The sequence below is a fragment of the Streptomyces phaeochromogenes genome (assembly GCF_001418655.1).
Classification (GTDB): domain Bacteria; phylum Actinomycetota; class Actinomycetes; order Streptomycetales; family Streptomycetaceae; genus Streptomyces; species Streptomyces phaeochromogenes.
On the sequence record NZ_LIQZ01000016.1, the window covers coordinates 1 to 54,364 of the forward strand.

Below are 54,364 nucleotides of genomic sequence, written 5' to 3' on the forward strand. Positions count from 1 at the left end.
TCGGATCTACCTCGGTGCGGCGCCGGGCGTCGGCAAGACGTACGCGATGCTCTCCGAGGCGCACCGCCGTGTCGAGCGGGGCACCGACTGTGTGGTCGCCTTCGTGGAGCACCACAACCGGCCGCGTACGGAAGTGATGCTGCACGGTCTGGAGCAGATACCCCGGAAAGAACTGGAGTACCGGGACACCGTCTTCACCGAGATGGACGTGGACGCGGTACTCGCCCGGCACCCCGAAGTGGCCCTCGTCGACGAACTGCCCCACACCAACATCCCCGGCTCGCGCAACACCAAGCGCTGGCAGGACGTCGAGGAACTCCTCGCGGCCGGCATCGACGTGATCACGACGGTCAACATCCAGCACCTGGAGTCGCTGGGTGACGTCGTCGAGTCCATCACCGGTGTACGACAGCAGGAGACCGTGCCGGACGAGGTGGTGCGGCGGGCCGACCAGATCGAGCTCGTCGACATGTCTCCGCAGGCGCTGCGCCGCCGGATGGCGCACGGCAACATCTACAAGCCGGACAAGGTCGACGCGGCACTGTCCAACTACTTCCGCCCCGGCAACCTGACCGCCCTGCGCGAGCTGGCGCTGCTGTGGGTGGCGGACCGGGTCGACGAGTACCTGACCGAGTACCGCAACGAGCACCGGGTCTCGAAGATCTGGGGCTCCCGCGAGCGGATCGTCGTCGGCCTGACCGGCGGCCCCGAGGGCCGTACGCTCATCCGCCGAGCCGCCCGGCTGGCCGAGAAGGGCGCGGGCGGCGAAGTACTCGCCGTCTACATCGCCCGCAGCGACGGCCTGACCTCCGCCTCCCCGAAGGAACTCGCCGTCCAGCGCACCCTCGTGGAGGACCTGGGCGGCACCTTCCACCACGTCATCGGGGAAGACATACCGACGGCACTCCTGGACTTCGCGCGCGGGGTGAACGCCACCCAGATCGTCCTCGGGGTGTCCCGCCGCAAGGGCTGGCAGTACGTGTTCGGCCCGGGCGTCGGAGCCACGGTGGCCCGGGAGTCGGGGCCCGACCTCGACGTCCACCTGATCACCCACGACGAGGCGGGCAAGGGGCGAGGTCTGCCCGTCGCCCGGAGCGCGCGGCTCGGCCGGTCCCGGGTCATCTGGGGCTGGCTGGTGGGAGTGGCCGGCCCCGCCCTCCTGACGCTGCTGCTCACCGGCGTCACGCCTTCGGTCGGCCTGGCCAACGACATGCTGCTGTTTCTGACGCTGACGGTGGCCGCGGCCCTGCTCGGCGGCCTCTACCCGGCGCTGGCCTCGGCCGTGGTGGGCTCGCTGCTGCTGAACTGGTTCTTCACCCCGCCCGTCCACACCCTGACGATCGCCGACCCCAAGAACATCGTCGCCATCGCCATCTTCGTGGGGGTCGCCGTGTCGGTCGCCTCCGTGGTGGACCTCGCGGCCCGGCGTACGCATCAGGCGGCCCGGCTGCGGGCCGAGTCGGAGATCCTCTCGGTCCTGGCGGGCAGTGTGCTGCGCGGGGAGACCAGCCTGGAGGCGCTGTTGGAGCGGGTCAGGGAGACCTTCGGCATGGAGTCGGTCGCCCTGCTGGAACGGGACAGCGACGTCGATCCGTGGACCTGCGCGGGCAGCGTGGGCCCGCGGCCCTGTCAGAGCCCCGAGAACGCGGACGTCGACATGCCGGTCGGCGACCACATGGCCCTCGCGCTCTCGGGGCGGGTGCTGCCGGCGGAGGACCGACGGGTGCTCGCCGCGTTCGCCGCGCAGGCCGCGGTGGTCCTGGACCGCCAGCGGCTCCAGTCGCAGGCGGACCAGTCACGCGCGCTGGCCGAGGGCAACCGCATCCGCACGGCCCTCCTTGCCGCCGTCAGCCATGATCTGCGCACCCCGCTCGCCGGGATCAAGGCCGCGGTCTCCTCGCTCCGTTCGGAGGACGTGGCCTGGTCCGAGGAGGATCAGGCGGAGCTGCTCGAAGGCATCGAGGAGGGCGCGGACCGCCTCGACAACCTCGTGGGCAACCTGCTCGACATGTCCCGGCTCCAGACCGGCACGGTCACGCCGCTGATCCGCGAGATCGACCTCGACGAGGTGGTCCCGATGGCGCTCGGCGGAGTCCCCGAGGACCGCGTTGAACTGGACATCCCCGAGACGCTGCCGATGGTCGCCGTCGACCCCGGCCTGCTGGAGCGGTCGGTCGCCAACCTGGTCGAGAACGCGGTGAAGTACAGCCCCGCCGGGGAACGGGTCCTGGTATCGGCGAGTGCGATGGCCGATCGCGTGGAGGTCCGGGTGGTGGACCGCGGCCCGGGCGTCCCGGACCCGGCCAAGGACCGCATCTTCGAGCCCTTCCAGCGGTACGGCGACGCCCCGCGCGGCGCCGGAGTGGGCCTCGGCCTCGCGGTCGCCCGCGGCTTCGCCGAGTCGATGCGCGGCACCCTCACCGCCGAGGACACCCCCGGCGGCGGCCTCACCATGGTCCTCACCCTCCCCGCCGCGCCCGGCGCCCATCCGATCCGCCCCGACCTCCCGGCGACCACGACCTCCTAGTGCTCCGGCCGGGGGTCACCTCCCTCGGCCGGGGCCAACCCCCTTCACTCAGCGCCCCCGAACACCTGTGACGAGCGCCACACGCCGAAGTTCGAACTTCGGCGTTCGCCGTGCATCTAGTCGGCGTCCGGCCATCGACCGGCCGCGGAACACCACTCCTCCGCGGCCGTCCGCCTCTGTTCACCAAGGAACGTTCAATGGGTTATCTGCGTGGATTCATCCCCTGGATCGTCTCCGGCGTCGTGTCGTCCTTCGACTGGCGCTGGGGTGCGACAGGAGGACTCGTCACGGGGCTGCTGCTCCTGCTGCAGGACCGCCGCCGCGGTGTCGAACTCGACGCCCTGGTCCTGGAGATCAGCGCCATCGTGTACTTCGTGGTCGTCGGCGCCGTCGCCGTCACCGACCCGGACTCGGTCCTGGCGGACCACACCGACGTCCTCTCCTTCGGCTGGCTGGCGGCCACCGCCTGGGGCACCCTCGCGATCCGGCGCCCCTTCACACTGGGCATCGCCCGGCGCCAGACACCCCGCGAGTACTGGGACATGCCGGAGTTCATCCGGGTCAACAACCACATCACCACCGCCTGGGGCGCCGGATTCACCTTCATCGCCGTCGGCCTGGCCGTCTGCGGCGCCGTCGACGCGCCGGCCTGGGCCGGCATCTCCGCCCATGTCGCGGGCCTCGTCGGACCTGCCGTCTTCACGAAGGTCTATCCCGCCCGGGCCCAGGCACGACTGCTGGCCCAGGCGCCGGCCACGGCCGCTCCCTGACGGGCGGGCCCCTCCGCAAGACCCCGGCAGCCTCGCACGGCCGAAGAACTCACCGCACCAAGGGCACGAGGAGAGCGCGATGACCGACCAGACAGCTCCTCCCCTGTATCTCCAGGGCCGCTTCGCCCCGGCCCCCGAGGAACACAGCGCGGCCGGTCTCACCGTGCGGGGCTCCCTGCCGGCCGACCTGGACGGCCGCTATCTGCGCAACGGCCCCAACCCGCTGCCCGGCCAGGACACGGGCCACTGGTTCACCGGTCACGGCATGCTCCACGGCATCCGGCTGCGGGGCGGACGCGCCGAGTGGTACCGCAACCGGTGGATACGTACACGGAAGCTGGAGGGACATCCGTTCATCCGTGCGAACGCCACCGTCGACCTCACCGTGACGCCCGCCAACACCCACGTGATCCGGCACGCCGGCACCGTGCTGGCACTGTGCGAGGCGGGCCTTCCCTACTGGGTGTCTCCCTCCCTGGAGACCGTCGGACCGTACGACTTCGGCGGGCGGCTGACCACCGCGATGACCGCCCACCCCAAGGAGGACCCGGTCACCGGCGAACTGCACCTGTTCGGGACCGGGTGCGTCCCGCCCTACCTCACCTACCACCGGATCACCGCGGAGGGGCAGCTGCTCGACAGCCGGCGGATCGACGTGCCGGGCCCGACGATGATGCACGACTTCGCCGTCACCGAGCGCCACGTCCTGTGGATGGACCTGCCCGTCGTCTTCGACCCCGCCTTCGCCGGGCGCGGCGGCATGCCCTACCAGTGGGACGAGGGGTACGGCGCGCGGCTCGGAGTCATGTCCCGCACCCCCGGCAGCACCGACGTGCGGTGGTACGAGGTCGACCCCTGCTACGTCTTCCACGTCGGCAACGCCTACGAGGACCCGCGGGGGCGCATCGTGCTGGACGCGGTGCGCTACGACCACGCGGGCTTCCGGAAGGCCTGGACGGACCTCGGCGGCCCCGCGGGCCCCAATGGCCTGGCCGGTGCGATGGAACCGGGCCGTTCCCAGTCCCTCGCCGTCCTGCACCGATGGACACTGGATCCGGCCACCGGCCGTGTCACCGAGTCCCAACTGGACGACCGGGCGGCCGAGTTCCCCACGCACAACGGGACCCTCACCGGACGCCCGAACCGCTACCTGTACACCGTCTCCGGAGACGGTGTAGCCAAGCACGACCTGACGCGCCGCACCAGTCACGCCCACGAGACGCCCGGCAGCCGCTACGCCGGGGAAGCCGTCTTCGTACCGGCGGCGGACGGCGCGGGCGAGGACGAGGGCTGGCTCCTGTCGCTCGTCTCGGACGACGACGGCCGGGCGGGGGAGCTGGTCGTCCTCGACGCCACGGACCTCTCCGTCCAGGCCGTGGTGGAACTGCCGTACCCCGTCCCGGCCGGCTTCCACGGAAGCTGGCTGCCGGAGTCCGTTCACCGGCCCCGGGGGCTGTAGTGCGCAGGCAGGGGCTTCCCGAATTTTTGCCCAGGTTCCACCCCGCATACATCGCCGAGTGGGAAAGATGGGACCCATCTCCCAAGCTCCACACGGTTCGTGAATCGTCCGCACGGAGGCGTTCAGCTCATGTTGCCCCTCAACCCGCCCACGGATGAGGCACTCACCCGCAGGGCCCAGGCCGGCGAGGCCGGAGCCCTCGGCCTGCTGCTGGCCCGCCACCAGGCGCCGATGCGCGCGGTGGCGCTGAGCCTGCTCGGCTACGGCCCCGACGCCGAGGACGCGGTGCAGGACGCCGCGCTGACCGCGCTGCGGCGCATCGGCGACGTACGGGATCCGGCGGCCGTGGGAGCGTGGCTGCGCGCGATCGTGCGCAACGCCTCCCGTACGCGCCTGCGCGACACCCGCGAGACACCCGGCCTGGACGGGCTGGACCATCTGCGGCTTCGCGACGACGAGACCTCGCACCCGGAGCAGCTCATCGAACAGCACGCGATGCGGGACTGGATCTGGGACGCGGTGGACGAACTGCCGCCGAAGCTCCGGCTGGTGCTGATGCTGCGGCACTTCAGCGGCATCACCTCCTACCAGGAGATCGCCGATGTCTGCGAGGTACCGGTCGGCACCGTGCGCAGCCGGCTCAACCAGGCCAGGGGGAAGATGGCCCAGGTGCTGCTGTCGACCGCCAACCAGACGCACGACGACGCCGCCGCGCTCACCGAGGACAGCCGACACGAGGCCGTGGAGACCCTCCAGGCATCAGAGCGCGGCCAACTGCCCCAGGAGATCTCCGAGTTGTGGCCGGAGGAGAGCGAACTGGTCGGCCCTCTCAGCCGGCCGGGCGCACGCACCCATCCCGTCCCCGTCATGCGGCAGACCCTGGAGTTCGGGGTGCGCCAGAGTCTGCGCCATGTGGTGGCCAGCCGTGACATCACCATCTGGGAAATGGACGTCACGCACGACGTCACCGACCACGCCGCCGACCACATCTGCCCGCCGACCCTCGCCTGGCTCATGTTCCGCGAGAACCGAAGGGTTCAGAAACTGCGGCTGATCTTCCCCATGCCGGTTTCGACGGGCCCGGCCGGGTTCCCGGAACCGGCATGAGGCGTCGGTTCTGAGACGACGGATGCGACTCGTCGGCTATGGGACGGCGGTTCCGGAACGTCGGCTATGAGGCGGCGGTGCCCAGGCCTGCACGGAAGCCCGCCGGTGCCGCGGCCGGAACGCCGCGAGGGCTGACGCCGGACAGATCGTGGGCGGTCATGCTGTTGCGGTCGGCGACCGAGCGGCCCAGGGCGTGGTGCGGCCACAGACCGCCGGCCACCCGGCGGCTGCGCTCGCCCCACTCACGGGCCTGGGCGCTGCTGGTCTTGTAGTGGTTGAGGGCGTAGCCGCCGGAGTGGATCCGGAGCAGGCTGAAGCCGCCGGGATAGTCCTTGGCGGCGCTGACCTCCTGCAGAGTCACGTGCGGCGCCTGCGGCAGGACGGTTCGCTTGTTGCGGTGGGTGTGGCCCGCGTGGTGGAGGAAGACTCCGGGCGCGGACGCGTAGGCGTCGAGAATCGAGCGGGCCTGGCGGCGGCCGAGGCGCTGCCCGCCGCTCACCGGGAAGAGGGAGTCCCGCACGGTCAGCGGATGGTGCCCGAACACGACGGTGGGCTGGTCGCCGCGCTCCTTCAACCGGGCCCGGAACCAGGACAGTTGCTCGTCACCGAGCCCGCCGGCGTCGGCGCCGTTGCCGTCCTTCTCGTAGGTGTCGAGCCCGATGATCCGCAACCCGCCGAGATCGCGGGCGAAGTACGCGGGCCCCGGGCCACCGAGGAACTCTTCGCGGAAGGCGTCTCCGGCGTCGCGGTGCCGGGGCCGGTCGTGGTTTCCGCGTACGGCGAAGTAGTCCTGTCCGTGGCTGCCGAAGCCGTCCAGGATCCGCTTGGCCTCCGCCAGGTCACGCGGCGCCCCGCCTGCCGAGATGTCCCCCGCGGCCAGCAGCAGATCCGCCCCGCGCCGCCGTGCCTCCTCGACCAGGGCCCGGCTCATGATCTCCGGATACGGGGCGAGCCCCGGCTCCTGCGCCACACCGCGCAGCAGGGGCAGCCCGGCCATCAGACCGGCGGTGGTCTCCCCGATGTGGAAGTCGTTGCAGAGCGCTATCGACAGCAGATGCCGCCCCGGCGGGGGCTGCGGGGTGGTGAAGGAGTACGGACCCCGGCTCGAACCCAGTCCGTAGCGGTTGGTGCCGACGGCGTTGCCGCGGATGAGGTGCAGCGGCGTGGGCGTGGCGGCCGTGCCCCGCGAGCGGGCCTGGTAGTAGTACGTCTGCCCCGGCTCCAGGTCCGTGAGCTCGACATGGTGGTGCGCCGTGGGCCGGTCCTCCGCCGCGGTGCGGTCCAGCCGGGAGGGATGGGTGCCGTAGACGACCTCACCCTCCGTGACGGCGGGGAGCATGTGGCCCAGCCCGTCGTTGGTGCCGGGCACCCCGGTGTACCAGGTGATGATGGCGCGGTCCTCGGTCAGGGTGACCAGTTCCAGGTGGACGGCAGCCAGGCTGTCGGGGTGATGGGCGTGGCCCCTGCGTGTGGGCCCGTGGAGGGCTCCGGCGGCGGCCCGCAGCAGCGTGGGGGCGAGGAGGGCGCCGGAACGTAGGACTTCACAGGGAGAGGGCAGGGCCGACATGGCCGCGAGGGGAGCGGAGAAGCAGCAGCGCATGACTGAGTATGTGCCCGCACGCGGTGAACGCCAGGGGGGATACCGAATGCGGCGCCCGGTATGGAATGCGACATCACCGCACGATCATGGGCATACTTGATCTTTCTTCGAGGTTTCGCACTCGCGTCGGCAGGCCCAACAGGGTTGTGCGGCAAGGGATTTGGCGGGAGCCTGATGGCGCGTCAGCCGGGCTGGGTCCAAGCGGCGCCCCGGTCGGCGGGCTGCGTATTTCGCCCGGACGTGTTCTTCGCCACCTTCGGCGCGACGAGGCGTTTCCGTGACCGGATCTCCTGCAGATGTCACGTTCCGCTTTCGCTTCGTGTCTCAGGGTGAATGGGCTTGCGGGGGTCGCTGATCGTTCGTACCCCTGCACGGCGGGGCACACCAACCGCGTACCGTGGGAGCCATCAAGACCGGAGGTCACGCACATGTCCGCGCTACCGCACGAGCCGAGCCCGCAGGCCGATTCGGATCCGTACCAGTTCGAAGATCCCTACCAGCTTGAATTCGCCGAGGGCCCCCAGACGCTCGCCGAGTTGCGCGCCGCTCTCGAGGTGATGAACCCCGAGGTGCTGACCGCCTTCAACGCCCGGCTCGATTCCGCGAGGTTCGGTGCGGAGCAGGCCGAGGTCATCGCCAAGGCCCGCCGCGCCGTGGCGTTCTCGAAGCGTGCCGAGGTGGAGGCCGCCGCTGCGGCAGCCGCGGAGGAGGCCGCCGCGGAGCCGCAGGCCGAGGATCTCTGGGCCCACCTGGACGTGCGCGACAGCGCTTCCTGACCTACGCCCGGTGTACTGCGTCACCACCGGCATAAACTGTGAGGGATACGCCGAGTCTTGAGGAGGAGCCGGGATGCCGCCGCACAGCCCTTCCGCGGCCGGTGTCCCGGACGAGGGCGACGACCGGAGCGTGCCGCCCGTCCGGCAGGCACTGTCGGACAGCGTCTACGAGCGCATCAAGGCGATGGTCATGGACCACGAGATCGCCCCCGGCGCACGCGTGGGCATCGAGTCGCTGGCCAGAGCGCTCAAGGTCTCACCGACCCCCGTCCGGGAGGCGCTGGCCCGGCTGGAGTCCGACGGCCTGGTGGTGAAGCGCGCGCTCTCCGGATACCGGGCCACGGAGTTGCTGACCCGTCAGGGCCTTGAGGAACTCTTCGAGATGCGCCTGCTGCTGGAACCCAGGGCTGCCGCTCTGGCCGCCGCGAACGCCACCGAGGTGCAACTCGACGGCCTGGAACGGATCGTCGAGGAGATGCAGGTCCAACCGAGCCCGAACGGACGGTACGCGTCCTACCGCGACTTCGCCGCACTCGACCAGCGCTTCCACGAGGCGATCGGACAGGCCGCGCACCGGCCGCTGCTCGCCGACGCGGTGGAGCGGCTCCACGCGCACCTGCACATCTTCCGGCTCAGCAACGTCGTCGGCGCGGGGGGCCCGACCGTCGCGGAGCACGAGCGGATCGTACGCGCGGTTCTGCGCCGCAATCCCGAGCGGGCTGCCGAGGCGATGACGGAGCATCTCACGCGCAGCATGGAACGTCAGCGCGACGAGGGCGACGAGCCCGCTCCCGCGTCCTCGATCCGGTAGATCCGGTAGATCCGGTAGATCCGGTAGATGCGGCAGACGTGCCGCGTCGCGCCGCCTGACTCCGTCACTCCATGAGGAACACCTGTTCTGCCGTCGCCCACCACTCCCCGGGGGCCGCTTCCGCCACCGGTATCTGGCAGGGGCCGGTGAGTCTCCACCACTGCTGCGTGGCTTCGTCCTCGGCCATCAGGGCCAGGTCCGCCTCGAAGTCGTCGCCGTGATATTCGAAGTAGCCGAACAGCCGGTCGCCCAGCAGATGGATCGAGTAGTTGGAGATATGACTGCGCCGGATCCGGTCGAGCACCGCCGGGGGCACGTTGCGGTGCAACTCCCGGTATTCGTCGAGCCTTTCGGGCTGTACGGCGATGACCTGTGCCACGCGTTTCATCCGCTCACCGCCTTCGCGTCGGCCGAATCGGCGCTGGAGTCCGCGCGGTCGTGGATCAGGCGGATGACCCGGCCGCTCATGCGGTCGTAGTCCCGGTCGTTGTCGACCTCGCCGCGGACGTGGTGGTCCGTCATGACGACGATCCGGTCCGCGAGGGTGACCATCTCGGCGAGGTCGCTGCTGATCAGCAGGATGGGCAGGCCGTCGCGGGCCAGGTCCCAGATCAGTTCGTGGAAGGCGTGCTTGGTGCGGACGTCGACGCCCACCGTCGGTTCGTCGATGACGAGCAGCCGGGTGTCGGCGGCGAGCCACTTGGCGAGGCTGACCTTCTGCTGGTTGCCGCCGGACAGCTCACCGGCGTTCTGCCCGAGCCCCGCGACGCGGATGCCGAGCCGCTCCACGTGGTCCTGTGCCACGTCACGCTCCTCGCGTGCCGAGACGAACCCGAGGGCCCTGGCGAGCCTCTTCCACACCGTCACCGTGATGTTGCGGACGATGGGCTGTTCCAGGAAGACGCCCTCCTCCTTGCGGTTCTCGGTGACGTAGCCGATGCCGAACTTGTGCAGGGCCTGGCGCGGCGAGCTGATCCGGGCCGGCCTGCCGTGCACCCTGACCTCGCCGCCGGTGATGCGGTCCAGGCCGAGCACCGCCTTGACCAGTTCGCTCCGCCCGGCGCCGACCAGTCCGTACAGGCCGACGATCTCGCCGGGCCGGACCTCCAGGCTGATGTCTCGGTGTCCGCCGGCCGTGGAGACCTTGTCCAGTACGAGAGTCGGGGTGGCGGTGCGGTCGACCGTGCGGGGGCGCATCTCGGTCGCCGCGTGGGCGCGGCCCACCATGAGGCCGACGATGTCGTCGTGGGTGTGGTCGGCCAGCGGCGCGGCCTCCAGCACCGACTTCCCGTCGCGCAGCACGGTGACGGTGTCGCAGACCGCGAAGACCTCCTCCAGCTTGTGGCTGACGAAGACGACACAGGCGCCACGGGCGGCCAGCCGCCGGATCACCTCGAACAGCCGCTCCGTCTCCTGCGGGGAGAGGGAAGCGGTGGGTTCGTCCAGCAGGAGGACCCGGCTCTCGGTGTAGAGGGCCTTGGCCGTCTCCACCAACTGCTGCTGTGCGACGGACAGTTCACGTACGGGCTGGTGCGGGTCGAGGTCGACGCCGAGCTCCGCGAGACACGCCAGGGCAGGTGCGGTCATGGCCTCGCGGTCGACCAGCCCGCGGTGCGAGGGCGGCTTCTGCAGGGTGATGTTCTCCGCCACCGAGAAGCCCGGGATCAGGTTGCGTTCCTGGTGGACGACACCGATGCCGGTACGGGTCGCCTCCAACGGCGAGCGTAGATGGACCGGTTCGCCGCACCACGTGAGCCCGCCGCCGTCGGGGGAGTGCACCCCGGTGAGGACCTTGATCAGGGTGGACTTGCCCGCGCCGTTCTCACCGAGGAGCGCGTGCACGGTGCCGGAGGTCAGCCGCAGCCCGACGCCGTCCAGCGCCCGCACACCCGGGAAGACCTTGACCAGGTCGTGGCATTCGAGAAGGACCGTACTCACCGGGCGCCTCCCGGCTGCGGCAGGACGGCGGGCGGCTGCTTGCCGCCCTCCGCCGGTGGGGCCGCCGTGCCACCCGTCTTCCCCAGCCGGGTCTGGTGCAGGCGGCCACCGGCGACCGTACCCAGCACGACCAGGCCGATGAGGAGGTTCACCCAGCTCGGGTCCAGCGAGAACTGCGCTCGCGCGGCATCGATCAGCCGCGTCACGAAGGCCGCGAGGACCGTTCCGAACACGGCTATCGAACCGCCGGTCAGCGCCACGCCCCCGATGATCGGTGCGGCGAAGCTCGGCAGCAGCCAGTCGCCGCCGACACTCCGGTTGACGCCGGGCAGCGAGGCGGTGGCCGTCACGGCGGCCACGCCGATCAGCAGCCCGGACAGGGTGTGCGCGGCCACGATCTGCCGGTCGGTGGAGATGCCGGACAGCCTTGCTGCCAGGGGGTTGCCGCCTGCGGCGAGGAGCCGCCGGCCCGCGACCGTGCGGTACATGAAGGCGGCCAGCAGGGCCGCCGCGGCGAGCGCGGTGACGAAGACGAGGGGGATGTTCAGCGGCGCCGCCGTGCCGAGGTCGCGCAGCGTGGGGGAGTAGCCGTCGACGGTACGGGTGCCGGTGAGCCGGTACTGCGCACCCAGCAGGATCGTCATGGTGGCGAGGGTGACGATGAACCCGTTGATCTGGGTGGCCACGATGACGAGGCCGGTCACCAGGCCGATGGCTGTCGCGGTCAGCAGGCCCACGATCACGGCGAGTCCTGCGGGCACACCGTGGTCGGCCATGAGGACGCCCATGAGACACGCGGTGAAGCCGCCCAAGGCGCCTACGGCGAGGTTGAGTTGACCCACGCACAGCGCCACCATCTGGGCCAGCCCGATCAGGATGGGAGTGGCCAGGTACTGGAGGAAGACCCGTACCGAGGGGCCCTCGAAGAACGAGCCCGAAGAGGCCACGCCCAGCGCCAGGTATCCCGCCACGACCACGCACAGCAGCATCGCCGCCGTGGAACGGGAGAACCGGCGCAGCGCCGCGCCGTCCCAACTCGCTGGAATGCGCTTCACGTTGAAGCGGTTCATGTCTCGCGCACCACCTTGCGATAGGACACCACGGTGCGTATCCGGTCGGCCGACAGGGCCAGCAGGAGGACACAGCCGAGGTAGATGTTCAGGCTTTCCAGGCCGACGCCGAGCAGGTCGAGGCCCTTGCGGATCACGCCGACCAGGGCGGTGCCGAGCAGCGTGCCCAGCACGGACACCACCCCGCCGGTGAGCAGGGTGCCCCCGAGCACCGCACCCAGAAAGGAGGGCAGCATGAAGTCGTTGCCGATGGAGGCGCGGAACGTTCCCGTGCCGGCGGCGGCCATGAATCCGGCGAGCGCCGCGAGCAGTCCGGAGAGCGTGTGCGCGAGCAGGACACGGCGCCCGGTGGGAATGCCGGACAGCTCCGCCGCCGCCGGGTTGGCACCGGTGAGCAGTAGTTCCCTGCCGATGCGGGTGCACCCGTACAGAAAACCGAGGCCGACCATGGCGAGCACGGTGAACTGCGCGATCTGCGGTACGGCGGGCGAGCCGCAGACGGGCCCCGCGCAGATGTCGGCGAGCGAGTAGGACCGCAGTTCGTCGATTCCGGACGGGCGGGTGGTGAAGGCCGCGTCCTCCGTGAGTGCCGAGTACAGCAGGGACACCAGTCCCAGCAGGGCGAAGTCCATCGCCAGCGTGACCACGAAGGAACTCACGCCGGTACGGGCGATGAGCCAGCCGGTGACAGCCCCGATGGCGGCACCGGCGGCCAGGCACAGCAGCAGCCCGGCGGGCATCGGCAGACCGAGCCGGTCGTACCCGAGGCCCGCGAACATGGCCCCGAAGGCCGCCATCCGCCCGACCGCGAGGTTCATGTGTCCGACGGACAGGGCCACCATCTGTGCGAGCGCCACCACGGTCAGCGTGGCGACGTCCCGCAGGAGCGGAAAGAGCACCAGGCGCTGGTCGAGGAACGCCGGCCGCAGCACACCGAACAGGACGCTCAGCGCGACGACCAGCACCAGCAGACCGAGCCGCTGATTGACCCAGAACGGCATGCGGTGACCTGCCGCCTTCTCCTCCGGGACGGTGTCCGGCGGGCTGATGGAGGTCGTCATGCCACCCTCCGGTCGTCGAGCGCGTCCAGGTCCCAGTCGATGCCGATGCCCGGCACGTCCGGGGCCACGGCCATGCCGTCGCGGATGGTCAGCTCGGTCCGGGTCACGGCGCGCAACTGCGGTATGTACTCGACGTATTGGCCGTTGGGCACCGCGGCGGCGAGGCTGACGTGCAGTTCCATCAGGAAGTGCGGGCAGACCATGACGTTGTGGCTCTCCGCCAGGTGCGCGACCTTGAGCCACGGTGTGATGCCACCGATCCGGGCGGCGTCGACCTGTACGACGGAGGCGGCGCCGGCCTCCAGATAGCTGCGGAACTGCATGAGCGAGTACATGGACTCCCCGACGGCGACCGGAATCCGGGTCGCGCCCGCGAGACGGGCGTGACCGCTGATGTCGTCCGCGGGCAGCGGCTCCTCCAGCCAGTACGGGTCGTACGGCTCCAGCGCCGCCGCGAGCCGGAGGACTGAGGACGCCGTCTGGGACTGGTTGGCGTCGGTCATGATGTGCAGCGAGGGGCCGACGGCCTCGCGTACCGCACGCAGCCGTTCCGCGTCCTCGGCGGGATGCGGCCGGCCCACCTTGATCTTGACGCCCGCCCACCCCGCCTCCTGGGCCCGCAGGGCGCCCTTCACCAACTCCTCGGCGCTCAGATGGAGCCAGCCGCCCTCGGTGTCGTAGACCGGCACTTGCCGGCGGTGTCCGCCGGCCAGCCGCCAGAGCGGTTCGCCCGCCCGCTTGCACCGCACGTCCCACAGGGCGGTGTCCACGGCGGCGAGGGCGAGTGAGGTGATGGCTCCCGTGGTGGTCGCCCGGGTCAGGGCGAACAGCCGCTGCCACAGCGCCTCGACGTTGCGGGCGTCCTGTCCGACGAGGGCGGGCAGGAGATGGTCGCGCAGCAGGGCCAGTACGGACGTGCCGCCGGTGCCGATCGTGTAGGTGTAGCCGGTTCCCGCGACGCCGTCCGACGTCTCCAGGTCGACCAGGACCGTCTCCTGTTTGACGAAGGACTGCACCGCGTCGGTACGGTCCTGCTCGACGGCTATGTCGGCCAGCCGGGCGGTCGCGGTCGTGATGATGCTCATCCAGCGAATCCGATTTCTGTCGTGGTCCGTCGAGGGCCCGTCGTGGGTCTGCTGTCGTGGGAGCCGGTCAGCCGCACGAGAGGATCTTGTCGGCGAACTCCGTCTTGAGCTGGGCGGTCTTCTTCTGCCGCGCCTTGTCGTAGTCCGAGACGTTCGCCTTGTCGACGACGAACGAACCGGAGTCGACCTCCACCCCGGGATCGCGCACGGTGCACTGCTCGGTCTGCAGCAGCGCCAGGGCCCACGTTCCGATCTCGGCCTGACCGACCGGGTTCTGCACCACGGTGGCCGTGACCGTGCCCTGCTTGATGCCGCTCAGGATCTTGGCGTCGTCGTCGATGGCGATGACCTTCGCCTTCGATCCGGACGTGCTGACGGCGTCCGCGGCGGCGACGGCCGGGTTGTAGGCGGTGGCGACGATGCCCGTGATCCTGTCGCCCTTGGCCGCCATCAGGTCGGACACCGCCTTCTGCGCCGTCTGCAGGTCCGTGTCGATGTCGGTGATGGTCTGCAGCAGCTTCACCTTGCCGCCCGTCTCCTTCACGGCCTGAGCGACGCCCTTGATCCTCAACTGCGTATTGGCGTCGACGTTGTTGCCGGTCAGGTGGACCAGAGTGCCGCGACCGCCCATGGCCTCGATCGCCGCCTTCGAGGCCTTGTAGGCGGCGAGTTCGACATCCGTGGAGAGGCAGAAGTCGGCCTCGTCCTTGTCACCGGCGGGGCAGGAACCCAAGGACGCCACGGGGAAGCCCTGCGATCTGAGGTCCGCGAAGGTCGAGTTGATGTCGGTGGGGGAGACGCCGAACACCCCGAAGGAGTTGTAGCCGCGCGCCGCCAGCGTGGACAGCAGGTTGTTCTGCTTCTGCTGGTCCCACTCCGCCGTCTCGTCGAAGGTGACGGCCCCGAGGCCGTAGGTCTTTCGCGCGCCGGTGACCGCCGCCTTCCAGGGCTGGAAGTACGGGTGGGCGCCGCCGGGCACGAGGGCGACCTTGGTCCGGGAACCGTCCACGAGTTCGGCCCCGCCGCCCGTCCGTGCGTCCGGCGCGGCCCGACCGCCGGACGCGGTGTCCGAGTTCTTGTAGGTACAGGCCGCTGTCCCCGAGGCCAGCACCACGGCCGCGACAACTCCGGGCAGGACGGATCTGGTTGGGAAGCGCATGCCCCACCCCTGAAGAATCAGATAGGAAATCGATGCGGAGATCGTGGGACAGGAAGCCTGACGCGTCAAGACTTGCGGCACGGATCGATGGCGCAAGAGGAGCTTTACGCTGCTAAGTCGTAGTCCTGGCGCGCCGCGGGGCGACCTCGGAGGGTGTGGCACCTGTACTTCCCGGCAGGTCGAGGTGCCCGCAAAATCGTATAGGAAACTGAAGCGGCCTTGCCTCAGAGCGGCGCCCGAGTCATGGCCAAGGAAGTGCCTCGGAGTACCCAAGAACGGTTCAACACTTGATCATGGTTCATCAATGCTCGTCCATGATTCGGCAAGCCGAACGGAGGGGTGTCGAGTCGGACGTACGTTCCCGTCCGTGATCTCTGACCCAGCACCCCACAGAGCCGTCCGCCAGCCGCGGACGGCCTCCGTCACGCCGCTCTCCGGCGCGACATCCCCCGCCCGGCGCTCCCTCCTCCGCGCCGCGCTCACCGGGACCGCGGTCCTCGGCGCCGGACTGGCCGTCGGCGCCGTACCCGCGGCAGCCGCACCCCCCACCGCTCCCGCGCGCAAGCGGCCGACCACCGCCGAAGAGGCCCTGCGCGAACTGGCGGCGGGCAACCGCCGCTGGAGCACCTTCCGCGAGCGGCATCCCGACGAGTCTCCCGCCGTCCGGCAGTCGCTGACGACCGCTCAGCACCCCTTCGCCCTCCTGCTCGGCTGCATCGACTCCCGGGTGCCTCCGGAGCTGGTCTTCGACCAGGGCCTCGGCGACCTGATGACCGTACGCAGCGCGGGCCAGGTCCTCGACGAGGCCGTGCTCGGCAGCCTCGCGTACGGAGTGCTCGAACTGGGGATCCCGCTGCTCATGGTGCTCGGCCACCAGTCGTGCGGGGCCGTGAAGGCCACGGTCCAGGCGGACGAGTCGGGCGAGGAACTGCCCGCCCACATCCAGTACCTGGCCGACCGGATCAGCCCGGCCATCGATCGCACCAAGGAGGGTGACGCGCGCGTCGACGCGACGATCGACGCCAACATACGACTCGTACGGTCACAGCTCGCGGCGGAGCCCGACCTCGCCGCCAAGGTCGACTCGGGCGCGCTGGCCATCGTCGGCGCCCGCTACGAGCTGACCACCCAGCGGGTGCACCGCATCGGCTGAACCTCGTACACCCGTGAGGCGACCGCGGCGGACAGCCGCCGCGGTCGCCTCCTCGGTGAAGGTCAGCGGGCGGTGCCGAGCCAGGGCAACGGGTCCATGTACTGGCCGTCGAGGAGCACCTCGAAGTGCAGGTGGGGTCCCGTGGACAGGCCGGTGGAGCCGACGAGCCCGACCGGTGAGCCGGCGGTCACGGTCTGACCCGCCGTGACCTGGAGGGCCGACAGGTGACTGTAGGTCGTCTGCAGCCGCTTGCCGCCGATCGTGCCGTGGTCGATCACCACCCGGATGCCGTACGCCGTGGTCGTGCCCGCGAACTCGATCCGGCCGTCACGCGCGGCGGCCACCTGCGCTCCCTGAGGCGCGCCGAAGTCCACTCCCGTGTGGAGCTTGGTGACCCCGGTGAGCGGATGGGTACGCGATCCGAAGGACGAGGTGACCGTGAGTGTGCCGACGGGAGGGGTCAGTACGGCGGAGGCGTTCTGGCCGCCGCCGTTCTGGTCGGGGGTGCGACGGACGAGCGCCTCGTACCGCGGAAGCCGTGCCTTGACCCGCTTGAGGAATGTGCGTGCGTCGGCGGGCACGCGGCCCGCCCGCTTTACCGTGTCCGTCCCGACCGTGTACGCGGCGAGCGTGAGGTCGACGAGGTCGCCGCTGACGATTCCCTCGGTCCTGAGGTCGGTCACCTTCTCGGCGAGGGAGCAGTCCTGCCTGCCGAGGGCCATGATGGCGTCCTCCGTGTCGCGCGGCGAGGAACGGCCGTTGGCGTTGTCGTCCCGGCCCCAGGTCCGCCATTGGGCGTCCGTGAAACTCGCGATTCCCTGCTGCGACAGGCTGGCGCTGTCGTTGCTCCACCCGGAGAGCTGATCGATCTGGGCGGCGAGCAGGGAAGGCGTGACGACCGTGCAGGCGTCGGCCGCCTTGCGCAGCCAAGGGACGTACGAGGCATCGACGTTGGCGACGGACGTCTGCGCCGGATCCGGCCCCTCGGACTGGCCGGGGGAGAGTCCGCCGGTCACGGCCAGATATCCCGAGACACCGATCAGCGCTACCAGACTGGGCGCCACGATCAGGGCGAAGGGGCCGGGGCCGCGGCGCCGCGGCCGTTGTTTCTCACTGAACGCCTCTTCGGCAGCAGCTCCTTCGGCAGCCGGTCCTTCGGCCGTGCCCGCCGCCTCGCGGACGGTTGCCGCGCCTTCCCTCTCCTCGGTCACGTGCAGGGCTGGCTGCGCGGAGGTAGTGCGGCTGGGCGTGGTCTCGGCGGAATGTTCAGGCTCACATTCGGACGCTAACGGGCCTTCGGCCGGACGTCACCGGTCATCGAGGCACGGTGGCCTGCCCGAAGGGGCACCTTCGATGTCCGGCGGTATACACGGCAGAGCATGCGACATGCGACAGGGGCCCCGACCACCCCACGAACTCACGCTTGCCGCCGTGGTCCCGGGTCTGGGAGTATCACTGGCCCCGCGCCCGCGGTCGTTCAGGTCGCAGTAACAGGTCGCGGCAGTCAAGGAGGTCCGGTGCACAGACGGTGGCTGTTCATCGCGGCGGCCGGGGCGCTCATCGTCGCCTCCTTGATCGTGGGACTGCTTGTCGACCACCAGGCCGACACCGGGAACACCGAGGCCAAGCCCGCCGGTGGCACCCAGGCGGATGTCCCGCCCGCGACGGTGTCCCCGACCGCGTCCGTCAGTGCGACCGAGACATCGGCGAAGCCGTCGGCCAAGAGCACGCCGCGCAAGGAGTCCCCCCGCGCGACCGCCACGTCGGCGAAGCCCTCGGCCGCGGACACCCCCCGAACCGGTTCCGCCGCCGCCCCGTTGGCGGGACGCATACGGCCCGGTGCCACGTACCGGGGCGTCGCCACGTTCTACGACGCGGACGGTTCGGGCGCCTGCATGTACGACGCGAGCGGTGACGTCATGACCGCGGCGATGAACAGCACCGACTACGAAACCGCCAAGGCGTGCGGGGCGTACGTACTCGTCCGCGCGGCCAACGGGGCGTCGGTCACGGTTCGTATCACCAACGAGTGCCCGGGGGACTGCGCACCCGGTCAGATCGACCTCAGCGCCGAGGCCTTCGCCAAACTCGCCCAGCCCTCGGCCGGCAAGATCCCGATCACCTGGACGCTGTCGAGCCCAAGTGCCGCCGGCACGGTCTCGATCCGGTACAAGACCGGGTCCAGCCGCTACTGGTGCGGCATCCAGGTCATCGGTCACCGCAATCCGGTGGCCCGGCTCGAAGTACGCGCGGGCAGCGGCTGGCGTCAGCTGACGCGCGCCGAGTACAACTACTTCATCTCCGACGACGGCAGCGGATGCGGTGGCGCGATCAGGGTCACGGACATCTTCGGAGAGCAACTCACGCTCAACGGGGTCGCGTTGACGGCGAACGCCGTGCAGTCGACCGGGGCTCAGTTCGCCAAGCGCTGACCAGGGCCGGTCCTTCGGCCACTTCGTTCACGCGGACGATGCCCGGGTCAATGCGGACGACGCACGGGTCATGCGGACGACGCTCGGGCGCCGACCATCCAACAGCCCGCGGTGAAGCGGACTTCCGGGCCCTCGACAAAGGGGTCGAAGGCGGCGCGGACCGTCTCGACGACGTGCGCGCGGGTGTGCTCGTCCGCCTCGCCCAGGATCTGGCCGAGGGGACCGAACCGGGTGAAGTAGCGGATCAACTCGCTCTCGGGGAGCGTGCAGGTCACGTCCTTCGCCTGGATGTCGATGCCGGTCCAGCCGGCTTCCGCCAGGATGCGCCGGACCCTGTCCGCGTCCGCGAAGGCGAACTGCCCCGGCTCGTCGGGCCGGCGGGCGGGCAGATTCGGAAGGAGCGGAGCCGCGGCGCGTTCGGCCGTCGTCATGAACGGATTCTCCGCCGGGCTGCGCCACGCGACGAACCGGAGCACGGCCCCGTCCTTCGCGGCCCGCCGCAGGTTCGCGAAGGCCCGGACGGAGTCGTTGAAGAACATGACGCCGAAGCGCGACATGACCGCGTCGAAGCTTGCGGGCTCGAACGCGTACTCCTGCGCGTCGGCGTGGACGAAGGACGCCGGTGCATCCGTCTGCTCGGCGCGCGCCCGGGCCGCGGTGAGCATCGGCTCGGAAATGTCGACGCCCACGATGTGCCCTGCCGCACCGAGCCGCCGCGCCACGGCCAGCGTGGTGGAGCCGGTGCCGCAGCCGACGTCGAGAACGCGGCCTCCGTCGCCGAGCACCTGGCCTCCGTCACCGGTGGACAGCGCTTCGACGAGGAGGTCCTCGAAGGGCTTGAGTACACCGTCCACCAGAGACTGGGCCTCGACCCAGGCACTGGCGGCGGGCCCGTTCCAGCGTGCCGCCTGCTCGTCATCGGTCCCGCGCTTCGCGTCCATGTTCGTCTCCTCCGCTTGCCTTCAACTGCTTGCCTTCGACGGGCCCGGGTGAAAGCGTGCTACTTCAAGTCGACTTGAGGTCAAGAGAATGACAGACCTGGACATCTCCGAGGTGGCGCACCGCGCCGGGGTTCCCGCTTCGACGCTGCGGTTCTACGAGGAGAAGGGGCTGATCGCCCCGACCGGCAGGCGGGGCCTGCGCCGTCAGTACGACCCCGGCGTGCTGGAGCGCCTGGCGCTGATCGCGTTGGGGCGGACCGCCGGGTTCTCGCTCGACGAGATCGCGCGCATGACCGCGCCGGACGGGCAGCCGAGCATCGACCGGCAGATGCTCACGGACAGGGCGGAGGAGCTGGACAGGACGATCCGCGAACTCGGCGTCCTGCGCGATTCCCTGCGGCACGCCGCCGCCTGCCCCGCGCCGAGCCATATGGAATGCCCCACCTTCCGCCGCATTCTCAAGGCCGCCGTGTCCGGCGTCGTCGGAGTCCCCAGGAAGCGGGCTTCGGGGCCACCGTGACCCCGGTACCCCGTTGAGGCAGCGCGATCACGCCGGGGCGCGGCTTATAGGGTGCGTCCCATGTCGGACGCTTCGCCCCGCCCCGAGCCGTTCGCACCGCACACCGATCCCGCGGTGCTCGAAGACCTCCGTACGCGACTGCGCGCGACGCGCTGGCCGGACGCGCCCGAGGACGCCGGGTGGTCGCTCGGCACCGACATCGCCTACCTCCGTGAGCTGATCGCCTACTGGGCGGACGGGTTCGACTGGCCGGCGCAGGAGGCGGCGCTCGCCCGGCTGCCCCGCTTCCGAGTCCCGCTCGGCGGCCTCGGCATCCACTTCGTACACGCCCGGGCCGTCGCGCCGACCGGGCCGGTCCTGCCGCTCGTCCTCACCCACGGCTGGCCGGACTCGTTCTGGCGCTACTCGAAGGTCGTCCCGCTCCTCACCGATCCCGGCGCGCACGGCGCCGATCCCGCCGACGCGTTCGACGTGGTCGTTCCCGACGTGCCGGGCTTCGGGTACTCCGACCGTCCCACGGGCCAGCCGCTCGACTCCATCGCGGTCGCCGGGCTGTGGGCCGAGCTCATGGGCGTCCTCGGCTACGAGCGGTTCGGTGCGGCGGGCGGGGACATCGGCAGTCATGTGAGCCGCTACCTCGCGCTCGACCACCCCGACCGGGTCGTGGCCGTCCACCGCATGGACGGCGGCCTGCCCGTCCTCACCGGCGACCCGGCCGACCTCGCGCCCGAAGAACGCGCCTGGATCGAGCGTGTCGGGGCCTGGAGCGCGACCGAGGGCGCCTACGCCGCCATGCACCGCACGAAGCCCCAGACCGCCGCCGTCGGGCTCACCGACTCACCGGCCGGCCTCGCCGCATGGATCGTCGAGAAGCTCCGGGCGTGGAGCGACTGTGACGGTGACATCGAGCGGGCGTTCACCAAGGACGAGATCCTCACGAACGTCACGCTCTACTGGCTCACGGGGACGATCGGTTCGTCGATGCGCATGTACAACGCGAACGGCGCGATCCCGCCCGCGCAGCTTGCCCGCCGGGTCGAGGTACCGTCCGGTTTCTCGCTCTTCCGCGGCGACATCGTGCGCCCACCGCGAGCCTGGCTCGAACGCACCACGAACGCCGTACGCGTGACCGAACCCCCGCGCGGCGGGCACTTCGCACCGTTCGAGGAGCCCGAGTCGTACGCGGAAGAGGTGCGCGCGTTCTTCCGCCCGTTCCGGGCAGCGGCGCAGGCGGCGGCAACGGGCTGAGGGCAGGCCGGCCAAAAGGCAGGCCTGCCCACCAGCCCCGCCCAACGGCCTACCGAGCCCCCACCAGCACCTCCGCGGCGGCCACCCCGGAGGCGGCGGTGGCGCCATGGGTGAAGATCTGAACCGCCCCCGGAACAGCGGCACTCGGCAGGCCCATCTCCACGACGATCGCGTCGGGACGTGCCGCGATCAGGTCCGCGAGGGCGCGGGCCATCCACTCGTGCCGGGAGGCGTCCCTGACGACGACCACCAAGGGCCGTCCGGCGGCCGGTTCGAGCGCGCGGGTCTTGAGGGCGCTCATGGCGGCGGTCCGTGAGTCCAGCTCCTGGGGACGCACCCGTACGGTGGTCGTGCCGGGCAGCCGCTCGCTCAGCGGGGCGGCGACACCCCAAGGCGTCTCCTTGCCGATGGCCAGGTTGGTGGTGGCCACGAACTCCACCACATGCGGCGGGGCGGACAGGGGCAGAGCCTCCCTCGCCGCTCCGGCCAGCCGGATGGCGCGGCGGGCCGCCATGAAACCGATGTCGCTGCTGATCGCGTCGACGATGTCGGCCTGGACCAGGCCGGCCGACCAGTCGGCGAACGCCCGTACGCGCCCGGCCGCTTCCTCCAGCCGCTCCCGGGTGAGGTCGCCGGAGGCCACGGCGTCGGCGAGAGCATCGGCGAGGAGGGCGACGGTCGCCTCTTCGGCGTTCTCGCCGCCCACGCAGACCGCGTCGGCACCGGCGGCGACCGCTTTCACGGTGGCGCCCTCGATGCCGTAGAGGTCGGTGACGGCACCCATCTCGATGGCGTCGGTGACTGTCATCCCCTCGAACCCGAGCTCCCCGCGGAGCAGGTCGCCCAGGATGCGCGGGCTGAGGGTGGCGGGCAGGTCGGGATCGTACGCGGGCACCAGGAGGTGGCCGCTCATCACCGCGCGAACTCCCGCGTCCAGGGCGGCCCGGAACGGTGGCAGGGCCTGCGCGGCGATCTCCTCGCGGTCGGCGCCGTACGTGGGCAGGCCGTGGTGGGAGTCGACGGCGACGTCGCCGTGGCCCGGGAAGTGCTTGGCGCAGGCGGCGACACCGGCCGACTGAAGTCCCCGGATCCACGCGGCGGTGTGCCGGGACACCACCTTCGGGTCCACGCCGAAGGACCTGACCCCGATGATCGGGTTGTCCGGGTTGGAGTTGACGTCCGCGCTGGGCGCGTAGTCGAGACTCACGCCGACGGCGCGCAGTTGGCGGCCGAGGCCGGCCGCGACGGACTCGGTGAGCTCGGTGTCGTCGACGGTTCCGAGGGCGAAGTTGCCCGGCCGGGTGGAGCCGGTGGCGGACTCGATGCGGGTGACGTCACCGGCCTCCTCGTCGATGGCGATGATCAACTCGGGGTTCTCCGCACGCAGTTGATCGGTCAGCCGGGCGACCTGGTCCAGCGAGACGATGTTGCGGGAGAAGAGCACGACGGATGCCAGCCCGTCGCCGATCTCGCGCAGAACCCAGTCCGGTGCCTCGGTACCCACGAACCCCGGCTGCAGGACGGAGAGCGCCAGCCGCCGCAACTCCTTGCTGTGCTTGCTGGAGACCATCGAGTGCGTTCGCCTTTCGGGTAGGGCCCGTGCGTCGGTGCCGCCGATGACGACACATCGACACCACGGCACAGCTTGATAGAGAACAGCTTGGTACAGACCAATGAGTCTCCGCTCAGGCTAACCGCTCGTGTCAAGAGGCTGGTTGGGTCGCTGCGCGGGCGTTGTCCTGGGGCTCTTGTGCCAGGTGGTCCGCTGTCCGGGCGCTCTCAACCGGGCCTTGGTGCAGGCGATTTGGGTGCGACACGCAGTCAACGACCATGTTTGACACGACGGTTGGTCTAGTCCAAATTAGTGGCACGCGAGTTCGAGGGGGCTGGCGCGGCACCCGATGCAGTGACCCTGCAGGCCGGCCGTCTCTCTTCATGCCGTGCGACGTGCGCTGCTTCCGGTGTCGTCGTACAGCGCCGGTGCGCGTCCGGAATCGGGCGGGCTGCGCAGCCCGCCGCCCGTCCGGATCCACGCGATTCACGTGCCGCGAGCCACCGGTGACCGCGTTCCCGTCCTCGTCGACACCTCCGTCGGCGGGGAACCCCGAGGTCCGGAGCACTGCACGCCCATGCCTGACGAGTATCTCCATCGAGCCGCGTCTCGCGTCCCCTACTTCAGTTCGGACGGCGAGACCTATCTGGCGCAGACCCCGCTGCGCGACCTGAAGAAGACCGTCCCGCTCAGGGTGCTGTCCGAGGAAGACCTGGCCTTATGGCAGACCTATGGCTACGTCGTGGTCAAGCAGGCCATCCCGGCCCCGGCGGCCCGGAACCTGCTGGACTTCGCCTGGGACTTCCAAGGACTCGACCCCGAACGCCCGGACACCTGGTACGAGGATCGCGAGTACCGCTCGGACCTGGACCGTGACCTGCACATCTACGGGTTCGTCGAGGCCTACCAGCATCAACTCCTGTGGGACAGCCGCCAGGCGCAGCGGGTCTACGACGCCTTCGTCGACGTATGGGACTGCGAAGAGCTGTGGGTGACCCTCGACCGGCTCAACCTGAACCCGCCCAACGTCAAGAACCGCGACCGGGCCCTGATCCCGAGCACGGACGAGGGCTTCGACATCGAGCTGCACTGGGACGTCGACACCACGCTCGGCATACCGCCGCAGCGGGTCCAGGGGATCATCGCGCTCAACGACACCAGTCCCGAACTCGGCGGCTTCCAGTGCTGCCCCGAACTGTTCCGGCAGCTGGACCGGTGGAAGGCACTCCAGCCGGACGACCGAGACCCGATCCGGCCCAGGATCGACAAGGCCGAACTCCCCGTCGTACGACCGGAACTCGAAGCCGGCGACCTGCTGATCTTCAACGGTCTCCTGGCACACGGAGTGGCACCCAACACCTCCACCCGCAACGGCGTGCGGGCGGTGCAGTACCTGTCGATGATGCCTGCGCTGGAGACCCACCGGACCCTCAGGGACTCACGGGTCGAGTCATGGCGCACCCTCAGCACACCGGACTGGAACGCGACCCTGCTCGGAGACGCCGTGCGACACGAGTCCCTGCGGTACGGCAGGGCCGAACTCAGCGACCTGGGCGCCAAGTTGCTGGGTCTCGCCTCCTGGAACGGTCCGGAACTGGACGAGCCGGTCGGAGAAGCGGCATGCGCAGAATATGTCTGACCCTTCCCACCAACAGGCCCTGCTCCGCGACGATCGAGGCCATCGGTGAGGAAGCGGCCTACGCGGCCGAGCACTTCGACACCGAGGTGCACCTGCTGATCCTCGACTCCAGCGACGCGCCCGCCTACGCGGAACACGCCGATACCGTGCGCCGCCTCCCCGTCGGCCCGCGGATCGTCGTGCACCACCTCGACGAGGCGCGGCAGCGGGACTTCCTCCAGCGGGCGATCGGCCGGGCCGCAGCCACGAAGCCGGACCTCCTGCTGGAACTGATGCTCCCTGCGGGTCTCTCCTACGGTGCCTGCACCAACAGGGCGTTCCTCATCGGCGCCGCGCTCGGCTGCGAGTCCGTGCACCGCAGGGACTCCGACAGCCGGTACCAGGTCGTGAACGGCGAGACCGTCTTCCCCATCCACCACGAACTCACCTCGCTCGGCAGACGCGCGGCCGACGCCGCACCCGACGTCACCGAGAACGCCCTGGACGCACAGCACGCGGACAAGCGGGTCGCGATGGTGGGCAGCTCCTTCGTGGGCGAACTGTCCGTGGACATCGGCGAGATCCTCCGGATCGACCCGGACGTCTACTACGACCTGGTCAGCCTCTGGGCACCCGGCCACTGGTCGGCCGAGCAGAAGAGGGAACTCGTCGACGAGTCCTTCCGCGGCGCGGGCACGGACCCGTTCGTCCGGGACCACTCGACGCTCGCCCTGGTCGACCCCATGCGCGTGGACATGTGCAACATCAGCTTCCACGGGGTGCACGAACACGTACCGCTGCCACCGGCCACCGACACCATCGGCAGCGACTACTTCCTGATCCACCTGGTCCACGACGCCGCGCTGCCCGGTGTGCTGCACAACCGGAACATCGTGAACTTCTACACCGGCGAGCGCAGAACGGACGCGGGCTTCACCGCGTACCAGATGCGCTACGTCAAGTTCCTGCTGTCGATGCTCTACTTCAACGTCGTCTACGACGGGATGGCCGAGGCAGGCCCGGAGCTGGCCGACGAGCGGGGACAGGTGCGCGCGTCCGTCGTCGCCCGGCTGGTGAGCGAGAGCACGCGGCTCGACCGTACCGAGAACGTCGAGCGGTTGGATGCCCTCGACATGGCGTACCGGAAACTGGGCGGCGCGTACGCCGAGTTCGCCGACCTTCTGGCCACGCGCCGCGAACGGCTCCTCGACGAGGCGCGCAGCGACATGGAGGACTTCGCCCTCCTGACCGAGGCATGGGGGCCGCTGGTGCACGCGGCCCGGCACACCCCCGTGCACCCGTCACCGGGGCGGCCGGGGTGAGGGCGGCCACGAGGCATGAGTCAGCAGCGCATGAGTCAGCCGGGCGTGTGTCCGCGGCCCTGCTCGCCGCACTGGAGGCCGCCGACGAGGACCGGATCGTCTTCGACCTGACCGGTATCGAGGACCGCTACGAGACGCTTCGGCGCGAACTGCCCGGCGTCCTCGTGCGGTTCGCGATGAAGGCCTGCCCGGTGGACGAGGTGCTCGCGTGCCTGGCGGCGAAGGGCGCCGGAGTGGACGGGGCGAGCCCGCGCGAACTGGAGCAGGCGCTGCGGGCGGGGGTGCCGCTCGACCGCATGCACTACGGCAACACAATCAAGTCCGACCGGGACATCGCCGACGCCCATCGCCTCGGCGTCAGGGACTTCGCGACCGACAGCCTGGAGGACGTGGCGGCCATCGCCGCCCATGCCCCGGGTGCCCGGGTGTTCTGCAGGCTGACGACCAGCGGTGAAGGGGCACTGTGGGGCCTCAGCAACAAGTTCGGCTGCTCGCCCGCCGACGCCGTACAGGTGCTTGAGGCGGCACGGGCTCAGGGCCTGACACCCTCGGGCCTGTCCGTGCACGTCGGGTCCCAGCAGATGACGGCGGACGCCTGGCACAGCGCCGTCGAATCCCTCGCGGACGTCCTGACCGCCCTGGGGCGGCGCGGGATGACCCTGGACCATGTCAACCTCGGCGGCGGTCTTCCGGCACTCGGATACCTCGACAGGTTCGGCATGCCCCTGGATCCGCCGATGGACAAGATCTTCGCCGTGATCCGCGAGGGAATGCGGTACCTGAGGGGCGTTCACGGCGACCATCTCCAATTCGTCATGGAACCGGGGCGCCATCTGGTCGCCGACCAGGGAGCCATCCGGGCCCATGTGGCCCGGCTCGCCGAGCGGCGCGGACCGGACGGCGAGCGGCAGCACTGGCTCTATCTGAGCTGCGGCAAGTTCAACGGGCTCTACGAGATGGACGCGCTGCAGTACCGGCTCGTGTTCCCCACCCACCCCGAAGCCGAGTACGTTCCCGCCGTCGTGGCGGGTCCCACCTGCGACAGCGACGACGCCTACCTCCATGAACACGGCGGTCTGGTCCACGTACCCAAGGACCTGGCGTCGGGGGATCCGGTCTGGGTGATGTCCAGCGGTGCCTACGCGATCAGTTACATGACCCAGGGCTTCAACGGCTTCGATCCGCTCCCCTACACCTGGACAAGGGCGGGCCGGCCGTGACCGACGTCGTACACATACGCCACATCACCGAGGCCGACTGGGACGGCATCGTGGCGATCGAGTCCCGTGCCTACACCGCACTCGGCCTGTCGGAGGGCCGCGCGGCGCTTCGGTCGCGGGCGGAGATCTCGCCGGGTACGTGCTTCGTCCTGGACGTCGGATCCGGGCCGGCCGGCTACCTGCTGGCACTGCCCTATCCGGCCCTCAGGTACCCGGACCTGGCACGGACCGAGGAGGCGGTGGTCCCGCCGCAGCCCGCGCCCGCAACTCGCAATCTCCACCTCCACGACATCGTTGTCGAGGAGGGTCTTCGCGGCAGGGGACTGGGGCAGCGCCTTCTTCACCACTTCACCCTGACGGCCCGGGCGCGCGGGTACGAACGGATCTCGCTGATCGCCGTCGGCCGCAGCGACACGTTCTGGTCGGCCCGCGGCTACACCGCACACCCGGGGATCTCGCCCGGCGGCTACGGCGCGAACGCCGTCTACATGTCCAGGGCGGTGCCGACCGACCTGGGTGCACAGCCTGAGCCGACCGGCGTGGTGCCGCGCGGCCCCTCCGTCCCCACGAAGCGAGCTGATCCGCGTGTCCCGTGTCCATGACCCCTTCCTGCGCAGTCAGTTGGCGATCGCCGCACTGTTCTGCGCCCTCGGCTTCCAGTACGCCACCTGGGCCGCGCGGATCCCGGCCATCAAGGCGGACCTCGGTCTGACCGCGGCCGAGGTGGGCGTGCTGCTGATGGCCGCGGGGATCGGCGCGGTGGCGTCGTTCCCGCTGGTCCCGGTGCTCATGAAGCGGCTGGGTTCGGCGCGGCTCGCGCTCCTGTCGGCCCTCTGCCTGACCCTCCTGCTCCTGGCGCTGGCCGGGGCGCCCAACTATCCGGTCGCCCTGCTGGTCATGGGCGTCGACGGCGTCTTCGTGGGATGCCTGAACGTCGCAATGAACGCGCAGGGTGCGGCCCTTGAGACCCGGCACGAACGCAACACCATGGCCAGACTGCACGCGACATTCAGCGGAGGTTCCCTGCTCGCCGCGCTTCTCGCGTCCGGCATGAACGCGGCGACCTCGTCGGTCGCGGCGCACTTCGGCGTGGCTGCCGTGCTTCTCGTCCTGCTGACCGCCGCCGCGCGCCCCGGTCTCCTCTCCGAGGACGCGCCCGCCGAGGAGAAGGAGCGGAAGACCCGCGGCAGATGGAACCTGCCGTCCCGTATGACGCTGTGGATGTGCTGCGCCATGGCGTTCGGCACCGTGACCGAGGGCGCCATGACCGACTGGTCCGCCCTCTATTTGAAGGACGTGGCCAAGGCGTCGGCGGAGCTGGCGCCCATGGGCATCGCCGTGGTCTCGGGAATGATGGTGGTGGCCCGTCTCTTCGCCGACGGCTGGCGCAGCCGCTGGGGCGACGGACGGGTCGTTCTCCTCGGCAGCGCGCTGGCCGCCGCCGGGCTGGCCTTCGCCCTGGTGAGCGGGGGAGTGGTCCCTGCCCTCATCGGCTTCGCCTGCGTCGGACTGGGATGCGCGGCAGTCACCCCGTGCGTGTACGTGGCCGCCGCCAAACAGGGCTCGGACGCGCTGGCCCTCGTCGCCGCCACCGGCACGACGGGACTGCTGGCGGGTCCGCCGTTCATCGGCTTCGTGGCGAATGCCAGCAGCCTGGTGTGGGGGCTGGGGGTGGTCGCGGCGGCGGCGGTCGTGGTGTCCCTGTGCAGCACGCAGATCCGCTGGACACCGGTCAGCAGCTGATCCGTTACGCCGGTCGTCGATTCCGTCATGGGCGGGTCCCGTGGGCAGTGCTGCCGACGGGACCTGCCCCGGCACGTGCCGGAGACGAGTTGTTCTCCCCTTACGGGGAACCTGGAGACGAATGGAGCACAACGACACGAACTCACACGACCAAGGAGTCCCGCCCGCCGTGACCCTCCCCGAAGAGAAGAGTCGCAAGACCGCGAACAGCGAGCCGGTGCCGGAGCAGCCCGAGGGCGCCGCGAGCGGACTCACTGGTCTGGAGCGAGCGATGGAGCGCTTCGGAGCGTCGCTGCTCGCGCAGTTCCGCCACAAGGAACCGGTCGAACTGCTCGCCGCCCTGCGCAGGGAGTGCGACGACCACGCGGTCGTGTGCAGTGAGAGCCTGGTCGTCGTCCCCAACGCCTACGGTGTCGAACTGCCCGAGTCCGTCCATCAGGAACTGGAACGGAACGGCGGTCGCGTCGACCAGGTGCTCACCGACAGCCTGCTCCGGCATGGCGAGAGCCGGGGCTACGCATGGGCCGGACCGCTCGCCGTGCATGTCACCAAGGCGCCCTCCGTGCCGAACGGCCGGTACCGGGTGACGAGCCGCGTGATGCGCCACGTACGGGCCGAATCGTTCCACCACTGACCCCCGGGGCCGGAAGCGCCCGGCCCGAAGCGCCAGGCCCCGGGCGTCGGGCCCGAGGTGTTCGGCCGGGGTTGCGCCCCCGTTCAGTTCGTGAGCGTGACGCAGGGCAGGCCCACGCTCGCGCCGCCGCGGAAGCCCTCCGCGCAGAGCCGGGTGCCCGCGGGGAAGTGGCGCTGGGGGTATGCCTGGTCCCGGTAGGTCCTGAACGCGGAGACGTCCTCCACCTTGGTGTTGGCGGCCCAGCCGTTGGTCGTCCAGACGCGGGCGCTGATGCGGTGCGGCTGGTTGGTGTTGGTGACCGAGACCTCGACCCTGCCCAGATAGGTGCCCGTGTCGTACGTCTCGATGCAGACGGAGAGGTTGCACCACTTGCCGTCCGCCGCCGCGGGCGGCCCCGCGACGATGACACAGCCGAGTGCCGCGGCAAGGGTTCCGATCCCCGCGGTGATCTTCTTGGTGATGCTGCGCATGTGAAGCGACCTCAAGCAGTTTTCCGGGCCCGACGGGCGTCGTGATTGATGTCCGGGCGGACCAACGAGGGGCATGATCATGAGTTACGTGCCCCGACGCCCTGCCCCCTGGCTCGCTCGGCCTGAGAGAACCGTCGGCTTGTGAGGTCAGCGCCCCGGCAACCATTCGCTGAGGGCGTCGATGAGCCGGTCGAGCGCGGGCTGCTCGGCGGAGCGGTCCGTCATGACCGTGCGGCCGTTGAACTGCAGCGCGTACTGGAACATGTCGGCCGCCCCCGTGTTGATCGTGAACTCGGGGACATCGGCGAGCGCCGGATCGCCGAGCAGCGTGCGCAGTTCCCTGAACTGGGCCGCGCTCGTGCGGCGCACCACGGGGTCGCCCTTGTCCTCGGCGAGGACGCTGCCGTCGCCCCGGAGAACCACCTTCTGGTTGACGCCCGCGAAGCCGCCGGTGACCGTCATGGTCACCAGCTTCTGCTTGGGCCCCGTGACGGGCACCGGCGACGGGCTCCTCGAAGCCGAAGCCGAAGCAGAGGCCGAATCGGACGGGGAGGGCGTGGGTGAGGCCGGCGGTGAGGCGGAGGAAGGAGGCGCGGTACTGGACGCAGTACCCGCAGTGCCTGTTGTTCCCGCCGCATCGGGCGACTTCGCCGAATCACCGCCCGACCCGGACGTGCAGCCGGTCAGTCCCAGTACCCCGACCGCGATCACCGACGCCGCCATCGCGGCCGTACGCCCTCCGAACATCGTGCCCCCGTCCATCCCGTCGCCCGACTCAACCGGACTGTGAGTACCACGGAACCGCATTCGTCATGTCCGGTGCCATGCTGTCAGTTCCGCGCCGCCTCATGGAGGTCTTCATGCCCGAGCCGTCCGTCCTCGCCTCGCTGGTGTCCGCGCTGCGGAGTGGGGCGATCGAAGTCGTCGACCTGACGGCGCCGTTGTCGTCGACGACACCGGTACTCCAGCTGCCGCCCGAGTTCGGCCAGACGGCGGTGTTCGAGCTGGACGAGATCAGCAGGTACGACGACCGGGGACCGGCCTGGTACTGGAACAACTTCCGCAGCGGCGAGCACACCGGCACCCACTTCGACGCCCCGAACCACTGGGTGACCGGGAAGGACCTGGCCGACGTGGCGTCCGTACCCGTGAACCGGCTGGTGGCGCCCGCCGCCGTGCTGGACTTCACGGCGGAGGCGCGGGAGAACCCGGACTTCCTCGTGGAGGTCGACCATGTGAAGGCGTGGGAGGCGGAGCACGGGCCGCTGCCCGACGGCGGCTGGCTGTTGGTGCGGACCGGCTGGGACGCGCGCTCGCATGCGCAGGAGCCGTTCCTGAACGCCGACGAGAACGGCCCGCACACCCCTGGCCTGTCGGCGGAATGCGCCCGTTGGGTGGCTCAGGAGTCGCCCGTCATCGGCCTCGGGGTCGAGACGGTGGGCACCGACGCCGGTGGGGCCCACTCGTTCGACCCGGCCTTCCCGTGTCACTCGTACCTCATGGGCAGCGACAAGTACGGGCTCACCCAGTTGCAGAACCTGGCGGCGCTGCCCGCGACCGGCGCCGTCGTCGTCGCCGGGCCGTTGCCGATCGTCACGGGGTCCGGGTCACCCGCGCGGGTGCTCGCCCTGGTGGAACGTTCGTGAAGGTCGCCGAGGCCGTCGGGCGGGCGCTGTACGCGGCCGGGGTACGTCAGGTCTTCGGCGTGGTCGGCTCGGGCAACTTCCATCTCACCAATGCCATGGTCGCGGCGGGTTCGCGGTTCGTGGCCGCACGTCATGAAGGCGGCGCGGCGACCATGGCCGACGCGTACGCGCGGATGAGCGGAACGGTGGCCGCGCTGAGCGTTCATCAGGGACCCGGCCTGACGAACGCCATGACCGGCATCGCCGAGGCGGCCAAGAGCCGTACGCCGCTGCTCGTGCTGGCAGCCGAGGTGACCGAGCCGCGGTCCAACTTCCATGTCGACCAGGAGGCGTTGGCGCGATCGGTGGGCGCGGTCTCGGCGCGGGTCACGTCGGCGGAGGACGCGGTCACGGAGGCCCTCGACGCCGTTCGCCGAGCCGTGTGCGAGCGGCGGACCGTGCTGCTCAACCTTCCGCTGGGCGTGCAGGCCCTCGACGTACCCGATGCGCTCGCCGGTGAGTCCGCCCTCGCCGTCGTGCCGCCCGAACGGGCTCCGGTGGAGCCGGAGTTCGCCGATGTCGAGGCGCTGGCGCGGGTGCTGGAGAAGTCCCGGCGGCCGGTGTTCGTGGCCGGCCGGGGAGCGCGTTCGCCCGGCGCCCGGGACGCCCTGGTGACGCTCGCCGAACGCCATGGCGCGCTGCTGGCGACGTCGGCCGTCGCGCGCGGCCTGTTCCACGGCGACCCGTGGTCGCTCGACGTGTCCGGAGGCTTCGCATCGCCCCTGGCGGCCGAACTGATCCAGGAGGCCGACCTGATCGTCGGCTGGGGCTGCGCGCTGAACATGTGGACCATGCGGCACGGTCGGCTGATCGGCCCGGACACCACCGTCGTACAGGTCGACGACGACGCGTCGGCCCTCGGCGCGCACCGCGAAGTGCACCTCGGAGTCACCGGAGACGTGGAACTCACGGCCCGGCGCGCGCTGCAGACGCACGATGCGAACCGGCAGGCCCAGCAAGGGGAACAGGCCCAGCAGGGGCATCGGGCTCAGCAAAGGCAACAGTCCCGGCAGGGCTCTCGGACCGCCGACATCGGCGCGTCCATCGCCGCACGCGTGCGCTGGCGGGACGTGTCGTACGACGACACGAGCACCCGCGAGCGCATCGACCCGCGCACACTGAGCATCGCGCTCGACGACATCCTCCCCGCGGAGCGGGTGATCGGCGTGGACTCCGGCAACTTCATGGGCTACCCGAGCATGTACCTGTCGGTGCCGGACGAGAACGGCCTCTGCTTCACCCAGGCGTTCCAGTCGATCGGCCTGGGCCTTGCGACGGCGATCGGCGCGGCACTGGCACGGCCGGACCGGCTCCCCGTGGCCGCGCTCGGGGACGGCGGCGCGATGATGGGCGCCGCGGAGTTCGACACCGTACGCAGGCTCGGACTGCCGATGGTGGTCGTCGTCTACAACGACGACGCCTACGGGGCCGAGGTCCACCACTTCGGGCCGGACGGACATCCCCTGGAGACCGTCGAGTTCCCGCCGACGGACATCGCCGCCGTGGCGCGGGGCTACGGCTTCGAGGCGGTGACCGTGCACACGCGGGCGGATCTGAAGGCCGTCGAGGACTGGCTCGCCGGGCCACGCTCCGCGCCCCTGCTCATCGACGCCAAGGTGGTCGCGGACCGAGGAGCCTGGTGGCTGGAGGAGGCGTTCCGCGGACACTGAGCGAGGGCCCATGGCCGGTCGTGGTCGTGGCCGCGACCTGCGGGGTATCGGCGTGACCGGGCAGCGGTGTTGCTCCTGTTTTGTGGGCCGCCCGGCCACGCCGAACCGTCTACGGCAGTCCCCAGGGCTCTCCCGTCTCGCTCGGGGAGACAGGAGCGATGACGAGGTCGGGTCGCTCACCCACGTACAGCAACACCTCGCGTCCCTTGGGCAGTTCGACGGCGAGGGTGCCGTCGTCCGCCGTGTGGGTGCGGGCCGGTCTGCCGTCGTCCAGGACCGCGGTCACCCGCCCGCCGGTCAGACCGTGCCGGAGGCGCAGCGGCTCGCCCGCCAGGCTTCGTACGCGTACGAAGCGGGTGACGCCGCCGCTGCGGACCGCGCTGACCAGGAAGGCTCCCTGGGTGCGGAAGTCGTGCAGGGTGACATCGGCCCAGGAGTCGGGCACGGCGGGAAAGACCCGTACGACGCCGTCCCAGCTCTGGCAGAGCATGTCGTGCAGGGACTGGGACGCCGACAGCGGTGTCTCGATGACGGGCCCGGCCTCGGTGTAGTGGGTGTTGGCCCGGCACGGATAACGGGTTGTGGTGTCGAAGAACTTCTTCAGGTACGAGAGTGCTGTGTCACCGCGGCCCATCATGGCGTACAGCGACGCGGCGCCCGTGTAGCTGTAGCCGCGGTGGGAGCCGGTCAGCGCGTGCCAGTGGACGAGCGACTTCTCGATCAGCTCGCGCTGCTCCGGCTGGTCCCAGTTCACGAGATACAGCGGATAGACCATCAGCAGGTGCGAGTAGTGGCGGTGGGACTGCGCGTACGGAGTGTCCGCGCCGATCATGAAGCCGTTGTCGTCCACCGGATACGGCGTCAGCCTGGCCAGCACCTCCTGCCAGCGCGGCGCGAGCGGGTCGTCGACGCCCAGGCGCTCGGACGCCTCCAGCAGCGTGCCGCAGCCCCAACGGATCAGCGCCAGATCGTAGTTGGTGTCCTTCGGCGGGACCACCGGATACTCCGGGGACAGCGTCGACGGCAGATGCAGCTTGCCGTCGTCGCCCGGCTGGAGGAAGTGGAGGTAGTAGTTGATCGCGCGGCGCAGCAGCGGGTACACCGTGTCGCGCAGCAGGTCCTCGTCCATGCTGTGGCGGTAGCTCAGCCATACGTTGTGCAGGGCCCAGGTCAGATTGCCCGCCTCGCCGCCGCTGCCCGGCACGGGGACACCGCGGGTCGCGAACATGTCGGAGCTGCGGCCCACTCCGGCGCTGTCCGTCCGGTACGCGGCGGGCACGTTCGCGATCAGCTGCTCCTGGTTCTGCCTCAATGTGCTGGCGAGCGAGTCGAGTTCCAGGTGGTTGGAGCCGTGGATGAGCCAGTACTCCAGCTGGACGTTGAGGTTCCACCACACGGCGGGCCAGGGAGTGGGTTCGAGCCAGGGGCCACAGGTGGCCATCACGGGCCCGCCCTCGCGGCTGGCCGACGCGATCTTGTAGAGCTGGATCCAGTGGAAGCTCTGCAGCCGTTCGTCGGGGATCGAGACGAAGCTCTTGCGGTAGAAGGCGTGCCACCAGCGGGTGTGCTGCCTGCGGAGCGATCCGTAGGGAGCCGCGCGCTGGATCTTCTTGAGCGAGGCTTCCCCGGCCCGGGTGTCCGAGGGGTGGCTGTGGGCCACGTTGAGCAGCAGGGTGTCGCCGGAGCGGCGGTAGGCGGTCGCGGTCTGGCCGCCGCCCACGAGCGGCTGGAGCACCTGCTCGACGTCACCGGTGGTGCGGGTGGTCCAGGGCGGGTTGGCGACGTAACCCGTCGGCGGTGCCTCGCTGATCTTCCGGGGGCTGACGGCCTCCTCGGGGTGGAACGTCCAGCGGACCTCCTCGTCGCCGTCGGCCGTGACGCGTGCGGCGAGGATTCCGTCGTGGATGAGGGCGGAGAGTGTCAGGGTGCCCTTGTCGGTGGTGATGGTGCCGGTGAGTTCGGCGTTCCACAGGCTCAGGCGCCAGTCGACCGTGCCGATGGTGCCGACCGGATCGAGGGTCAGATGTCCGACGGGCAGTCGGCAGGTGCCCCAGCCGCTGCCGAACTCGGGCCGGTGGTCCTGGACTTCGCCGTGCTGGACGGTGAAGCGGACGCTGTTGGCCCCCGGCTCCTTGTAGACCATGCTGCCCAGCCGGCCGTCACCGAGGAACGGCCCCTCGTGCCACAGCGTGGGCATCCTGTGCCAGACCAGGTCCTGCCTGCGCAGGAAGTCGGTCCATGCGCCGTCCGAGCCCATGCGGTTGCGGAGCTTCCAACGGCCGCCGGTGGAACCGGCCGTGAGGTCCTCGCCGACCGCGTCCGGGACTTGCGCGGGCACCGCCTCGGCGACTCCTGGCAGCGCGGCGGCTGCCGTACCGCCCAGCACCGAACCGAGCACAACTCTTCTAGAGGTCATTCGCGGGTGCCTCCAAGCTGCGACATGGTTCACCGCGTCCAGTACGTGAGGTTGCGGAAGCGTGCCTCTGCCCGCCCGCTGCCGTGGTGGTAGACACCGTTCTTGAAGTGGCGGGTGGCGGGCCCCCGGTCCTGGGTCGTCAGGACCAGCTCGTCGTCGAAGTAGACCTTGACGCTGCGACTTGAGGCGTTGTGTTCGAGCTTGACGTTGAACCACGTGTTGTACGCGTTCGTCCTGAGGACCGTGCTGTCGTACGCCCTCACCGTGCCGCCGCTCGCGCTGTAGGCGTTGAGCATGAAGTCCGTGGCGGGCGTGCCGGACGGGTGGATCACACGGAGGATCTGCACGAAGGTCGCGCCGTTCGTGCCGGACGGAAGGTACACGTCGGCGTCCCACATGTGCTGTCCGGAGGTGTACTCCTGCCGCCAGCGCATCTCGGTGCGCGGGTCGGTGGAACTGCCCTGCGACATGGGCTCGTCGGTGTCGTACACCCACATGCGGTGGACGCCGCCGCTGGTGCTGTACCGGTCGGCCAGGTCCAGGTTCCACGGCTTCTGCATGCCGTACGTGAACGCGGTCTTGCTCCAGCCGTCCGTGGGCGACGCGGCGGAGGCGGCAGCGGAGGAGGACGCCGGCGAGGTCATCGCCCAGGCGGCGCCTCCGGCGAGTAAGCCTCCGGCGGCGAGAACGGTACGTCTCGACGGATTTGATGGGGGCATGCCAATCCAATCCTCGGAGTGATGAGAGTGATATGGGCGAGCGGTTCGAGGGATTCATCGGATCTATTTCCTGACGAAGGGTAGATCTGGCTGCTTAGGGCGTCAATGATGATGGTGAGCCCAAAATAGATCCGATGTGCAGGGTCAGTGGCCGGTCACGGAACCGGGGCGGAGACGACGCAGGGCGTGGATCAGGATCGGGGGCAGCAGCGCGCACTGCACCGCGACCGCGGCCCAGAAGAGACCGGGATACCCCGAGCGCTCGGCCAGTCCGTAGCCCGCGCCTCCCGCGATGCCGCTGGCGAACGCGCCGAGTCCGGCGGCCAGCCGCTGGTGGCCGAAGACGACGGCCGGGGCGCGGGGAGACCGGGCGAGGGCTTCGAGGTCGTTCTTGAGGAAGAGCACGATCTCGCCGAGGCAGATGAACAGTGCTCCGGCCAGGAGGGCGGCGGGGTGGCCGAGAGTGAGCGTGCCCATGCCGGCGGCCAGCGCGGTGAAGCCGAGTCGCAGGGCACGGGTATACGGCATGCGGGCTATCCGGTCCGACAGGAGCGGCTGGGCCACCACCAGGAGCACGGCGTAGAGGGCGAGGACCAGACCGTAGAACTCCGTCGAGGTCCTGGGCACGGCGTACACCGCGAGGTAGTGCTGGAAGAACATGAAGACATACACGCTCAGGACGGTGACCGCGAAGGGCAGGACCGGCAGTCCGGCGAACGGCTTCTGCCGCTGGCGGGGCGGGTGTTGGGCCTCGACGCCTTCCCTGTCCGGGTGGTGGTCGGGGGCTTCGACGGGCAGGAGCGCGTGGCCCACGGTGATGGCCGCGAACAGCACGGCGACCGCGGTGAAGAGTCCGGCGGAGGCGCTGAGTACGAAGGGGGCGGCGGCGAGCGGACCCAGCGCGATACCGGCGTTGAGGGCGGAGCCGCTCGCCGACAGCAGCAGCGGGCGCTCCTCGTCCGCGACGCCGTGCACCAAGTACGCCTTGTTGGCGGGCAGATAGAGCGCGGCGCCGCAGGAGACGAGGAACAGCGCGGTGACGGCCGCGGCGGGATGGCCGAGCCCCGGCACGAAGCCGGCGAAGCCCGCTGTACGGACCAACAGGGCGAGCAGCATGGTGCGTTGCAGCCCGATGCGCTCGGCGACCACCGCCCCGACGACGCCACCGGCGAACTGCACGAACGAGGCGATGGCGAGCACCACGCCGACGGCACCGAGCCCCATCCCCAACTGCTCGTGCAGCAGCACCGACATGAAGGGCAGCACCGCGAAGCTGCCCAGCGGGATGAGGAACGATCCGGCCAGCAGGAAGTACTGCGGGCCGCTGAGACCGGACAGCCCGACGAGTCCGTTCAGCCCGGTTCGTGCGGCGAACCGGGCCGGGCGGGACCGCAGTCGGCCGGGCGGCTCGTCCGGCGGCGTCACCCCTCGTCGTCGGCCGCGACGACCGGACGTACGCTCCCGGCCGCGCTGAGCGCCCGGTGCAGGGCCAGTTCGGCGGTCGCGGCCTCGGCCAGCACGATCCCCGTACAGCCTCGTTGATCGTCCAGGTGCTCAACACGCCGTCCCGGCAGGGCGGTTGGGTACCACTCGGGCGAACCGGGGAAGGCGGACAGGGTGTCGAGGCCGGTCCAGCCGGTGAGCGTGCCGCGCCGGTCGGGGTAGACGAGCACGAAGCCGGTGGCCGGTCCCGAGGAGGCATCGACCGGGCTGTCCAGCAGCGCGGGGCGGCGGCCGAGAGCCGTGTCGACCATGGCCTCGTAGACATTGGTGCCCAGCGCCCGGCACAGCGCCTCGCCGACGAGGGCACCGCCGATACGGCGGTTGATCTCCACCAGCTCCGGTCCCTCGGTGGTGAGGACGAACTCCACATGCGCGAAGCCGGTGTCATGACCGGCGGTCGCCAGTACGCGCCCCACCCAGTCCTGGAGCAGGCCGAGTTCGGGAGCCGGGAAGGCCACAGGGAACGCCGCGGCCTCCTCCCGGACGGACGGCTCGGGGGACATCTGCCGACTCAGGACGCCGAGCAGCATCGTCTCGCCCTCCCAACTGAGGGTCTCCGCGCTGTAGACGGGGCCGGAGAAGAAGGGCTCCGCGAACAGCCGTCCTGCAAAGGCGCGTTGGGCGGCCTCGCCGAGGGCGGCGTGCAGCTGCTGCTCGTTGCGTACCGGCCACACGTTGCGGGAGGAGGTGCCCGCGGAGTCCTTCAGGACCGCGGGCAGACCGATCTCGCGAAGGATCTCGGCTGCGGCTGCGGCTGCGGAGGCCGCGGAGGCATGGGCGGGGTTGGAGGGATCCGCGGGATCGGCGGGAACGGTCAGGGCCCGGCCACGGCTCAGGCCGCGCTCGTGCAGGAGAGTACGCACCCGGCTCTTGTCGCGCAGCAGCCGGACCGCGGCAGGGTCCGGCCCTGGGAGGCCCAGTTTGGCGGCCAGGTCGGCGCCCGGAACGCTCCAGGTGTCGGTCGAGTTGACGAGCCCTCGCAGGTCGGGCACGGCGGCAAGCGCGGCGGCGCAAGCGGACTCGTCGAACGTGTCGACGTCGACGATGTCGAGCGCCGCGAGTGCTTCGGGCGTGAGGTGGGCGAGTTCGTGGCGGTAGACGGCCCGGTCCCCGGTCAGGAGGCACAGCCGGTGCCCGGCCCCGCCGGCCGCCTCCGCCAGGCGGCCCAGTCCGAAGGTGAGTGCTTCCAGGGCGGCGATGGTCACGATGCCCGGTCCTCCTTGCTGGTTGCGGCAGTTGATACGGCGGCCGATACATCAGCCGAAACGCCAGTCGATAGGGCGGCTGATACGCCGGCCGATGTGGCGGCCGATGCGTCAGCCGATGTGGCGGTCGGCGCGGCGAGCGGCGCCGGTACCCGTGCGGGCGCGGCGCTCCGGCGTACGTCGTAGCTCCGCCGTTCCCAGGCCATCACCGACCAGGGCGGGGCGAGATCGGCCAGGCCCGTGATCTGGTGGGGCTTGAGGACGCTCGGGTCGAGGGCCTCCTGGTGGCGGGCGAAGACGCGCTCGGTGTAGCGGTGTCCGGTGTCGGCGCCGATCACCACGTGCACCCGCTCCGGGTGCCGCGCGGCCTCCCAGCCGGCGACGAGATGGGCCGCGCCGGTCGACAGGCCGGCGAACACGGCATGTTCCCGCAGCAGCCCGACGGCACCGGCCATGGCATGACGGAAGTCGAGCCAGTGCAGCGTGTCGTAGAGGTCGTGGCGGACGTTGTCGAACGGGATCGAGCTGCCGATGCCCGCGATGATCGCCTCGGGGTCGCTGAACCCGTCGCTGCCGAAGGTGACGCTCCCGAAGGGCTGCACCCCCAACAGCCGTACGGCCCGGCCGCGTTCGCGCAGCGGATCCACCAGACCACCGGTGGACGACCCCGTGCCCACGGCACCCACGACCGTCAGCGGGGCGTCGGGCAGCGCACGGTCGATCAGGTCGGCGAACTCGCGGTAGCCCGTGTAGTGGACGGCGTCGTGGTACTGCCGCATCCAGTGCAGACCGGGCCGCTCGGCCAGCAACTGCCGCACCCGGCGCACCCGCCCTTCCTGGTCGAGTCGCAGATCCTGCGAGGGCGGCATCTGGTCCACGGTCGCCCCGAGGATCTCCAGTTGGGCGCGCATCGCGGCGTCGACGGTGGTGGAGGCGACGATGTGGCAGTTCAGCCCGTACCGGTGACACGCCATCGCCAGGGCCAGCGCGTAGATGCCGCTGGAACTGTCGACGAGGGTCTGGCCCGGCTGGACGGTCCCGCGCTCCAGCAGGGTGCGGACCGCGCCGAGGGCGGCGTAGACCTTCAGGGTCTCGAAGCGGGCGAGCACCACGTTGTCCGACAGCCGCAGCAGATCGGGGGCCTTCATCGCGTCGGTGATGTGCTCATGGACCGGGGGAGCGGGTGCGGGAACGGGTGCGGGTGCGGTACGCGTCGGAGTCACCGTCACCGCCCGACCGAGCGCAGGTAACGGCCCAGGTCCTCGGCGCCCTTGACGTTGCGGGGGCCGCTGACGGCGTCGCCGTAGGACATCACGAAGAAGCGGTGGTTCTTCACCGCGGGTACGGACTCAAGGCTCTTGAGCGACTTGAGGTAGGCGATCTTGTCCTTGGCGGGCTGGTCGGCGTAGTCGACGATCACGATCACTTCGGGTTTCGCCTCGATCACCGGTTCCCAACCGACCGTCGTCCAGCCCTTGTTGAGCCCGTCGAAGACGTTGGTCGCTCCGGCGGCGGTGATGATGTCGTTCGGCGCGGCATGGCGGCCCGCGGTGAACGGCTGGTCGGTGCCCGAGTCGTAGACGAAGACCTTGGCCGGGTCGCCCTTCTCGGGCCAGGTCTTCTTCAGCGCGGCGACACGGTCCTTGAGATCCGTGACGAGCTCGTCGGCCCGCTTCTCGACGCCGAAGATCCGGCCGAGGTTCTCCAGGTCGGTGTAGAGCGCGTCCAGCGGTGTCACGTCCACGCTCTTGTCGCCGTAGTCCCAGCAGGTCTCGGTGTGCAGATAACTGGCGACGCCGACCTTCTCCAACAGAGCCGGTGTGATGCCCCGTTCCTCGCTGAAGCCGGAGTTCCAGCCGGCCAGCACCCAGTCGGCCTTGGCGTCGACGACGATCTCCCGGGTGATGCGCTCGGTGCCCAGCCGCTCGACCCCGGTGTAGTCCTCGCGCCAGGGCGACCCCTTGATGGCCGGATCGCCGAGCTTGTTCATGACGTAGCCGCGCATCCGGTCGGCAAGCCCGAGGGAGAACATCTTCTCGGCGCCGCTGACGTCGTAGGCCACCGCGCGCTTCGGACGGGTGTACGTGACGTCCTCGCCGCAGTTGGAGACGGTGACGGTGTCGTCCTTCTTGTTCTTCGCCGCGGACTCGACCTCGGCGCCGCAGCCGGTGGTCAGGAGCCCGGCCGCGAGCAGTACGGCGGCCAGGGTCCGGGGCAGCGGTGGTCGCATCATGAGTGCCGTCCTTCTGGTGGGGCGTCGGGGAGTGCGGAAGGTGCCGCGGCGGTCAGGTCGTGGAGGCCGGGGCGGTCAGGTCGTAGATCAGGTGGGGTGCGCCGGTGCGCGGGTGGTGGACGACCGTGACGTCGACGCCGAACACCTTGCGGACCAGCTCGGGGGTCAGGACCTCCGCCGGTTCGCCGGTGGAGACCAGGGACCCGGAGCTCAGTACGGCGATCCGGTCGCAGGCGGCTGCCGCCAGGTTGAGGTCGTGCAGGGCCGTGAGCACGGTCAGTCCGGAGCCGCGAAGGAAGGACAGCAGCTCCACCTGGTGCCGTACGTCGAGGTGGTTGGTGGGTTCGTCGAGGACCAGGACACGGGGTTCCTGGACCAGGGCGCGTGCCACGAGGACGCGTTGGCGCTCCCCGCCGGAGAGCGTGAGCACGCTGCGGTCCGCGAGGTGGGTGACGTCCAGCCGTTCCATCGACTGCCGGCACAGGGCGCGCTCACGGGCGGTGAGGGGGTGATTGCCCCGGGCGTGCGGAGCGCGGCCGAGGGCCACCACCTCCTCGACGGTGAAGTCGAGTTCGGTCTGGCTCTCCTGGGTCAGGGCGGCGATCGACCGGGCGCTGTCACGCAGTTTCAGCGAGGTCAGATCGGTGCCGTCGAGCAGGACGGCCCCGGACGTCGGCCTCAACGCCCGGTAGACACAGCGCAGCGCGGTCGACTTGCCGCTGCCGTTGGGGCCGACGAGTCCGACGATCCGGCCGGCCTCCACGTCGATGTTCAGCCGGTCCACCAGGGCACGCCCGGCCGCCTCGACCGACAGGTCACGCAGGGACAGGACCATCTACCGGCCTCCGAACAGATAGCCGCGGCGGCGCATCAGCGTGATGAACACCGGCACCCCGATCAGCGCGGTGATCACCCCGAGCGGCAGTTCCTCGGGCGCGAAGGCGGTACGGGCCACCAGGTCGACCCACACCATGAAGCAGGCCCCGGCGAGCGGAGTGATCGCGAGCACCCTGCGGTGTGTGGAGCCGACGAGGATCCGCACCACATGGGGCAGGACGAGACCGACGAAGGCGATCGCGCCGCTGACCGCGACGATCAGCCCGGTGACGGCCGCCGTGAGCAGGAACAGCCCGCGCCGCAGCGCGTCCGCGTCCACGCCCAGGCTGGCGGCGGTCTCGTCGCCCAGCGCCAGCACGTCCAGCGACCGGCTCTGCCGCAACAGCACCCCGATCGCCACCAGGACCGCCGCCGTCACCAGCGGCAACGACTCCCAGGACGCCGCCCCGAGGCTGCCCAGCAGCCAGAACAGCACGGTCCGTGCCGCCTGGCCGTTCGGCGAGAGGAAGACCAGGACACTCATCAGCGCCTGGAAGCCGTACGCCAGCGCCACCCCGGTCAGCACCAGCCGCAGCGGTGTCAGCCCCAGCGGGCCCCGCGCGGCCAGATACACCAGCAGCGTGGCGCCGAGCGCGCCGAGGAACGCGGCGGCCGACAGGGCGTAGACCCCGAGGCTCGCGAAGACCCCGAACACCACCACGGCGGTCGCCCCGACGGACGCGCCGGACGAGATGCCCAGCACGAACGGGTCCGCGAGGGCGTTGCGCACCAGCGCCTGGATGGCGACGCCGACGACGGCCAGCCCGGCTCCGACGACCGCGGCGAGCAGCACTCGCGGGGTGCGCACATGCCAGACGATGGAGTACCCGGTCACCTCGTCGGCCCCGATGCCGCCGCCGGTGAGGGCCGCCCACAGGAAGTGCACGACATCAGCCGGCGGCACGACGGTCGGCCCCAGCGCGATTCCCGCCAGGACGGAGACCACCAGCGTCACGGAGAGCACCACCAGCGCGGTCAGCAGCCTGCCGCGACCCGCACCGCGACCGTCCGGCTCCTCGTCATGCGTCTCGTTCCGCGAGGGTTCGGCGGTTCCGGGCTCGGCTGAGGGTGTCTCGGATACGGCTTCGGCCATGAAGTCCCTTTGTCCGTACGGCAGTTCGGGCGCGGGCGGCCCCAAACGCCGCCCGCTCACCAGTAGTCGGCCGCAACCGCGTCAGAGTTCCCGCGCATCGGCGGAGAGTTCAGGACGGGTCCCTCGGACGATCAGCCGCTTCGATTGGTTGTCGTACGGGCCGCCGTCGAAGTCGCCGTAACAGCACACGTCGGTGAAACCGGCCGCCTCGAACAGCGCGCGCAGCTCGGCCGCGCTGTAGAGGAAGGAGGTGATCGACGCCTCCCGCGCGATCCCGTCGCGCACGAGAGTCCAGTCGGTGCGCAGTCGCGTCCAGCTGTCCAGGACGGTGTCGCGCTGCACCACGTACGCGCCGCCGTCGAGCTCGACGACCTGGGGCCGCCCGATCCAGCCCGCGAGGACCTCCTTGCCCATCACGTCGACGAGCAACTGCCCACCCGGCACGAGCGAGTCGTACGCGTTGCGCAGCACCCGCTCGTTGTCGTCCGGGGCGTCGAAGTAGCCGAACGACGTGAAGACGTTCAGCACCACGTCGTACGAGCCCGGCTCGACGTGTGTCAGCATGTCCGCCCGCACCAGCCGGACTTCGGCCCCGGCCTCCTCGCACACGGCACCGGCCCGCTCCAGCATGACCGGACTGAGGTCCACCCCCGTCACCGCGTATCCACGGCGGGCCAGGGGCACCAGATACACACCGGGTCCGCAGCACAGGTCCAGCACCCGGCTCCCGGGCGGGAACTCCAGCAGCGGCGACTTGGCGACGACGCCCTCCGTCTCCGTACGCCTGCGCCCGGAGAACATGGTCTCGGAGAAGTCCGACCAGAATCCGTCGTCCTCGTACCAGTGCATACAGCTGCAACCTCGATCCAGGGCAGGACGAGCCGCACACCACAGCGCAACGGCCTCGTCAGTGCGGGGCTTCTGCTGCAGTGGTCGGACGCGGATGCCCTGGAGTTCCCGACGAGCCGGAGATCAAGTCGGGGACCGGAGATCAAGTGGGGAAAGGAAACACGACGGTGCCCGTCGGGGGCGGATGGTTCGTCCCGCCCCCGACGGGCACCGTGGACGGATCGATCAGGCCTCCGCGCGGCGGCGCATCACCAGCTTCTTGATGAGCGGCCAGGCCAGCAGCAGCACGATCACCGCGTACACCGTCACCGAGAAGGGCGTGTTGACCAGGCCCGAGACGCTGCCGTCGCTGATCTGCAGGGCGCGCCTGAGCTGCTGTTCGGCGTTCGGGCCGAGGATGACGCCGATGACGGCGGGCAGCACCGGCAGCCCGTAGCGCCGCATGCCGAAGCCGATCAGGCCGATGATCAGGAGGATCACCAGGTCGATGACCTCGCCGCCGACCGCGTACGCGCCGACCGCCGCGAAGAACATGATCCCGGCGTACAGGTACGGCCGCGGGATGCGCAGCAGCTTCGCCCACACCGGCGCCAGCGGCAGGTTGAGCGCGAGCAGCAGGACCATGCCGACGAAGAGGGAGGCGATCAGGCCCCACACCAGGTCGGGTTCGCGCTCGAAGAGGAGCGGGCCCGGCTGGATGCCGTACTGCTGGAACGCGGCCAGCATGACCGCCGCGACCGCCGTGGTCGGCAGTCCCAGGGTCAGCATGGACACCAGCGTGCCCGCCGCCGAGGCCGACGCCGCCGACTCCGGCCCGGCCACGCCCTCGATCGCGCCCTTGCCCCAGTCGTCCTTGTGCTTAGACAGGCGCTTCTCCGTCACGTACGACAGGAAGGTGGGGATCTCGGCGCCGCCCGCGGGGATCGCGCCGAACGGGAAACCGATGACCGGTCCGCGCAGCCACGACTTCCAGCTCCGCCGCACATCGGCCTTGCCCAGCCAGGGCAGGCCCACCGGTATGGGCTCGCCCGGACTGCGCCGCAGATGCGCCGCCACCCACAGGGCCTCGCCGATCGCGAAGAGACCGACCGCGACGATCACCACGTCGATGCCGTCGGCGAGTTGGAGCGAGCCGAAGGTCAGCCGCTGCTGCCCGGTCATCTGGTCGAGGCCGACCAGGCCGATCGTCAGTCCGATGAGCAGGGACGCGAGCCCCCGGATGCGGGACGAACCGAGGACGGACGTCACGGCGATGAACGCGAGCACCATGATGGCGAAGTAGTCCGGTGCACCGATGTCCACCGCCAGTTCGGCGACCGTCGGCGCGAGCATCACCAGCAGGATCGTGCCGATCAGACCGCCCGCGAAATGGCCGATGGCGGCGGCCGCGAGCGCCTGCGCGCCGCGCCCCGACTTGGCCATCGGGTTGCCCTCCATGGCCGCGACCACGGCCGCGCTCTCGCCCGGCGTGTTCAGCAGGATCGAGGTGGTCGAACCGCCGAACATGGCGCCGTAGTAGATACCTGCGAACATGATGAACGCGCCGATGGGGTTCAGGCCGTACGTCACCGGCAACAGCAGGGCCACCGCCATCGCGGGGCCGATACCGGGCAGCACACCGATCGCCGTGCCGAGCAGCACGCCGATGGCGGCCCACAGCAGGTTGATCGGGGTGAGCGCCGTACCGAACCCGTCCATCAGGGAGTTGAGGGCGTCCATGTCACAGCACTCCCATCAGCGGGCCGCCGGGCAGCGGTACTCCGAGCAGGTTGTTGAAGATCACGTACGTGAAGAGGGAGAGCACGGCCGCGATGAGCGGGTCCCGGTCGAAGCGGCGGCTGCCGAGCGCGAAGGCCGCTCCCCAGAAGAGGAGGGCACCCGCGACGGGGAATCCGGCGGGCTCGATGAGGACGGCCGCGCCCAGGAACACTCCCGCGAGCAGCAACACCGTGCGCCAGTCGGCCGGTTCGGACAGATCGACGTCCTCACCGCCCTCGGCCTCGCCACGGCCGCCGCGCAGTACGTCGACGGCGAGCAGGGCGGCGATGACGAGCAGCCCGATGCCGACCACGATCGGCACGGTCTTCGGCCCGACGGGACCGCGCTGGGTGATCTCGACGTCCATGGTGAGCGCGTCACCCAGGACGAGCGCGCCGAGGGCCAACAGCAGGACGCAGACGCCCAGTTCGGAGTGGTCGCGCAGCCACGAGCGCCGTTCGTCGGTGGGCGGCGTCGGGGAGGCTTCGGTGGGCGGCGTCGTCACAGTCCCAGCTCCTTCAGTACCGAAACCACGCGCTTGTCCTGGGCGTCGAGGAAGTCACCGAACTTCTCGCCGGTGAGGAAGGCGTCGTCCCAGCCGTTCTGCTGCATCGACTTCTGCCACTCGGGGGAGTCGTGAAGCTCCTCGACGAGGCGTACGAGCTTGTCGCGCTCGGCGTCCGACAGACCGGGCGGGGCCACGATGCCCCGCCAGTTGGTGAAGTCCACGTCGTAGCCGGACTCCTTCAGCGTGGGCGCGTCGGCGAGTTCGTCGACCCGCTCCGGGCCGGTGACCGCGAGAATCCGGAGCTCGCCCGCCTTGATCTGGTCGAGGTACTCGCCGACCCCCGACACCCCGAAGGCGACCTTGTTGCCGAGGATCGAGGCGAGCAGCTCGCCACCGCCGTCGAAGGGCACGTAGTTGACGTCCTTCGGGGCGATACCGGCCGCCTTCGCCATCAGCATGGGCGCGAGGTGGTCGGGCCCGCCCGGCGAGGAACCACCGCCCACCGGAAGCTTGCCCGGGTCCTTCTTCCAGGCCTCGACGAGCTGGTCGATCGTCTTGTACGGGGAGTCCTTGCCGACCACGACGACGTCCTGCTCCTCGGTGAGCCGGGCGATCGGCGTGGTGTCGGCGAGCGTCTTGGGCGCGTCGTTGGAGCGGACCGCGCCCACCACACCGAGGCCCATCGACATGGCGAGCTTGCCGTTGCCGTGCTCGCTCACGAGCCGGCTGAGTCCGACGGTGCCGCCGGCGCCGGGCAGGTTGAACACCTCGATGTTGTGCGTGAGTTCGGCGTCCTCGGCGTTCTTCGCGGCCGTACGGGCCGTGATGTCGTAGCCGCCGCCGGGCGTGTTGGGGACCATGAAGCGCAGGCCCGGGATCTGCGTGCCCGTCGCGGAATCGCTGCCCGCCGTGAGCAACGGAGGGCCCACGAGCACGAGCACGGCGGCCCCGAACAGGGCGAGGAGGGTGCGCAGGCGCACGAATGCCACCACCTGTCGGTACGTCGATGAGGTCGGGGGGAAGCCCTGTGGGGAGGGTGACGTGGGCCACATGTTGCCCGCACGTCGAACGTCTGTCTCTCTTCCGGAACCAACGGAGGTTGTGGTCTTTGTGGCCACCGCCGCCGGTCGTGAGGATACGGCGGGTCTTCTGTGCCGGCTCCCCGCTCGCCCCCGCTCGCCCCTTCTCCCCGACGTGAGCGGGGTCCATGATGGTGCGACGCCCCAGACGAGCCGCCCAACGTCGTGTCGGCCCGAGAGATTGAGTACGTCGTGGTCGCCACCTTCCGCCGTCAGACCCTCGCGGGCGAGATGCTGGTGCTCCAGCTCGCCATCGTCGTGGTGGTGCTGCTGGCCGTCGCCGCGGTCTCCCTCGCACAGTCGGAGGCGACCTTCAACCGCGTGGAGGGCCGCCGGGTCGCCGCGCTGGCCGAGCAGCTGGCAGCCAACCCCCTGGTCCGCAGCCAGCTCGTACGGCCCGCGCCGCTGGAGGCCCTCGCCCCGCTGGTGAACTCCACACAGACCCAGTCCGGGGTCACCTCCGTGACGGTGACCGACGCCGACGGCCGGATCGTCAGCTCCACGAACCCCACGGCTCTCGGCGACCGGCTGGCGCTCGGCGAGGGCGCCGCCGAGGGCCGCGGCTGGTCCGGCTCGCTGACCCTGGACGGCAGCCGCCAGCTCGTGGCCCAGGTGCCGGTACTCGGCGCGACCCAGCAGAACCTCGGCCAGTACCTGGGCACGGTGATGATCGGCGAGGCCGACCCGACCGTGTGGCAGCGCCTCAACGGCGCGTCCTCGTACCTGCTCGCCTACCTGGGCATCGCCAGCGGACTCGGCCTGGTGGGCTCCTGGCTGCTGGCCAGACGCGTCAAACGGCAGACCCTGGGCCTCGAACCCCGCGAGATTGCCGGCCTGGCCGAGCACCGCGAGGCGATGCTGTACGGGATCGCCGAGGGCGTGATCGCCCTGGACCCGCAGCACCGGCTCACCCTCGCCAACGACATGGGCCGCCGTCTGCTCGAACTTCCCGAGGACTGCGTGGGCCAGAGCCTGGCCGAACTCGGCATCGAGGGACGGCTGCGGGACGTCCTGGTGGGCGACCGCAAGGGCGCGCCCCACGAGCGCGACGAGGTCGTGATCCGGCACGGCCGGGTGCTGGTGATGAACCGGATGACCGTCACCAAGGACGGCCGCCTGCTCGGCTCGGTCACCACCCTGCGCGACCGCACCGAACTGGCTCGCCTGGAGCGGGAGATCGGCTCCTTCCGCAGCTCCTCCGAGCTACTGCGCGCCCAGGCCCACGAGTTCGCCAACCAGCTGCACACCATCTCCGGGCTGATCGAGATCGGCGAGGAGGACGAAGTCGTGCGCTACATCCGCGCGTTGAACCAGCGCCGCCAGTCGCTGGACGTCACCCTCAGCCGCCGCGTGCGTGACACCGCCGTCGCCGCCCTGCTCATGGCGAAGGCATCCCTGGCCGCCGAACGGAAGGTGCGGCTGCGGATCTCCGACAGCACCGCGCTCGACCGGCTCGTCCCGGAGGACGCCGCCGACGTGGCGACCGTGGTCGGCAACCTCGTCGACAACGCTGTGGACGCCGCGTCCGCCGCCGGGGTCGCGGGCGAGGCGGACGGCCACGAGGCCTGGGTCGAGGTCGAACTGCGCCAGGACGCCTCCAGCGTGGAGATCGTGGTCCGTGACTCCGGCCCCGGCGTCGCCCCGGAACTCGCCCGGGAGGTCTTCCTGCACGGCTTCACCACCAAGGCGGCCCAGGAGGGCGAGCGGGGTATCGGCCTGGCGCTCACCCGGCTGGTCTGCGAGCGTCACGGTGGGGAGATCTCGGTGACCAACACCCCCGAGGGGGCCATGTTCACCGCACGCATGACCGTCAGCCACCTCGCCGACGCGGTGGCGGAAGGAGCGGCCCGATGAAGGGGATGAAGGGGATGAAAAACACGTCCGGCACGCCGGACACGCCCCGTGGGCCGGGCACGTCCGTCGCGACCGACACGATCGACGTGCTCGTGGTCGACGACGACTTCATGGTGGCCCGAGTCCACCGCACCTTCGTCGAACGCGTCGAGCCGTTCCGGGTCGTCGGGGTCGCCAACACCGGCGAGCAGGCGGCCCACGCCGTCGACGAACTGCACCCGGACCTGGTCCTGCTGGACCTCTACCTGCCGGACGTCTTCGGCCTCGACGTCATCCCCCGCCTGCGGACCTCCGGCCACGACTGCGACGTCATGGTCATCAGCGCCGCCCGGGAGGCCGACACGGTCCGCGGCGCCGTCCGTCACGGCGTCGTCGACTACCTCCTCAAACCGTTCGAGTTCGAGGACCTGCGCGCCCGCCTGGAGCGCTACGCCGTCCAGCGGGGCCGCCTGCTCGCCACCGTCGTGCACGGCCAGGCCGACGTGGACCGGGTCCTGGCCGGAGCGACCGTCCCCGCCTCCGCCGCCGGCACCCTCCCCAAGGGCATGAGCGTCGAGACAGCCGAACTGATCGAACGCACCCTCCGCACCGCCGAAGGCACCCTCTCCGCCGCCGAATGCGCCACCCTGGCCGGCATCTCCCGCGTCAGCGCCCGCCGCTACCTGGAACACTTCCACACCGTCGGCAGCGCGGACGTGACGTTGCGGTACGGGGCGGCGGGGCGGCCTGAGCGGCGGTATCGGTTCCAGAGGTAGCCGGTTCCGTCGTGGTGCGTCAGACGGCGACGACCTGGACCCCCGCCTCTTCGAACCGCCGCACCATGTCCCCGCTCACCGCCACGTCCGTGACCAGCGTGTTCACGGACTCGGCCGCACAGATCCGGGCGAAGGCCCGTTGCCCCAGCTTGCTGGAGTCGGCGGCGACGATCACGCGCTCGGCCCGCTCGCAGAGCAGGCGGTTGATCGCCGCCTCCGCCTCGTCGGCCGCCGCCGCGCCATGGGTCACGTCGAGGGCGACCACGCCGAGGACGGCCACGTCCAGGGTGATCTGGCCGAGCACGCCGTCGGCGAGGGGGCCGACGAGCTCGTACGACTGGGGGCGGGCGACGCCGCCGGTCAGCACGATCTTGAACTGGGGCCGTACCGCCAGCTCGTTGGCGATGTTGAGGGCGTTCGTGACGATCGTCAGGGCGGGCGAACCGGACGCGAGATCACTGCGCACGGCCAGCGCGCGGGCCACCTCCGTGGTGGTCGTGCCACCGGTCAGGCCGACCGCCTCACCCGGCGCGACAAGGCCGGCCACCGCCTTTGCGATGCGCTGCTTCTCGGAGGCGTGGCGGGCCGTCTTGTAGCGCAGCGGCAGCTCGTACGAGACGCCGTGCACGACCGCGCCGCCCCGGGTGCGTACGAGCATCTGCTGCTCGGCGAGCTGGTCGAAGTCGCGCCGGATCGTGGCCGCCGACACCGCCAGCTCGGCCGCCGCCTCCTCGACATCCAGCCGGCCCCGCTCCACGAGCAGCTCCAGCAGTGCCTGCCAGCGGGCGTCGCGCGACATCCGCACTCTCCGTCCTCGTCGGTCCGTGCAGCGACCGTTCCCTGATCTTTCGGCGACCCTAACGCACACCGTTCACCTCGGAATGCTTGATTGTGCTCGAAAGGTCGCTATATCTTGCAGGAACAAGCATTCCAGTGTGGAGGTCGCGGGCGTGAGTCATGTCGAGGACGAGCTGAAGAGCCAGCCCGAGTGCTGGGTGCGGGCCGCCGGTGAAGCGGCGGCCCACGGGGACGTGCTGCCCGCCGCGGGGGAGCGGGTGGCCGTCGTCGGCTGCGGCACGTCGTGGTTCATGGCCCAGGCCTTCGCGGTGCTGCGCGAGCAGGCGGGGCAGGGCGAGACCGACGCCTTCGCCGCCTCCGAGTTCCCGCACGGCCGCTCGTACGACCGCGTGGTCGCCCTCACCCGCTCCGGCACCACCACCGAGGTGCTCGACCTGCTCGGCCGGCTGAAGGGGCGTACGCGCACGGTCGCGATCACCGCGGATCCGCGAACTCCCGTGATGGAGGCGGTGGATGACGTGGTCGTGCTCGACTACGCCGATGAGAAGTCCGTGGTGCAGACGCGGTTCGCGACCACCGCGCTCACCCTGCTGCGGGCGCACCTCGGGCTGCACGGCGACGCCGTCGTCGCCGACGCCCGCACCGCGCTGGCGGAGCCGCTGCCCGAAGGGCTCGTCGACTGCACGCAGTTCACGTTCCTGGGGCGCGGCTGGAGCGTGGGGCTCGCGAACGAGGCCGGGCTCAAGATGCGTGAGGCCTCGCTGGCGTGGACCGAGGCCTATCCGGCGATGGAGTACCGGCACGGGCCGATCAGCGTGACCACCGCCGGGACCGCGACCTGGATGCTCGGTGAGGCGCCCGAGGGGCTGGCCCAACAGGTGCGTGACACGGGCGCGTTGTGGGTCGGGGGCAAGCTCGACCCGCTCGCCGAACTCGTCCGCGCCCAGCGCCTCGCCGTGGCCGTCGCCGCGGCCAGGGGCCTCGATCCCGACCAGCCCCGCCACCTCACCCGCTCGGTCGTCCTCACCACGCCCTGAAGTCGCTACACCCTGAAGTCGCAAGTTCTGAAGTCGCAAGTTCTGAAGTCGCCACGTCCTGAAGTCGCCACGTCCTGAAGGGAAGTCAGTGCCTCTCGTAGCAGCCGGAGAACTGGTCGCGCGGGCGGCCGTGTCCCGCACCGCCGTCGCGGCGTTCAACGTCATCACGCTGGAACACGTCGAAGCCGTCGTCGCCGGAGCCGAGGTCGCGGACGCGCCCGTCATCCTCCAAGTCAGCGAGAACGCGGTGAAGTTCCGCGGCGGACGGCTGCTCCCGCTGGCCAACGCCGCGAGCGCCGCCGCCGAACACGCCTCCGTACCCGTCGCGTTGCACCTCGACCACGTCCAGAGCGACGAGCTCCTGCGACAGGCGGCCGGCGCCGGCTTCAGCTCCGTCATGTACGACGCGGCCCGTCTCCCGTACGCCGAGAACCTCGCCGCCACCCGGGCCGCCGCCGACTGGGCACATGCCCAAGGGCTGTGGATCGAGGCCGAGTTGGGCGAGGTCGGCGGCAAGCCGGGGCAGCCGCCGCTGGACGCCCACGCGGCGGGTGCCCGTACCGATCCGGCCGAGGCGCGCGCCTTCGTCGCCGACTCCGGCGTGGACGCCCTGGCCGTGGCCGTCGGCAGCACACACGCCATGACCACCCGCACCGCCGCACTCGACCACGACCTCCTCAAGCGGCTCGCCGCGGCCCTCGACGTGCCGCTCGTACTGCACGGCTCGTCCGGTGTGCCGGACGACGAACTGAGGGCAGCCGTCGCGGGCGGCATCACCAAGGTGAACGTCGGCACCGCCCTGAACATCGCGATGACCGGCGCGATCAGGGACTACCTCACCGCCCATCCCGAAGCGGTCGACTCCCGCAAGTACCTGACCGTGGGACGGGCGGCGATGGCGGAGACGGTGACCCGGATCATCCGAGTCCTGGGCACCACCGGCTGACACACCTCAGCCCGCGTCCACGACCTCCATGTCCGCAGAGCCCTCCACGAGCTTCTCGAAGAAGAACTCGTGCTTGAGGAACGACACGTCGTACTCGCTCCCCGGGTACGGCGGGATCAACTGCGCGGCCTGGAACAGCCGCCAGCCGTCCCGCAGGGCGTCCACCCCGGACTTGTACGGTGGTTCGTCACTGTCCCCGGTGGTGGGCGACGTACTCCCCGTGCCGTCGTACACCGACCAGCCGACCACCGGCGAGTCCAGCGCCGACGTTGCGAGATAGAGCACCAGCACCTGCTGACGCATCGTCATGCGACCTCCTCCTGCGGGCGGTTGGAGACACGGGTCACCCAGTGCTCCAGGTCGAAGGACTCGTCGCCGGTCAGGGACCGCCACAGCAGCACGCGGTTGTAGATCTCCAGCCGGCCGGTGGCGGGCTCGTACCAGGGGAAGGTCGTCGAGAGTTCCTCGGCCACCCGCGGGTCACCGAGGTCCGAGGTGTCCCACAGCCGTCGCTGCCGTACGGCCGGGTTGAAGCGGATCTTGAACATGTACCGCACGGCGTCGCTGTCGTTGCGCCGCCCACCGTGCCAGAGACCGTGGTGCAGAAACACCACGGTGCCGGCCGGGCAGACGAGCCGGGACTGCCCGAGCAGGTTCTGATAGCGGCCGGTGTCCGTTTCGTTCGTGCGCCGCAGATGGCTGCCCGGCACGCTGAGGGTGCCGCCCATGTCGAGGGTCACGTCCTGCGGGTAGTACATCAGCTGCACGTCGAATGCATCGGTGCGCACGTCGATGATCGCGTCACCGTGCAGCGGCTGCGCCGACCCCTCCCGGGGCTCGCGGACGTGCACCGCGTGATGGTCCACGCGCGGGTCCGGGCCGACGAGGCTGCGCAGGGCCCCGGCCACCGCCGGGATGTCGAGGAGCCGCCGGACGAAGGAGCCCTCGGGGTAGGCGTCCGCCACCGCGCTGCCGTAGGGCACGCCCGGGACGCCCCGCCCCAGGAACCCGATCGCCTCGGCGTTCATCTCAGCCGGCACCACCGCGTCGAGGCGCAACGAACCGTGGGCCACGAAGTGCGCCATCCGCACCGAGCTCAGCAGCGGAGCGACCTCCGAGCTCAGCGGCGGCGAGACAGGGGGACGGACCGAAGGAGGGAGGGGA

At 70.5% G+C, this 54,364-nt stretch carries 50 protein-coding genes; 23 read left to right on the plus strand and 27 right to left on the minus strand.

Annotated features, from left to right (window positions below; translation table 11 throughout):
* From AOK17_RS02720 to AOK17_RS02735, 4 genes are all read left to right on the plus strand, one after another.
* Window positions 1-2,527: sensor histidine kinase (locus tag AOK17_RS02720; RefSeq protein WP_063997154.1), on the plus strand; the 2,527-nt coding region annotated here is incomplete at its 5' end.
* Window positions 2,528-2,724: 197 nt separating this feature from the next.
* Entirely contained in the window at window positions 2,725-3,297 is a 573-nt protein-coding gene (locus tag AOK17_RS02725) for a hypothetical protein (protein WP_055610633.1), read from the plus strand.
* A gap of 79 nt (window positions 3,298-3,376) precedes the next feature.
* Window positions 3,377-4,756 carry a carotenoid oxygenase family protein gene (locus AOK17_RS02730; protein WP_055610634.1) on the plus strand — a complete coding sequence of 460 codons (1,380 nt, stop codon included), beginning with the start codon at window positions 3,377-3,379 and terminating at the stop codon, window positions 4,754-4,756.
* A gap of 129 nt (window positions 4,757-4,885) precedes the next feature.
* Window positions 4,886-5,863 (plus strand): RNA polymerase sigma factor, encoded by a 978-nt coding sequence (locus AOK17_RS02735; RefSeq protein ID WP_055610635.1) that lies wholly within the window; start codon window positions 4,886-4,888, stop codon window positions 5,861-5,863.
* 64 nt (window positions 5,864-5,927) lie between these two features.
* On the opposite strand, the gene AOK17_RS02740 is transcribed toward AOK17_RS02735, so the two are convergent.
* Window positions 5,928-7,463, minus strand: a complete 1,536-nt coding sequence (locus AOK17_RS02740; RefSeq protein WP_055610636.1) for a purple acid phosphatase family protein — start codon at window positions 7,461-7,463, stop codon at window positions 5,928-5,930.
* A gap of 428 nt (window positions 7,464-7,891) precedes the next feature.
* Between AOK17_RS02740 and AOK17_RS02745 the strand changes: the two genes are divergently transcribed.
* Both AOK17_RS02745 and AOK17_RS02750 read left to right on the plus strand, forming a co-directional pair.
* Complete coding sequence (locus AOK17_RS02745) at window positions 7,892-8,239, plus strand: hypothetical protein (RefSeq protein WP_055610637.1); 348 nt, start codon at window positions 7,892-7,894, stop codon at window positions 8,237-8,239.
* A gap of 73 nt (window positions 8,240-8,312) precedes the next feature.
* Entirely contained in the window at window positions 8,313-9,050 is a 738-nt protein-coding gene (locus tag AOK17_RS02750) for a GntR family transcriptional regulator (protein WP_055610638.1), read from the plus strand.
* A 64-nt stretch (window positions 9,051-9,114) separates the two neighbouring features.
* Here the strand turns inward: AOK17_RS02750 and AOK17_RS02755 are convergent, their stop codons facing one another.
* From AOK17_RS02755 to AOK17_RS02780, 6 genes are all read right to left on the minus strand, one after another.
* Window positions 9,115-9,438, minus strand: a complete 324-nt coding sequence (locus AOK17_RS02755) for an L-rhamnose mutarotase (RefSeq protein WP_055610639.1) — start codon at window positions 9,436-9,438, stop codon at window positions 9,115-9,117.
* Entirely contained in the window at window positions 9,435-10,988 is a 1,554-nt protein-coding gene (locus tag AOK17_RS02760) for a sugar ABC transporter ATP-binding protein (protein ID WP_055610640.1), read from the minus strand. Before AOK17_RS02760 ends, AOK17_RS02755 begins: the two co-directional genes overlap by 4 nt.
* Window positions 10,985-12,058 (minus strand): ABC transporter permease, encoded by a 1,074-nt coding sequence (locus AOK17_RS02765; protein WP_055610641.1) that lies wholly within the window; start codon window positions 12,056-12,058, stop codon window positions 10,985-10,987. Before AOK17_RS02765 ends, AOK17_RS02760 begins: the two co-directional genes overlap by 4 nt.
* Window positions 12,055-13,119: an ABC transporter permease gene (locus tag AOK17_RS02770; RefSeq protein ID WP_055610642.1), complete on the minus strand. Its 1,065-nt coding sequence runs from the start codon at window positions 13,117-13,119 to the stop codon at window positions 12,055-12,057. Before AOK17_RS02770 ends, AOK17_RS02765 begins: the two co-directional genes overlap by 4 nt.
* Window positions 13,116-14,204, minus strand: a complete 1,089-nt coding sequence (locus AOK17_RS02775) for a mandelate racemase/muconate lactonizing enzyme family protein (RefSeq protein ID WP_055610643.1) — start codon at window positions 14,202-14,204, stop codon at window positions 13,116-13,118. Before AOK17_RS02775 ends, AOK17_RS02770 begins: the two co-directional genes overlap by 4 nt.
* Window positions 14,205-14,271: 67 nt before the next feature.
* Window positions 14,272-15,363 (minus strand): sugar ABC transporter substrate-binding protein, encoded by a 1,092-nt coding sequence (locus AOK17_RS02780; protein ID WP_206190660.1) that lies wholly within the window; start codon window positions 15,361-15,363, stop codon window positions 14,272-14,274.
* A 367-nt stretch (window positions 15,364-15,730) separates the two neighbouring features.
* Between AOK17_RS02780 and AOK17_RS02785 the strand changes: the two genes are divergently transcribed.
* Window positions 15,731-16,516: a carbonic anhydrase gene (locus AOK17_RS02785; RefSeq protein WP_055610644.1), complete on the plus strand. Its 786-nt coding sequence runs from the start codon at window positions 15,731-15,733 to the stop codon at window positions 16,514-16,516.
* Between the two features lie 62 nt (window positions 16,517-16,578).
* Here the strand turns inward: AOK17_RS02785 and AOK17_RS02790 are convergent, their stop codons facing one another.
* Window positions 16,579-17,727 (minus strand): M23 family metallopeptidase, encoded by a 1,149-nt coding sequence (locus AOK17_RS02790; protein WP_055610645.1) that lies wholly within the window; start codon window positions 17,725-17,727, stop codon window positions 16,579-16,581.
* 306 nt (window positions 17,728-18,033) lie between these two features.
* Between AOK17_RS02790 and AOK17_RS02795 the strand changes: the two genes are divergently transcribed.
* Complete coding sequence (locus AOK17_RS02795; RefSeq protein WP_055610646.1) at window positions 18,034-18,948, plus strand: expansin EXLX1 family cellulose-binding protein; 915 nt, start codon at window positions 18,034-18,036, stop codon at window positions 18,946-18,948.
* A gap of 68 nt (window positions 18,949-19,016) precedes the next feature.
* On the opposite strand, the gene AOK17_RS02800 is transcribed toward AOK17_RS02795, so the two are convergent.
* On the minus strand, window positions 19,017-19,889 hold the full coding sequence (locus tag AOK17_RS02800; protein WP_055610647.1) for a class I SAM-dependent methyltransferase: 873 nt from the start codon (window positions 19,887-19,889) through the stop codon (window positions 19,017-19,019).
* A gap of 88 nt (window positions 19,890-19,977) precedes the next feature.
* On the opposite strand from AOK17_RS02800, the gene AOK17_RS02805 reads away from it, so the two are divergent.
* On the plus strand, window positions 19,978-20,409 hold the full coding sequence (locus tag AOK17_RS02805; protein WP_055610648.1) for a helix-turn-helix domain-containing protein: 432 nt from the start codon (window positions 19,978-19,980) through the stop codon (window positions 20,407-20,409).
* Between the two features lie 60 nt (window positions 20,410-20,469).
* Window positions 20,470-21,657: an epoxide hydrolase family protein gene (locus AOK17_RS02810; RefSeq protein ID WP_055610649.1), complete on the plus strand. Its 1,188-nt coding sequence runs from the start codon at window positions 20,470-20,472 to the stop codon at window positions 21,655-21,657.
* A 49-nt stretch (window positions 21,658-21,706) separates the two neighbouring features.
* Here AOK17_RS02810 and AOK17_RS02815 read toward each other — a convergent pair whose 3' ends face one another.
* Window positions 21,707-23,227, minus strand: coding sequence for a glycoside hydrolase family 3 protein (locus AOK17_RS02815; RefSeq protein ID WP_055610650.1), 1,521 nt, complete (start codon window positions 23,225-23,227; stop codon window positions 21,707-21,709).
* A 559-nt stretch (window positions 23,228-23,786) separates the two neighbouring features.
* On the opposite strand from AOK17_RS02815, the gene AOK17_RS02820 reads away from it, so the two are divergent.
* From AOK17_RS02820 to AOK17_RS02845, 6 genes are all read left to right on the plus strand, one after another.
* Entirely contained in the window at window positions 23,787-24,848 is a 1,062-nt protein-coding gene (locus AOK17_RS02820; RefSeq protein WP_055610670.1) for a phytanoyl-CoA dioxygenase family protein, read from the plus strand.
* On the plus strand, window positions 24,830-26,149 hold the full coding sequence (locus tag AOK17_RS02825) for a DUF6271 family protein (RefSeq protein WP_055610651.1): 1,320 nt from the start codon (window positions 24,830-24,832) through the stop codon (window positions 26,147-26,149). Before AOK17_RS02820 ends, AOK17_RS02825 begins: the two co-directional genes overlap by 19 nt.
* A 47-nt stretch (window positions 26,150-26,196) precedes the next feature.
* A complete protein-coding gene (locus tag AOK17_RS02830) occupies window positions 26,197-27,369 on the plus strand; it encodes a type III PLP-dependent enzyme (protein WP_055610652.1) in 1,173 nt (390 codons plus the stop codon).
* A complete protein-coding gene (locus AOK17_RS02835) occupies window positions 27,366-27,971 on the plus strand; it encodes a GNAT family N-acetyltransferase (protein ID WP_055610653.1) in 606 nt (201 codons plus the stop codon). The genes AOK17_RS02830 and AOK17_RS02835 overlap by 4 nt, the downstream gene beginning before the upstream one ends.
* Window positions 27,955-29,112, plus strand: coding sequence for an MFS transporter (locus tag AOK17_RS02840; RefSeq protein WP_055610654.1), 1,158 nt, complete (start codon window positions 27,955-27,957; stop codon window positions 29,110-29,112). The genes AOK17_RS02835 and AOK17_RS02840 overlap by 17 nt, the downstream gene beginning before the upstream one ends.
* A 169-nt stretch (window positions 29,113-29,281) precedes the next feature.
* Window positions 29,282-29,746: a DUF3662 domain-containing protein gene (locus AOK17_RS02845; protein ID WP_388369205.1), complete on the plus strand. Its 465-nt coding sequence runs from the start codon at window positions 29,282-29,284 to the stop codon at window positions 29,744-29,746.
* 83 nt (window positions 29,747-29,829) lie between these two features.
* Here AOK17_RS02845 and AOK17_RS02850 read toward each other — a convergent pair whose 3' ends face one another.
* Together AOK17_RS02850 and AOK17_RS51915 are read right to left on the minus strand one after the other, a co-directional pair.
* A complete protein-coding gene (locus AOK17_RS02850; RefSeq protein WP_055610655.1) occupies window positions 29,830-30,216 on the minus strand; it encodes a hypothetical protein in 387 nt (128 codons plus the stop codon).
* A 147-nt stretch (window positions 30,217-30,363) separates the two neighbouring features.
* Window positions 30,364-30,714 carry a hypothetical protein gene (locus AOK17_RS51915; protein WP_245696988.1) on the minus strand — a complete coding sequence of 117 codons (351 nt, stop codon included), beginning with the start codon at window positions 30,712-30,714 and terminating at the stop codon, window positions 30,364-30,366.
* Here AOK17_RS51915 and AOK17_RS51920 point away from each other — a divergent pair.
* The 3 genes from AOK17_RS51920 to AOK17_RS02865 all read left to right on the plus strand — a co-directional run bounded on the left by AOK17_RS51920 (window position 30,704) and on the right by AOK17_RS02865 (window position 33,571).
* Window positions 30,704-31,006: a hypothetical protein gene (locus tag AOK17_RS51920; protein WP_245696989.1), complete on the plus strand. Its 303-nt coding sequence runs from the start codon at window positions 30,704-30,706 to the stop codon at window positions 31,004-31,006. The two genes, AOK17_RS51915 and AOK17_RS51920, sit on opposite strands and share 11 nt — an antisense overlap.
* 70 nt (window positions 31,007-31,076) lie before the next feature.
* Entirely contained in the window at window positions 31,077-31,862 is a 786-nt protein-coding gene (locus AOK17_RS02860) for a cyclase family protein (RefSeq protein WP_055610673.1), read from the plus strand.
* Window positions 31,859-33,571 (plus strand): thiamine pyrophosphate-binding protein, encoded by a 1,713-nt coding sequence (locus AOK17_RS02865; RefSeq protein WP_055610656.1) that lies wholly within the window; start codon window positions 31,859-31,861, stop codon window positions 33,569-33,571. Before AOK17_RS02860 ends, AOK17_RS02865 begins: the two co-directional genes overlap by 4 nt.
* Before the next feature lie 109 nt (window positions 33,572-33,680).
* Here the strand turns inward: AOK17_RS02865 and AOK17_RS02870 are convergent, their stop codons facing one another.
* From AOK17_RS02870 to AOK17_RS02925, 12 genes are all read right to left on the minus strand, one after another.
* Window positions 33,681-35,987, minus strand: coding sequence for a glycosyl hydrolase family 95 catalytic domain-containing protein (locus tag AOK17_RS02870; RefSeq protein WP_206190661.1), 2,307 nt, complete (start codon window positions 35,985-35,987; stop codon window positions 33,681-33,683).
* 29 nt (window positions 35,988-36,016) lie between these two features.
* Window positions 36,017-36,631 (minus strand): polysaccharide lyase family 7 protein, encoded by a 615-nt coding sequence (locus AOK17_RS02875; protein WP_206190662.1) that lies wholly within the window; start codon window positions 36,629-36,631, stop codon window positions 36,017-36,019.
* A gap of 219 nt (window positions 36,632-36,850) precedes the next feature.
* Window positions 36,851-38,062: an MFS transporter gene (locus tag AOK17_RS02880; protein ID WP_055610674.1), complete on the minus strand. Its 1,212-nt coding sequence runs from the start codon at window positions 38,060-38,062 to the stop codon at window positions 36,851-36,853.
* A gap of 65 nt (window positions 38,063-38,127) precedes the next feature.
* Window positions 38,128-39,414: an ATP-grasp domain-containing protein gene (locus AOK17_RS02885; RefSeq protein ID WP_055610659.1), complete on the minus strand. Its 1,287-nt coding sequence runs from the start codon at window positions 39,412-39,414 to the stop codon at window positions 38,128-38,130.
* On the minus strand, window positions 39,411-40,562 hold the full coding sequence (locus AOK17_RS02890; RefSeq protein WP_079052757.1) for a pyridoxal-phosphate dependent enzyme: 1,152 nt from the start codon (window positions 40,560-40,562) through the stop codon (window positions 39,411-39,413). The genes AOK17_RS02885 and AOK17_RS02890 overlap by 4 nt, the downstream gene beginning before the upstream one ends.
* A gap of 77 nt (window positions 40,563-40,639) precedes the next feature.
* Window positions 40,640-41,647 carry an ABC transporter substrate-binding protein gene (locus tag AOK17_RS02895; RefSeq protein ID WP_342671466.1) on the minus strand — a complete coding sequence of 336 codons (1,008 nt, stop codon included), beginning with the start codon at window positions 41,645-41,647 and terminating at the stop codon, window positions 40,640-40,642.
* Window positions 41,648-41,699: 52 nt separating this feature from the next.
* The gene (locus AOK17_RS02900) at window positions 41,700-42,482 is read right to left on the minus strand and encodes an ABC transporter ATP-binding protein (protein ID WP_055610660.1); all 783 of its coding nucleotides are present in this window, start codon (window positions 42,480-42,482) and stop codon (window positions 41,700-41,702) included.
* Window positions 42,483-43,616: a FecCD family ABC transporter permease gene (locus tag AOK17_RS02905; protein WP_079052758.1), complete on the minus strand. Its 1,134-nt coding sequence runs from the start codon at window positions 43,614-43,616 to the stop codon at window positions 42,483-42,485.
* Window positions 43,617-43,697: 81 nt separating this feature from the next.
* Entirely contained in the window at window positions 43,698-44,465 is a 768-nt protein-coding gene (locus AOK17_RS02910; protein WP_055610661.1) for a class I SAM-dependent methyltransferase, read from the minus strand.
* A gap of 225 nt (window positions 44,466-44,690) precedes the next feature.
* The gene (locus AOK17_RS02915) at window positions 44,691-46,184 is read right to left on the minus strand and encodes a tripartite tricarboxylate transporter permease (protein ID WP_055610662.1); all 1,494 of its coding nucleotides are present in this window, start codon (window positions 46,182-46,184) and stop codon (window positions 44,691-44,693) included.
* A gap of 1 nt (window position 46,185) precedes the next feature.
* Window positions 46,186-46,728 (minus strand): tripartite tricarboxylate transporter TctB family protein, encoded by a 543-nt coding sequence (locus AOK17_RS02920; RefSeq protein WP_055610663.1) that lies wholly within the window; start codon window positions 46,726-46,728, stop codon window positions 46,186-46,188.
* Window positions 46,725-47,711, minus strand: a complete 987-nt coding sequence (locus tag AOK17_RS02925; protein WP_055610677.1) for a Bug family tripartite tricarboxylate transporter substrate binding protein — start codon at window positions 47,709-47,711, stop codon at window positions 46,725-46,727. Before AOK17_RS02925 ends, AOK17_RS02920 begins: the two co-directional genes overlap by 4 nt.
* Window positions 47,712-48,002: 291 nt before the next feature.
* Here AOK17_RS02925 and AOK17_RS02930 point away from each other — a divergent pair, with 291 nt between their 5' ends.
* Window positions 48,003-49,664 (plus strand): sensor histidine kinase, encoded by a 1,662-nt coding sequence (locus tag AOK17_RS02930; protein ID WP_107102277.1) that lies wholly within the window; start codon window positions 48,003-48,005, stop codon window positions 49,662-49,664.
* Between the two features lie 14 nt (window positions 49,665-49,678).
* The gene (locus AOK17_RS02935) at window positions 49,679-50,419 is read left to right on the plus strand and encodes a response regulator (RefSeq protein WP_055610679.1); all 741 of its coding nucleotides are present in this window, start codon (window positions 49,679-49,681) and stop codon (window positions 50,417-50,419) included.
* Window positions 50,420-50,438: 19 nt separating this feature from the next.
* Here the strand turns inward: AOK17_RS02935 and AOK17_RS02940 are convergent, their stop codons facing one another.
* Window positions 50,439-51,218 (minus strand): DeoR/GlpR family DNA-binding transcription regulator, encoded by a 780-nt coding sequence (locus AOK17_RS02940; protein ID WP_055610664.1) that lies wholly within the window; start codon window positions 51,216-51,218, stop codon window positions 50,439-50,441.
* A gap of 151 nt (window positions 51,219-51,369) precedes the next feature.
* On the opposite strand from AOK17_RS02940, the gene AOK17_RS02945 reads away from it, so the two are divergent.
* On the plus strand, window positions 51,370-52,254 hold the full coding sequence (locus tag AOK17_RS02945; protein WP_055610680.1) for an SIS domain-containing protein: 885 nt from the start codon (window positions 51,370-51,372) through the stop codon (window positions 52,252-52,254).
* A gap of 88 nt (window positions 52,255-52,342) precedes the next feature.
* Window positions 52,343-53,200: a class II fructose-bisphosphate aldolase gene (locus AOK17_RS02950; RefSeq protein ID WP_055610665.1), complete on the plus strand. Its 858-nt coding sequence runs from the start codon at window positions 52,343-52,345 to the stop codon at window positions 53,198-53,200.
* 6 nt (window positions 53,201-53,206) lie between these two features.
* On the opposite strand, the gene AOK17_RS02955 is transcribed toward AOK17_RS02950, so the two are convergent.
* Window positions 53,207-53,503 (minus strand): hypothetical protein, encoded by a 297-nt coding sequence (locus AOK17_RS02955; protein WP_206190663.1) that lies wholly within the window; start codon window positions 53,501-53,503, stop codon window positions 53,207-53,209.
* A 2-nt stretch (window positions 53,504-53,505) separates the two neighbouring features.
* Entirely contained in the window at window positions 53,506-54,285 is a 780-nt protein-coding gene (locus tag AOK17_RS02960; protein WP_206190664.1) for a phytanoyl-CoA dioxygenase family protein, read from the minus strand.
* Window positions 54,286-54,364 lie beyond the last annotated feature (79 nt).

Coding starts and splice junctions, on each gene's coding strand:
- AOK17_RS02895 (WP_342671466.1), bottom strand. CDS start 41,647: ATGATGCGACCACCGCTGCCCCGGACCCTGGCCGCCGTACTGCTCGCG.
- AOK17_RS02875 (WP_206190662.1), bottom strand. CDS start 36,631: ATGACCTCGCCGGCGTCCTCCTCCGCTGCCGCCTCCGCCGCGTCGCCC.
- AOK17_RS02815 (WP_055610650.1), bottom strand. CDS start 23,227: ATGGTCTCCAGCAAGCACAGCAAGGAGTTGCGGCGGCTGGCGCTCTCC.
- AOK17_RS02905 (WP_079052758.1), bottom strand. CDS start 43,616: ATGGCCGAAGCCGTATCCGAGACACCCTCAGCCGAGCCCGGAACCGCC.
- AOK17_RS02775 (WP_055610643.1), bottom strand. CDS start 14,204: ATGAGCATCATCACGACCGCGACCGCCCGGCTGGCCGACATAGCCGTC.
- AOK17_RS02810 (WP_055610649.1), top strand. CDS start 20,470: ATGTCGGACGCTTCGCCCCGCCCCGAGCCGTTCGCACCGCACACCGAT.
- AOK17_RS02730 (WP_055610634.1), top strand. CDS start 3,377: ATGACCGACCAGACAGCTCCTCCCCTGTATCTCCAGGGCCGCTTCGCC.
- AOK17_RS02805 (WP_055610648.1), top strand. CDS start 19,978: ATGACAGACCTGGACATCTCCGAGGTGGCGCACCGCGCCGGGGTTCCC.
- AOK17_RS02825 (WP_055610651.1), top strand. CDS start 24,830: ATGCGCAGAATATGTCTGACCCTTCCCACCAACAGGCCCTGCTCCGCG.
- AOK17_RS02780 (WP_206190660.1), bottom strand. CDS start 15,363: ATGCGCTTCCCAACCAGATCCGTCCTGCCCGGAGTTGTCGCGGCCGTG.
- AOK17_RS02735 (WP_055610635.1), top strand. CDS start 4,886: ATGTTGCCCCTCAACCCGCCCACGGATGAGGCACTCACCCGCAGGGCC.
- AOK17_RS02800 (WP_055610647.1), bottom strand. CDS start 19,889: ATGGACGCGAAGCGCGGGACCGATGACGAGCAGGCGGCACGCTGGAAC.
- AOK17_RS02960 (WP_206190664.1), bottom strand. CDS start 54,285: ATGGCGCACTTCGTGGCCCACGGTTCGTTGCGCCTCGACGCGGTGGTG.
- AOK17_RS02915 (WP_055610662.1), bottom strand. CDS start 46,184: ATGGACGCCCTCAACTCCCTGATGGACGGGTTCGGTACGGCGCTCACC.
- AOK17_RS02740 (WP_055610636.1), bottom strand. CDS start 7,463: ATGCGCTGCTGCTTCTCCGCTCCCCTCGCGGCCATGTCGGCCCTGCCC.
- AOK17_RS02955 (WP_206190663.1), bottom strand. CDS start 53,503: ATGCGTCAGCAGGTGCTGGTGCTCTATCTCGCAACGTCGGCGCTGGAC.
- AOK17_RS02860 (WP_055610673.1), top strand. CDS start 31,077: ATGCCCGAGCCGTCCGTCCTCGCCTCGCTGGTGTCCGCGCTGCGGAGT.
- AOK17_RS02935 (WP_055610679.1), top strand. CDS start 49,679: ATGAAAAACACGTCCGGCACGCCGGACACGCCCCGTGGGCCGGGCACG.
- AOK17_RS02770 (WP_055610642.1), bottom strand. CDS start 13,119: ATGACGACCTCCATCAGCCCGCCGGACACCGTCCCGGAGGAGAAGGCG.
- AOK17_RS02820 (WP_055610670.1), top strand. CDS start 23,787: ATGCCTGACGAGTATCTCCATCGAGCCGCGTCTCGCGTCCCCTACTTC.
- AOK17_RS02940 (WP_055610664.1), bottom strand. CDS start 51,218: ATGTCGCGCGACGCCCGCTGGCAGGCACTGCTGGAGCTGCTCGTGGAG.
- AOK17_RS02910 (WP_055610661.1), bottom strand. CDS start 44,465: ATGCACTGGTACGAGGACGACGGATTCTGGTCGGACTTCTCCGAGACC.
- AOK17_RS02900 (WP_055610660.1), bottom strand. CDS start 42,482: ATGGTCCTGTCCCTGCGTGACCTGTCGGTCGAGGCGGCCGGGCGTGCC.
- AOK17_RS02725 (WP_055610633.1), top strand. CDS start 2,725: ATGGGTTATCTGCGTGGATTCATCCCCTGGATCGTCTCCGGCGTCGTG.
- AOK17_RS02750 (WP_055610638.1), top strand. CDS start 8,313: ATGCCGCCGCACAGCCCTTCCGCGGCCGGTGTCCCGGACGAGGGCGAC.
- AOK17_RS02755 (WP_055610639.1), bottom strand. CDS start 9,438: ATGAAACGCGTGGCACAGGTCATCGCCGTACAGCCCGAAAGGCTCGAC.
- AOK17_RS02870 (WP_206190661.1), bottom strand. CDS start 35,987: ATGACCTCTAGAAGAGTTGTGCTCGGTTCGGTGCTGGGCGGTACGGCA.
- AOK17_RS02890 (WP_079052757.1), bottom strand. CDS start 40,562: ATGAAGGCCCCCGATCTGCTGCGGCTGTCGGACAACGTGGTGCTCGCC.
- AOK17_RS02745 (WP_055610637.1), top strand. CDS start 7,892: ATGTCCGCGCTACCGCACGAGCCGAGCCCGCAGGCCGATTCGGATCCG.
- AOK17_RS02850 (WP_055610655.1), bottom strand. CDS start 30,216: ATGCGCAGCATCACCAAGAAGATCACCGCGGGGATCGGAACCCTTGCC.
- AOK17_RS02765 (WP_055610641.1), bottom strand. CDS start 12,058: ATGAACCGCTTCAACGTGAAGCGCATTCCAGCGAGTTGGGACGGCGCG.